General features: G+C 65.9%; 54 protein-coding genes and 1 tRNA gene (1 of these 55 cut by a window edge). 29 read left to right on the top strand and 26 right to left on the bottom strand.

What is annotated here, in order from left to right:
• A protein-coding gene (locus KDW55_RS26290; protein ID WP_040141480.1) for a nitrite/sulfite reductase crosses the window boundary here: on the bottom strand, positions 1-501 show its 5' portion. The gene continues 1,179 nt to the left of window position 1, outside the view; only the first 501 of its 1,680 coding nucleotides appear in the window; it begins with the start codon at positions 499-501; its stop codon lies off the left edge, out of view.
• A gap of 216 nt (positions 502-717) precedes the next feature.
• Between KDW55_RS26290 and KDW55_RS26285 the strand changes: the two genes are divergently transcribed.
• The 4 genes from KDW55_RS26285 to KDW55_RS26270 all read left to right on the top strand — a co-directional run bounded on the left by KDW55_RS26285 (position 718) and on the right by KDW55_RS26270 (position 3,395).
• On the top strand, positions 718-1,659 hold the full coding sequence (locus tag KDW55_RS26285) for a CysB family HTH-type transcriptional regulator (RefSeq protein WP_009689198.1): 942 nt from the start codon (positions 718-720) through the stop codon (positions 1,657-1,659).
• Between the two features lie 72 nt (positions 1,660-1,731).
• Positions 1,732-2,889: an ABC transporter substrate-binding protein gene (locus KDW55_RS26280; RefSeq protein ID WP_059548788.1), complete on the top strand. Its 1,158-nt coding sequence runs from the start codon at positions 1,732-1,734 to the stop codon at positions 2,887-2,889.
• A 101-nt stretch (positions 2,890-2,990) separates the two neighbouring features.
• Positions 2,991-3,075: transfer RNA gene (locus KDW55_RS26275), tRNA-Leu, on the top strand.
• Positions 3,076-3,227: 152 nt separating this feature from the next.
• A complete protein-coding gene (locus KDW55_RS26270; RefSeq protein ID WP_156432242.1) occupies positions 3,228-3,395 on the top strand; it encodes a hypothetical protein in 168 nt (55 codons plus the stop codon).
• Between the two features lie 28 nt (positions 3,396-3,423).
• Here the strand turns inward: KDW55_RS26270 and KDW55_RS26265 are convergent, their stop codons facing one another.
• Positions 3,424-4,326, bottom strand: coding sequence for a LysR family transcriptional regulator (locus tag KDW55_RS26265; RefSeq protein ID WP_040141482.1), 903 nt, complete (start codon positions 4,324-4,326; stop codon positions 3,424-3,426).
• Between the two features lie 117 nt (positions 4,327-4,443).
• On the opposite strand from KDW55_RS26265, the gene KDW55_RS26260 reads away from it, so the two are divergent.
• Both KDW55_RS26260 and KDW55_RS26255 read left to right on the top strand, forming a co-directional pair.
• Positions 4,444-5,181, top strand: coding sequence for an SDR family oxidoreductase (locus KDW55_RS26260; protein ID WP_059548786.1), 738 nt, complete (start codon positions 4,444-4,446; stop codon positions 5,179-5,181).
• A gap of 57 nt (positions 5,182-5,238) precedes the next feature.
• Positions 5,239-6,138: an SDR family oxidoreductase gene (locus tag KDW55_RS26255; RefSeq protein WP_212161564.1), complete on the top strand. Its 900-nt coding sequence runs from the start codon at positions 5,239-5,241 to the stop codon at positions 6,136-6,138.
• 179 nt (positions 6,139-6,317) lie between these two features.
• On the opposite strand, the gene KDW55_RS26250 is transcribed toward KDW55_RS26255, so the two are convergent.
• Positions 6,318-7,247, bottom strand: a complete 930-nt coding sequence (locus KDW55_RS26250; RefSeq protein WP_040141486.1) for a LysR family transcriptional regulator — start codon at positions 7,245-7,247, stop codon at positions 6,318-6,320.
• A gap of 175 nt (positions 7,248-7,422) precedes the next feature.
• Positions 7,423-8,196: an SDR family oxidoreductase gene (locus tag KDW55_RS26245; RefSeq protein WP_212161563.1), complete on the bottom strand. Its 774-nt coding sequence runs from the start codon at positions 8,194-8,196 to the stop codon at positions 7,423-7,425.
• A gap of 266 nt (positions 8,197-8,462) precedes the next feature.
• On the opposite strand from KDW55_RS26245, the gene KDW55_RS26240 reads away from it, so the two are divergent.
• Together KDW55_RS26240 and KDW55_RS26235 are read left to right on the top strand one after the other, a co-directional pair.
• The gene (locus KDW55_RS26240) at positions 8,463-9,179 is read left to right on the top strand and encodes a 16S rRNA pseudouridine(516) synthase (protein ID WP_069241664.1); all 717 of its coding nucleotides are present in this window, start codon (positions 8,463-8,465) and stop codon (positions 9,177-9,179) included.
• Positions 9,180-9,284: 105 nt separating this feature from the next.
• Positions 9,285-9,473 carry a hypothetical protein gene (locus KDW55_RS26235; RefSeq protein ID WP_040141491.1) on the top strand — a complete coding sequence of 63 codons (189 nt, stop codon included), beginning with the start codon at positions 9,285-9,287 and terminating at the stop codon, positions 9,471-9,473.
• Here KDW55_RS26235 and KDW55_RS26230 read toward each other — a convergent pair.
• Positions 9,456-10,493, bottom strand: a complete 1,038-nt coding sequence (locus tag KDW55_RS26230; RefSeq protein ID WP_040141494.1) for an NAD-dependent epimerase/dehydratase family protein — start codon at positions 10,491-10,493, stop codon at positions 9,456-9,458. The genes KDW55_RS26235 and KDW55_RS26230 overlap by 18 nt on opposite strands.
• Before the next feature lie 105 nt (positions 10,494-10,598).
• Between KDW55_RS26230 and KDW55_RS26225 the strand changes: the two genes are divergently transcribed.
• The 3 genes from KDW55_RS26225 to KDW55_RS26215 all read left to right on the top strand — a co-directional run bounded on the left by KDW55_RS26225 (position 10,599) and on the right by KDW55_RS26215 (position 13,578).
• On the top strand, positions 10,599-11,630 hold the full coding sequence (locus KDW55_RS26225) for a CDP-6-deoxy-delta-3,4-glucoseen reductase (RefSeq protein ID WP_069241665.1): 1,032 nt from the start codon (positions 10,599-10,601) through the stop codon (positions 11,628-11,630).
• A 294-nt stretch (positions 11,631-11,924) separates the two neighbouring features.
• On the top strand, positions 11,925-13,109 hold the full coding sequence (locus KDW55_RS26220) for an acetylornithine transaminase (RefSeq protein ID WP_212161562.1): 1,185 nt from the start codon (positions 11,925-11,927) through the stop codon (positions 13,107-13,109).
• A 13-nt stretch (positions 13,110-13,122) separates the two neighbouring features.
• Positions 13,123-13,578: a GNAT family acetyltransferase gene (locus tag KDW55_RS26215; RefSeq protein ID WP_059548776.1), complete on the top strand. Its 456-nt coding sequence runs from the start codon at positions 13,123-13,125 to the stop codon at positions 13,576-13,578.
• Positions 13,579-13,614: 36 nt separating this feature from the next.
• On the opposite strand, the gene KDW55_RS26210 is transcribed toward KDW55_RS26215, so the two are convergent.
• From KDW55_RS26210 to KDW55_RS26175, 8 genes are all read right to left on the bottom strand, one after another.
• Complete coding sequence (locus KDW55_RS26210; RefSeq protein WP_040141503.1) at positions 13,615-14,286, bottom strand: DUF2278 family protein; 672 nt, start codon at positions 14,284-14,286, stop codon at positions 13,615-13,617.
• A gap of 276 nt (positions 14,287-14,562) precedes the next feature.
• Positions 14,563-15,279, bottom strand: a complete 717-nt coding sequence (locus KDW55_RS26205) for an ABC transporter ATP-binding protein (protein ID WP_012492822.1) — start codon at positions 15,277-15,279, stop codon at positions 14,563-14,565.
• Positions 15,279-16,055 carry an ABC transporter ATP-binding protein gene (locus tag KDW55_RS26200; protein WP_040141507.1) on the bottom strand — a complete coding sequence of 259 codons (777 nt, stop codon included), beginning with the start codon at positions 16,053-16,055 and terminating at the stop codon, positions 15,279-15,281. Before KDW55_RS26200 ends, KDW55_RS26205 begins: the two co-directional genes overlap by 1 nt.
• A 24-nt stretch (positions 16,056-16,079) precedes the next feature.
• Positions 16,080-17,249, bottom strand: a complete 1,170-nt coding sequence (locus KDW55_RS26195) for an ABC transporter ATP-binding protein (protein WP_040141509.1) — start codon at positions 17,247-17,249, stop codon at positions 16,080-16,082.
• Between the two features lie 19 nt (positions 17,250-17,268).
• Positions 17,269-18,219: a branched-chain amino acid ABC transporter permease gene (locus tag KDW55_RS26190; protein ID WP_212148882.1), complete on the bottom strand. Its 951-nt coding sequence runs from the start codon at positions 18,217-18,219 to the stop codon at positions 17,269-17,271.
• Between the two features lie 211 nt (positions 18,220-18,430).
• Positions 18,431-19,234: a branched-chain amino acid ABC transporter gene (locus KDW55_RS26185; RefSeq protein WP_212148916.1), complete on the bottom strand. Its 804-nt coding sequence runs from the start codon at positions 19,232-19,234 to the stop codon at positions 18,431-18,433.
• 270 nt (positions 19,235-19,504) lie between these two features.
• Complete coding sequence (gene ispH / locus KDW55_RS26180; RefSeq protein ID WP_040141513.1) at positions 19,505-20,485, bottom strand: 4-hydroxy-3-methylbut-2-enyl diphosphate reductase; 981 nt, start codon at positions 20,483-20,485, stop codon at positions 19,505-19,507.
• A gap of 2 nt (positions 20,486-20,487) precedes the next feature.
• Positions 20,488-20,943 (bottom strand): peptidylprolyl isomerase, encoded by a 456-nt coding sequence (locus tag KDW55_RS26175; RefSeq protein WP_040141515.1) that lies wholly within the window; start codon positions 20,941-20,943, stop codon positions 20,488-20,490.
• Between the two features lie 135 nt (positions 20,944-21,078).
• Between KDW55_RS26175 and radC the strand changes: the two genes are divergently transcribed.
• The 4 genes from radC to nadB all read left to right on the top strand — a co-directional run bounded on the left by radC (position 21,079) and on the right by nadB (position 24,260).
• On the top strand, positions 21,079-21,855 hold the full coding sequence (gene radC, locus KDW55_RS26170; RefSeq protein WP_059548843.1) for a DNA repair protein RadC: 777 nt from the start codon (positions 21,079-21,081) through the stop codon (positions 21,853-21,855).
• A gap of 238 nt (positions 21,856-22,093) precedes the next feature.
• Entirely contained in the window at positions 22,094-22,327 is a 234-nt protein-coding gene (gene rpmB, locus KDW55_RS26165; RefSeq protein ID WP_004186391.1) for a 50S ribosomal protein L28, read from the top strand.
• Between the two features lie 17 nt (positions 22,328-22,344).
• Positions 22,345-22,512 carry a 50S ribosomal protein L33 gene (gene rpmG / locus KDW55_RS26160; RefSeq protein WP_006478046.1) on the top strand — a complete coding sequence of 56 codons (168 nt, stop codon included), beginning with the start codon at positions 22,345-22,347 and terminating at the stop codon, positions 22,510-22,512.
• 161 nt (positions 22,513-22,673) lie between these two features.
• Positions 22,674-24,260 (top strand): L-aspartate oxidase, encoded by a 1,587-nt coding sequence (nadB, locus tag KDW55_RS26155; RefSeq protein ID WP_212148883.1) that lies wholly within the window; start codon positions 22,674-22,676, stop codon positions 24,258-24,260.
• A gap of 99 nt (positions 24,261-24,359) precedes the next feature.
• Here nadB and nadC read toward each other — a convergent pair whose 3' ends face one another.
• From nadC to purN, 6 genes are all read right to left on the bottom strand, one after another.
• On the bottom strand, positions 24,360-25,241 hold the full coding sequence (nadC, locus tag KDW55_RS26150; protein ID WP_040141522.1) for a carboxylating nicotinate-nucleotide diphosphorylase: 882 nt from the start codon (positions 25,239-25,241) through the stop codon (positions 24,360-24,362).
• Complete coding sequence (nadA, locus tag KDW55_RS26145; RefSeq protein ID WP_069241992.1) at positions 25,238-26,374, bottom strand: quinolinate synthase NadA; 1,137 nt, start codon at positions 26,372-26,374, stop codon at positions 25,238-25,240. The genes nadC and nadA overlap by 4 nt, the downstream gene beginning before the upstream one ends.
• A 290-nt stretch (positions 26,375-26,664) precedes the next feature.
• A complete protein-coding gene (locus KDW55_RS26140; RefSeq protein WP_040141524.1) occupies positions 26,665-27,861 on the bottom strand; it encodes an acyl-CoA desaturase in 1,197 nt (398 codons plus the stop codon).
• 265 nt (positions 27,862-28,126) lie between these two features.
• Complete coding sequence (locus KDW55_RS26135; protein WP_209824533.1) at positions 28,127-29,509, bottom strand: mechanosensitive ion channel domain-containing protein; 1,383 nt, start codon at positions 29,507-29,509, stop codon at positions 28,127-28,129.
• A gap of 18 nt (positions 29,510-29,527) precedes the next feature.
• A complete protein-coding gene (locus tag KDW55_RS26130; RefSeq protein WP_040141528.1) occupies positions 29,528-30,790 on the bottom strand; it encodes an RsmB/NOP family class I SAM-dependent RNA methyltransferase in 1,263 nt (420 codons plus the stop codon).
• Positions 30,787-31,449, bottom strand: a complete 663-nt coding sequence (gene purN, locus KDW55_RS26125; RefSeq protein ID WP_040141530.1) for a phosphoribosylglycinamide formyltransferase — start codon at positions 31,447-31,449, stop codon at positions 30,787-30,789. Before purN ends, KDW55_RS26130 begins: the two co-directional genes overlap by 4 nt.
• A 122-nt stretch (positions 31,450-31,571) precedes the next feature.
• Between purN and KDW55_RS26120 the strand changes: the two genes are divergently transcribed.
• From KDW55_RS26120 to dut, 5 genes are all read left to right on the top strand, one after another.
• On the top strand, positions 31,572-32,564 hold the full coding sequence (locus KDW55_RS26120) for a bifunctional riboflavin kinase/FAD synthetase (protein WP_040141532.1): 993 nt from the start codon (positions 31,572-31,574) through the stop codon (positions 32,562-32,564).
• A 102-nt stretch (positions 32,565-32,666) separates the two neighbouring features.
• A complete protein-coding gene (ileS, locus tag KDW55_RS26115) occupies positions 32,667-35,504 on the top strand; it encodes an isoleucine--tRNA ligase (protein ID WP_212161559.1) in 2,838 nt (945 codons plus the stop codon).
• A gap of 2 nt (positions 35,505-35,506) precedes the next feature.
• A complete protein-coding gene (gene lspA, locus KDW55_RS26110) occupies positions 35,507-36,007 on the top strand; it encodes a signal peptidase II (protein WP_040141536.1) in 501 nt (166 codons plus the stop codon).
• A gap of 67 nt (positions 36,008-36,074) precedes the next feature.
• Positions 36,075-37,286, top strand: coding sequence for a bifunctional phosphopantothenoylcysteine decarboxylase/phosphopantothenate--cysteine ligase CoaBC (coaBC, locus tag KDW55_RS26105; RefSeq protein WP_059548766.1), 1,212 nt, complete (start codon positions 36,075-36,077; stop codon positions 37,284-37,286).
• Positions 37,287-37,341: 55 nt separating this feature from the next.
• Positions 37,342-37,788, top strand: coding sequence for a dUTP diphosphatase (gene dut, locus KDW55_RS26100; protein ID WP_040144778.1), 447 nt, complete (start codon positions 37,342-37,344; stop codon positions 37,786-37,788).
• 49 nt (positions 37,789-37,837) lie between these two features.
• Here the strand turns inward: dut and KDW55_RS26095 are convergent, their stop codons facing one another.
• From KDW55_RS26095 to clpS, 4 genes are all read right to left on the bottom strand, one after another.
• On the bottom strand, positions 37,838-38,608 hold the full coding sequence (locus KDW55_RS26095; RefSeq protein WP_040141540.1) for a membrane protein: 771 nt from the start codon (positions 38,606-38,608) through the stop codon (positions 37,838-37,840).
• Positions 38,609-38,769: 161 nt separating this feature from the next.
• The gene (locus KDW55_RS26090; RefSeq protein WP_040144779.1) at positions 38,770-40,149 is read right to left on the bottom strand and encodes an amino acid permease; all 1,380 of its coding nucleotides are present in this window, start codon (positions 40,147-40,149) and stop codon (positions 38,770-38,772) included.
• Between the two features lie 103 nt (positions 40,150-40,252).
• Entirely contained in the window at positions 40,253-42,553 is a 2,301-nt protein-coding gene (gene clpA / locus KDW55_RS26085; protein ID WP_040141542.1) for an ATP-dependent Clp protease ATP-binding subunit ClpA, read from the bottom strand.
• Complete coding sequence (clpS, locus tag KDW55_RS26080) at positions 42,550-42,864, bottom strand: ATP-dependent Clp protease adapter ClpS (RefSeq protein ID WP_006398529.1); 315 nt, start codon at positions 42,862-42,864, stop codon at positions 42,550-42,552. The genes clpA and clpS overlap by 4 nt, the downstream gene beginning before the upstream one ends.
• Positions 42,865-43,153: 289 nt before the next feature.
• Between clpS and KDW55_RS26075 the strand changes: the two genes are divergently transcribed.
• Together KDW55_RS26075 and KDW55_RS26070 are read left to right on the top strand one after the other, a co-directional pair.
• Complete coding sequence (locus KDW55_RS26075; protein WP_156432241.1) at positions 43,154-43,354, top strand: hypothetical protein; 201 nt, start codon at positions 43,154-43,156, stop codon at positions 43,352-43,354.
• A 56-nt stretch (positions 43,355-43,410) separates the two neighbouring features.
• On the top strand, positions 43,411-43,614 hold the full coding sequence (locus tag KDW55_RS26070) for a cold-shock protein (RefSeq protein ID WP_004196460.1): 204 nt from the start codon (positions 43,411-43,413) through the stop codon (positions 43,612-43,614).
• Between the two features lie 180 nt (positions 43,615-43,794).
• Here the strand turns inward: KDW55_RS26070 and KDW55_RS26065 are convergent, their stop codons facing one another.
• A complete protein-coding gene (locus tag KDW55_RS26065; protein ID WP_059548763.1) occupies positions 43,795-45,390 on the bottom strand; it encodes a multicopper oxidase family protein in 1,596 nt (531 codons plus the stop codon).
• A 696-nt stretch (positions 45,391-46,086) separates the two neighbouring features.
• On the opposite strand from KDW55_RS26065, the gene KDW55_RS26060 reads away from it, so the two are divergent.
• Positions 46,087-46,311, top strand: coding sequence for a hypothetical protein (locus KDW55_RS26060; protein WP_040141556.1), 225 nt, complete (start codon positions 46,087-46,089; stop codon positions 46,309-46,311).
• Positions 46,312-46,440: 129 nt separating this feature from the next.
• On the opposite strand, the gene KDW55_RS26055 is transcribed toward KDW55_RS26060, so the two are convergent.
• Both KDW55_RS26055 and icd read right to left on the bottom strand, forming a co-directional pair.
• A complete protein-coding gene (locus KDW55_RS26055; protein WP_040141558.1) occupies positions 46,441-48,669 on the bottom strand; it encodes an NADP-dependent isocitrate dehydrogenase in 2,229 nt (742 codons plus the stop codon).
• 282 nt (positions 48,670-48,951) lie between these two features.
• Positions 48,952-50,208 carry an NADP-dependent isocitrate dehydrogenase gene (icd, locus tag KDW55_RS26050; RefSeq protein WP_006478026.1) on the bottom strand — a complete coding sequence of 419 codons (1,257 nt, stop codon included), beginning with the start codon at positions 50,206-50,208 and terminating at the stop codon, positions 48,952-48,954.
• Between the two features lie 273 nt (positions 50,209-50,481).
• Here icd and KDW55_RS26045 point away from each other — a divergent pair, with 273 nt between their 5' ends.
• The 6 genes from KDW55_RS26045 to KDW55_RS29790 all read left to right on the top strand — a co-directional run.
• The gene (locus KDW55_RS26045; protein ID WP_040141562.1) at positions 50,482-51,060 is read left to right on the top strand and encodes a pseudouridine synthase; all 579 of its coding nucleotides are present in this window, start codon (positions 50,482-50,484) and stop codon (positions 51,058-51,060) included.
• A gap of 289 nt (positions 51,061-51,349) precedes the next feature.
• Positions 51,350-51,562 carry a hypothetical protein gene (locus tag KDW55_RS26040; RefSeq protein ID WP_006398520.1) on the top strand — a complete coding sequence of 71 codons (213 nt, stop codon included), beginning with the start codon at positions 51,350-51,352 and terminating at the stop codon, positions 51,560-51,562.
• Between the two features lie 159 nt (positions 51,563-51,721).
• Positions 51,722-52,219, top strand: coding sequence for a DUF192 domain-containing protein (locus tag KDW55_RS26035; protein WP_059548759.1), 498 nt, complete (start codon positions 51,722-51,724; stop codon positions 52,217-52,219).
• Between the two features lie 222 nt (positions 52,220-52,441).
• Positions 52,442-54,553, top strand: coding sequence for an elongation factor G (gene fusA, locus KDW55_RS26030; protein WP_040141565.1), 2,112 nt, complete (start codon positions 52,442-52,444; stop codon positions 54,551-54,553).
• A gap of 151 nt (positions 54,554-54,704) precedes the next feature.
• On the top strand, positions 54,705-55,715 hold the full coding sequence (locus KDW55_RS26025; RefSeq protein ID WP_212161558.1) for a HoxN/HupN/NixA family nickel/cobalt transporter: 1,011 nt from the start codon (positions 54,705-54,707) through the stop codon (positions 55,713-55,715).
• A 787-nt stretch (positions 55,716-56,502) separates the two neighbouring features.
• On the top strand, positions 56,503-57,130 hold a 628-nt coding region (locus KDW55_RS29790; RefSeq protein WP_212198080.1), incomplete at its 3' end, for a hypothetical protein.

The raw sequence follows: 57,130 nt of genomic DNA, 5'->3' as shown, positions 1-57,130 counted from the left end.
CTTGAACTTGCGCGGCAGCCACGCGAACTCGGGATGGAACGTCGACCACTGCCGCAGGATCTCGGCCCACGGGCGCGGGTCGATCTCTTCGTCCTGCGCGACGCCGGCGAACTGGTCGGCCGTGATGTTGCGGATGCAGTTGCCCGACGTCTGGATCGCGTGCATCTGCACCGACGCCAGCTTCGCGAGGATCTCGGGCGTCTCTTCGAGTTCGACCCAGTTGAACTGGATGTTCGAGCGCGTCGAGAAGTGGCCGTAGCCGCGGTCGTGCTCGCGCGCGATGCGCGCGAGCATGCGGAGCTGCTCACTGCGCAGGTTGCCGTACGGAATCGCGATGCGGTGCATGTACGCGTGGCGCTGCATGTACAGCCCGTTCTGCAGGCGCAACGGACGGAACTCGTCTTCGCTCAATTCGCCCGACAGGCGGCGGCGCACCTGATCGCGGTACTGCGCGACTCGCTCGTCGACGATCGTCTGGTCGTACTGGTCGTACTGATACATTCGGGGACCCCAGGGTTTTCGTGGTGACCGCGCGACGTCCTAGCCACGTCGCGCCCGAATCTCCGTTCCGCCGCTATCGCGGGCCTTCCGCGGCCCGACTGGATTGCTAATGACGAAAACAGATATCCATATTTGAAAAACTCCGGTGAATCGTAATAAACTCCCCTTATATTTCAAACGACTAAAAAATTCTGTTGATATGCGGAAGGGTTATAAATGAACCTGCACCAATTTCGCTTCGTGCGCGAGGCCGTCCGGCAGAATTTCAATCTCACCGAGGCCGCCAAGGCGCTGTACACGTCGCAGCCGGGGGTATCAAAGGCGATCATCGAGCTGGAGGACGAGCTCGGCGTCGAGATCTTCACACGGCACGGCAAGCGCGTGCGCTCGCTGACCGAGCCGGGCAGAATCATCCTCGCATCGGTCGAGCGGATCCTGCAGGAGGTCGAAAGCCTTAAAAGGGTCGGGAAAGATTATGCGGCGCAGGATCAGGGCAACCTGACGATCGCGGCAACCCACACGCAGGCGCGCTACTCGCTGCCGGCAGCGATCGCCGAGTTCAAGAAGCGCTTTCCGAAGGTGCACCTGTCGATCCTGCAAGGGAGCCCCACGCAGGTCGCCGAGATGGTGATCCACGACCAGGCCGATCTCGCGATCGCGACCGAGGCGATCGCCGACTATAAGGAACTCGTGTCGCTGCCCTGCTTCCAGTGGCATCACGCGGCCGTCGTGCCGGCCGATCACCCGCTGCTCGAGCGCAAGCCGGTCACGCTCGACGATCTCGCGCAGTACCCGCTGATCACGTACGACGACGCGTTTGCCGGCCGCAAGAAGATCAATCACGCGTTCGCGCTGCGCGGGCTGTCGCCCGACATCGTGCTCGAGGCGATCGACGCGGACGTCATCAAGACCTACGTCGAGCTGGGTCTCGGCGTCGGGATCATGGCCGACATCGCGTTCAACCCCGAGCGCGACCGCAACCTGCGGCTGATTCCGGTCGGCCACCTGTTCGGCAGCAACGTGACGCGCGTCGCGCTCAAGCAGGGGGCCTACCTGCGCAGCTATGTGTATACGCTCGTCGAACTGCTGTCGCCGACGCTGAACCGGAAGCTGATCGAGCAGGCGCTCAAGGGCGAATCCGAATCGTACGAGCTTTGACGGACAGGTAAGAACACCGGGGCGCACATCGCGCCCCTTTTTTTGTTGCCCGACGCAGAAGGAGATACCCGCATGACGCTTCCCGCCCTGTTGCGCCGCGCCGCCGGCGCCGCCCTCGTGCTCGCCTGCGCGGCCGCGCATGCCGACCTGAAGGTCGGCGTCGACCTGTCGTCGACCGGCCCGGCCGCGGCGATCGGCATCACCAGCAAGAATGCGATCCTGATGTGGCCGAAGACGATCGCCGGGCAGCCGGTGCAGGTGACGGTGCTCGACGATGCGTCCGATCCGGGCACTGCCGTGCGCAACATCCGCAAGCTGGTCGACGAGGATCACGTCGACGTCGTCGTCGGCCCGAACATCACGCCGGCCGCGCTGGCGGCGCTCGATGCGGTGGCCGGCGCCCAGACGCCGATGATCACGCTGGTCGGCTCGGGCGCGATCGTCGAGCCGCAGGAAGGCGCGCGGACCTGGGCGTTCAAGATGGCGCAGAGCGACAGCGCGATGGCCGACGTGATGACGCGCTACATGGCCAACCATGGCGTGAAGACGGTCGGCTTCATCGGGTTCGCGGACAGTTACGGCGACAGCTGGCTGAACGAGTTCACGCGCTTCGCGGAAGTGCGCAAGATTCGCGTGATCGCGACGGAGCGCTTCAACCGCACCGACGCGAGCGTCACCGGCCAGGCGCTGAAGCTGATCGCGGCGAAGCCCGACGCGATTCTGATCGCGGGCTCGGGCACGCCAGCCGTGCTGCCGCAGCGCACGCTGATCGAGCGCGGCTACAAGGGCGCGATCTACCAGACGCACGGAATTGCGACGCCCGAATTCATCAAGCTCGGCGGCAAGGACGTCGACGGGACGCTGTTCCCGACGCAGCCGGTCGTCGTCGCGCGCACGCTGCCGGCCGATCATCCGGCACGCAAGGCCGCGTTGGCGTTCGTCGACGCATATGAAGCGAAATACGGCGCGGGTACCGTCACGCAGTTCGCGGGCGACGCGGCGGGCGTGTACCCGCGACTCGCGGACGCGGTCGGCCGCGCGCTGAAGGGCGCGCCTCCCGGCACGCCGGCCTTCCGCGCGGCGCTGCGGCGCGAACTCGAACGCGCGCATGAGCTCGTCGTGCCGAACGGCGTCGTGAATACGAGCGACAAGGATCACGTCGGGCTCGATCAGCGCGCGAGCGTAATGGGGATCGTCAAGCACGGGCAGTTCGTGTACTTGAGCCAGTAGTGCGCCGCCGGGCAGCGCTGCTTGCCCGACGGCCGGTTTTACGCCATAATCCGCGTTTCGCCGCGCACAGTCCGCATCGATGGATGCGTGGCCGGAAGCAAGCCCAGGTGGTGAAATTGGTAGACGCAGGGGACTCAAAATCCCCCGCCGCAAGGCGTGCCGGTTCGATTCCGGCCCTGGGCACCAGTATTTCTTCTGCAGCGTCATGCGCTGCACCTGTCGAAACCCGCGCAGCTCGCCGCTTCGCGGGTTTTTTGTTTTCCGCCCCACGCGATGCAACGCGCGGCCGCGCGCGGTGGTCGAAGCATCATGACGAATACGCGGCACCGAGGCAGCCCATGTTCATCCGCAAGATGTCATCCCCGCTGCGCGCCCGCATGCTCGCCGCCATGCTGCTGCTCGCGCTGTGCGGATGCGACGTGCTGACCGCCCCGCCCGTGCCCGACTGGCCGGGCCCGCATGCGCCCTATCCGTTCCCGGACGACGTCCCGCACCGCACCGAATGATCGCCGCGCGTCGCGCCGCCGCGCGCGCTCAGGCCGTCAGTTCGCGCACGAAGTCGAGAAACACGCGGACCTTCGCGGCAACCAGGTTCGACGCGTGGTGATACGCATATAGCGGAAACGTCTCGTCCGCCCATTCCGGCAGCAGTTGAACCAGCCGCCCGTCGGCGAGGATGTCCCGCGCGTAGAGCGCCAGCAGCTGCGCGACGCCCTCGCCGCCCAGGCACGCGCCGAGCAGCCCGCCCGTATCGTTGACCATCAGCCGGCCGGTCGCGTCGACCGGCACCACGTCCTTGCCGCGATGGAATACCCAGTCGTACGGCCGGCCCGTCACCGGATCGCGGATCAGCACGCAGCGATGGCCGCTCGCGAGATCCCGCGGGTGGCCCGGCTCGCCGTGACGCGCGACGTAGCCGGGCGACGCGCAAGTAAGCACGCGCGTCTCCAGCAGCAGCCGCGCACGGTATGACGACGGCTCCGGAATGCCGAAGCGCACGGCCACGTCGAATCCGTCGGCCACGAGGTCGCCCATCCGGTCGCGCACGCTGATCTCCACCGACAGCTCGGGGAAACGATCGAGGAACTCGGCCATCCTCGGCGCCAGCACGTAATGGCCGAAGGTACCGTCCACGTTGACCCGCAACCGCCCCCTGACGCGCGCCCGCGAACGACCGGCGTCGACCGCGGCCTCCTCGATGCCGGCCAGCAGCGGCGCTACTGCCTCGTAGAACCGCCGCCCTTCGTCGGTCAGCGTGATCGCGCGCGCGGTCCGGTTGAAGATCCGGATGCCAACGCGCTCCTCCAGCCGCGCGACCGCCCGGCTCACCGCCGGCTGCGTGAGCCCCATCGCCTCGCCGGCGCGTGCAAAGGTGCCCGCCTCGATCACCGCCGAAAGCACGCCGATTCCGCTCAGAAGTCTGCTGTCGAATGCCATGACACATACTTTTAGTCATTCATGATCTGATCATTATTCATTATTTTTATTGATCGAGGGCGCCTACATTAATCCTGTCGCCGGATTCCCCGGCACTTACTCGCCAAGGAGCAGGACATGAGCACATCGAAACAGGTCGCCCTCGTCACGGGCTCGTCGCGCGGCATCGGCGCGGAAATCGCGCGTCGTCTGGCCCGGGACGGCTTCGGCGTCGTCGTGAACTACGCGGGCAGCGCCGGTGCGGCCCGCGAAGTGGTCGACGCGATCGCCGCCGACGGCGGCGAGGCCGTCGCGGTACAAGCCGACGTCGTCGATCCGGCCGCCGTGGCCGCGCTGTTCGACGCAGCCGAGCAAGCATTCGGCCGCATCGACGTGGTGGTCAACAGTGCGGGCATCATGAAGCTCGCACCCCTCGCCGAACTCGGCGACGCCGTGTTCGACGAAACCGTCGCGATCAACCTGAAGGGTGCGTTCAACGTCAGCCGCGAGGCCGCGAAGCGCGTGCGCGACGGCGGTCGCATCGTGAACCTGACGTCGAGCGTGATCGGCATGCGCCTGCCGACCTACGGCGCATACATCGCGACCAAGGCGGCCGTCGAGGCGATGACGCAGGTGCTCGCGCAGGAAATGCGCGGCCGCCGCATCAACGTGAATGCCGTCGCGCCGGGGCCGGTCGCGACCGAGCTGTTCCTGCACGGCAAGAGCCCGGAGCTCATCGACCGCATGGCGAAACTGAACCCGCTCGAGCGGCTGGGCCAGCCCGACGACATCGCCGGCGTCGTCGCGTTCCTCGCCGGCCCGGACGGCGCGTGGGTCAACGGCCAGATCCTGCGCGCCAACGGCGGTATGTGCTGAGGCACGCCGGGATACCGCGCGACACAGCCTCCCTCACCCGCTTTCCGGAGATCGATCATGAAGGAAGTCATTCTCGTCACGGGCGCGTCCAGCGGCTTCGGCCTGCTGACCGCCCAGGCACTTTCCCGCGCCGGCCATACGGTCTATGCGTCGATGCGCGAGAGTACCGGCCGCAACGCGCCGTGCGTCGCCGCGGTCGCCACCTATGCGCAAGAGCACGGTGTGGACCTGCGTACCGTCGAACTCGACGTCAGCGACGATACCTCGGTCGCCAGCGCGATCGAACGCGTGATCGCCGACAACGGCCGCCTCGACGTCGTCGTCCACAACGCCGGCCACATGGTGTTGGGGCCCGCCGAAGCGTTCACGCCCGACCAGCTCGCGCAGCTCTACGACGTCAACGTCGTGTCGACCCAGCGCGTGAACCGCGCGGCGCTGCCGCACCTGCGTCGCCAGGGCCGCGGCCTGCTCGTGTGGGTGTCGTCCTCGTCGGCACGCGGCGGCACGCCGCCGTTCCTCGCCCCCTACTTCGCCGCGAAGGCCGCGATGGATTCGCTCGCGGTGTCTTATGCGGCCGAGCTTGCGCGGTGGGGGATCGAGACGTCGATCGTCGTGCCGGGCGCGTTCACGCAGGGGACCAATCACTTCGCGCACGCAGGCAGGCCGGCCGATGCGACCGTCCAGGCCGACTACGACCATGGCCCGTACACGGGCGTCGCAACACAGGCGCTGACAGCGCTTGCGGCGCTCGAACCGGCGGACGCCGATGCCGGCACCGTCGCGACGGCAATCGTCGACATCGTCGCCGCGCCGCGCGGCAAGCGCCCGTATCGCGTGTTCGTCGATCCGTCCCAGGACGGCGCCGAGGAAGTGTTCCGCGTCGGCGATCGCATCCGCCGCGAGATGTTCAGGAACATCGGCCTCGCCGACCTGCTCGCGCCGCGCGTCGGCGGCTGATCCGCAGCGCGTCAGGACGGCTCATGCGCGCCGGCCCGGCGGCGCGGACGCACGGATCGCGTCGGCGTCCGTCACCGGGGCTTCGCGCTGCGGGAAGTGCCCCACCCCGTCGAGCGTTCCCCGCTCGCAGCGCTCCGTGAAAAGCTGCCCGCGCCAGGCCCGAGCTGTGCGGGGCGCGATCAGTCGCCTTCGCTCGTCGGCCCCGGCTCGTTCAACGCGTCCGCCATCAATTCGCCGAACCAGTCGACGAACGCGTTGAGGCGCCGCGACCGGTGCCGACGGTGCGGGTACAGGGCCGACACGTCCATCGGCGCGGCGCGATAGCCGGGCATCACCTCGACGAGCGCGCCGCCGTCGAGCAGATGCTGAACATCGAAGCGCGGAATCTGGATCAGGCCCATCCCCGCGATGCAGCTGGCGATATAGGTCTCCGCGTTGTTGACGATCACGCGACTCGGCAGCGTCAGCACGTGCCGGTCGCCGTCCGTGCAGTATTCCCATGCGAGTTCGCGCCCCGTCGTCGGCGATGCATAGCCGATCGCCCAGTGCCCGTGCGCGAGCGCATCCGGATGGTCGGGCACGCCGCATTCGCGCAGATAGTCGGGGCTCGCGCAGTTGATCAGCGCGAACTGGCCGAGCGGCCTTACCACGAGGCTGCTGTCCGCGAGCCGCCCAACCCGGATCGCGCAGTCGACACCCTCCTGCACGAGATCGATCGAGCGGTCCGTCGAGCCGAGCGACAACTGGAGCTTCGGGTAGCGGCGAAACAGCGACGGCAACGCGGGCGCGATCACGCGGCGCGCGATCCGGCTCGGCACGTCGACGCTCAGGCGTCCGATCACGTCGCGCTCGCGGCGGCGGAACAGGCGATCGAGGTCGTCGGCCTCCGCGAGCAGCCGCCGGCCGCGCTCGAGCAGCAGCGCGCCGTCGGCCGTGAGTTGCACCTGCCGCGTCGTGCGATGCAGCAGCCGCGTGCCGAGCCCCGCCTCCAGTTGCTGGACCGCCGCCGAGACCGTCGCGCGCGGCACGTCGAGTGCATGCGCGGCCTTGATGAAGCTGCCCATCTCGGCAACCTGAAGGAAGATTCTGACCTGGTCCAGCTTGTCCATCGGCGGGCGGAAAACGTGGGTTCGGGCGATCGTCGCCGGCGAGCGCCGCACGTCGCGACCAGCCCCGGCGCAAGAAAAACGGGCGCGCGGCTTTGTGTTCGCGCGCCCGCCCATTGTCCACGCAAACGCTCCATTGCGGTCGCCGCGCGCGCCCTGCGACCGCCCGAACGGCGTGTTACTTGGTCGTATAGCCGCCGTTGATCAGGATCGTCTGGCCGGTGATCCACCAGCCGTCGGTCACGAGATGGCGGATGAACGGCACGACGTTCTCGATGTCGGTCAGCCCGGTCTTGCTGAACGGCGAGAGCGCCGCCGCCGTCTTGTGGTACGCGACCGCGTCGGCGCCTTCGGCCGGGTAGAAGAACGGCGTGTCCATCGGGCCCGGCCCGACCGCCGTCACCGAGATGCCGCGCGCGCCGTATTCTTTCGACGCCGCGCGCGTGAAGTGCTCGACCGGCGCCTTCGACCCTTCGTACGCCGCATAGAACGGCGTGAATGCGGCGAGCAGCGACGTCACGAGCGTGACGAGCTTGCCGTGATCCTCGAGGTGCCGCCCCGCTTCCTTGATGAAGAAGAACGCCGACTTGCTGTTCACCGCGAACATCTCGTCGTATTCGGCTTCGGAGATTTCGGTAATCGGCTTCTTCAACACCTTGCCGACGGTATTGATCGCGATGTCGATCTTGCCGAAGCGCTGCTTCGCGTCGCCGAACAGCTTCTCGACCGCGGCGGCCGTCGTCAGGTCGGCCTGGAACGTCGCGGCTTGCGCGCCGGCTGCGCGCACCGCGGCAGCCGTCTCCTCTGCCTGCGCCTGCGACGCCGCGCTGTTGTAGTGAATCGCCACCGCCTGCGCGCCGTGGCCGGCCAGATCCCGGGCGATCAGCCCGCCGAGATTCTTGGCGCCGCCTGCGATCAGGACGACCTTGTCTGCGAGCGTGTGAGTAGCCACGGTCGACTCCTTTTTGCGTTGAATGAAGCTAGGAGTGTAGGCACGCAGGACGGGCGCGGTCAGCCGCGCATGGCTGGATGGATTATCCAGAAAAGCGATCCAATCGGCGCGTGGTAATGGTCAGGTACCGCACCGACGCCGGTGGCGAAATCTGCTTGGCCGGACCCGTCGCACCGCGAACGCATGCGCGCGCGTCAGCATGCGCAGGGCATCGCATCGATCTGCCGTGCCAGTGCCGCCGCGCCGCTTGATAGAATGCGCGCGCTATGGATCTCGAAAGCATTCTCTACACGCAGGGCTTCGGCTCGCGCCGCCAGTGCCGCGGCCTGATCGAAACGGGCCGCGTCACCATCGCGGGAGCGAGCGCGACGGACCCCGACGCGACCCTCGACACCGACGGTCTCGTATTCACCGTCGACGACATCGCCTGGCCGTTTCATGCCCGCGCGTATCTCGCGCTGAACAAGCCGGCCGGATACGAGTGCTCGCGCGAGCCGCAGCACCATGCGAGCGTGTTCAGCCTGCTGCCGGCGCCGCTCGTCGCGCGCGGCGTGCAGTGCGTCGGCCGTCTCGACCAGGACACCACGGGCCTGCTGCTGATGTCCGACGACGGCCAGTTCGTACACGCATACACATCGCCGAAGCGCAAGGTGCCGAAAACCTACGTGGCGACCGTGCGCCACCCGCTCGACGACGCCCAGCTGAACGCGCTGCGCGCCGGCGTGCAACTGCACGGCGAGCCGAAGCCGATCGCGGCGATGGCTGCGGACGCGCGCGACACGCACACGCTCGCGCTGACCGTTCTCGAAGGCAAATATCACCAAGTGAAACGCATGGTCGCCGCGGCCAGCAACCGCGTCGACGCGCTGCACCGCGAAAGCATCGGCGGCTTCAGGCTTCCGGACGATCTCGCGCCCGGCGCGTGGCGCTGGCTCGACACCAGCGACCTTGCGGCACTGCGCAATTCCGTCAAAACCCTGTAAGGGAAAATCCGCACGACCGTTCGGTGTCGGCACGCGTCGCGGCCGCACGTTCCCCCGCTATACTGAAATCACAAGCTGTACGAGCAGCGATGCAGGGGAGACATCATGAACGCCAACCATTCTTTCGAGCTTTCCTACGTGATGATCGCGTTCGCGGTCATGGGCGCCATCGTGATCGGCGCGCTGCTGGCCACGATGCACATGAAGCACAAATATCATCCGAACCTGATCGGCGCGATGATCGGTGCGCTGCTGTGCTTCCTGCTGATCGAAGCGTTACCGGCCTTGACCTGACGCGCCGCCCGGCGCGAGCGTTTGAAGGAATTCGTCTACGGTCGGATAGCGCAACGTCACGCACAATTCGGCCTTGAGCCGCGCATTCGACAGGCGCCGGGACTCACGCATGAACGACAGCAGCGTCGGCTCGAGCTGGTGCTCGGCGTCCGCGCGGCTGATGCGCGGCGGCGGCGGCAGGCCGAACGCGTGCGCGACCCGGTCGAAATACTCTCCCATCCGCAGTTCGCTGTCGTCCGACGCGTGCACCGCGCGCGCCGGCTTGCCGCGCACGGCCGCACGGCGGAGGATCGCCGCGAGATCGTCCGCGTGGATGTGGTTCGTGTAGACGTCGTCGGCCGCGTCGAGCGCCGGCGTGCCACGCTCGAGCCGCGCGAGCGGCAGCCGGTTCGCCGCATAGATGCCGGGAATCCGTACGATGCGCGCGGACAGCACGCGTCGCACCGTCGCCGCCCGCAGTTGACGCTCGGCCGACACGCGCCGGAAGGCGCGCGGATTACCGGGGCGCAGCGGCTGCGTTTCATCGATGCGGGCGCCTCCGCAATCGCCGTAGACGCCGGTCGTGCTCGCGTAGACGAGCGTCGGCGCGCGAAGGGCGTCGGGTACAATACGCGCTGCCCGAACCGGCCCGCCGGCCTGCCGCGTCGCGCCCCGCAGCGTGCGCAGCCGGCCGACCGCGGCAACGGCCGGTGCGGACGGCCGTCGTGCGGGCACGGACAATGCGGCGATCAGCGCGCGCGTGCGGCGATCGTCGCGGCCCTCGGCTTGCGGAGGCGCGAGATGCAGAATCGTGCGGGCAAGACCGGCGATTCGCGAAAGCGTTGCGCGCCGATCGAGATTGCCGACGAGCGGGGCCGCGCCCGCCGCGCGCAATTCGTCGCAGCGGCCCGGATGGCTCGTCAGCGCGACGATGCGCAGCTCCGGGCGGGCTTCGCGCCATTGCGCGACGCAGCGCAGGCCGACGTCGCCGCAGCCGACGATCAGTGCGCGCGGGCGGCGCAGGGTTCGAGTCGCGATCATGTTGGTTGCGAAATCAGTTGCAACGTTGCGCGGCGCGCAACGGGCTTGCATTGTAGCTGCCGTGCGTGAAATGCACGGTCCCCACATCTTGTTCTATTTGGTTCTATGGCATTCAACGTTACTCTCAAGCAAAGCGGCCGGCAGTTCCAGGTCGAGTCGGACGAAACCGTGCTGGCGGCGGCGCTGCGCCAGAACGTGCACCTGCCGTACGGGTGCAAGAACGGTGCGTGCGGCTCGTGCAAGGGCCAGATCGTGTCGGGCCAGATCGAACAGGGGCCCCATGCCGCGTCGGCATTGTCCAACGACGAACGCACGCGCGGCCTCGCGCTGCTGTGCTGCTCGAAGGCGCAATGCGATCTCGAGATCGACGTGCGTGAGATCGCCGGCGTCGACGGCGTGCAGGTGAAGAAGCTGCCGTGCCGGATCGCGGCGCTCGAGCGCCGCGCCGACGACGTGATGATCGTGAAGCTGCAGCTGCCGGCCAACGAACGCCTGCAATACCTCGCCGGCCAGTACATCGAATTCATCCTGAAGGACGGCTCGCGCCGCAGCTACTCGATGGCGAACGCGCCGCACGAAGAAGGCCCGATCGAGCTGCACATCCGCCACATGCCGGGCGGCAAGTTCACCGACCACGTATTCGGCGCGATGAAGGAGCGCGACATCCTGCGCTTCGAAGGCCCGCTCGGCACGTTCTTCCTGCGCGAGGATTCCGACAAGCCGATCGTGCTGCTCGCGTCCGGCACCGGCTTCGCACCAATCAAGGCGATCATCGAGCACGTGAAGCACGCGGGCATCACGCGTCCGATGACGCTCTACTGGGGCGCCCGCCGCAAGAAAGACATCTACCTCGGCGAGCTCGCCGAGCAGTGGGCGCGCGAGATCCCGAACTTCAAGTACGTGCCGGTGCTGTCCGAGCCGGACGACGCCGATCAATGGACCGGCCGCACCGGCTTCGTCCACCGCGCGGTGATCGAGGATCTGCCCGATCTGTCCGGTCACCAGGTATATGCGTGCGGCGCGCCGGTGATGGTCGAATCCGCCCAGCGCGACTTCACGCAACACCACGCGCTGCCGGCCGACGAGTTCTACGCTGACTCTTTCACGAGTGCCGCCGATCTCGCGCATCCGGTCTGAGCACCGCATGCGTGAACGCGCCCCGCTGCGCGCCGGCGTGTCACATCCGTGGCATCGCGGCGGTTTACAGTGGGGCGCGGGATGCCTTATGCTTGCGCACATGAACCGTTTCCTGTCCGCTTTCCGACGTCGCCGCTCGCCGCTCCTCCCGGATGCCGCCGGCTCGTCACGGACTCGCGCGTAACCCTCCTCCGCTTCACCGGTTACGCACAAGCTGTTCGACCCACCAGCCACGGCCTTCCGTGGCTTTTTTATTGCCCGTTTCCCTTTCAACGTCCGCTGGAGTCTGCTGCCATGCCCCTGAACGATTACCCGATCGACTCGCTGATGTACATCACGAACCGCCCCGACATCGTGTTCACGCACGGCAAAGGTTCGTGGCTCTACGATCACACGGGCAAGCGCTATCTCGACTTCATCCAGGGCTGGGCCGTCAACAGCCTCGGCCACTGCAACGACGGCATCGTCGAAGCGCTGAAAACGCAGGCCGAAAAGCTGCTGAACCCGTCGCCGGCGTTCTACAACGAGCCGATGGCAAAGCTCGCGGGGCTGCTCACGCAGCACAGCGTGTTCGACAAGGCGTTCTTCACGAACAGCGGCGCGGAAGCAAACGAAGGCGCGATCAAGCTCGCGCGCAAATGGGGCCGCAAGTTCAAGAACGGCGCGTACGAGATCATCACGTTCGATCACAGCTTCCACGGCCGCACGCTCGCGACGATGTCTGCGAGCGGCAAGCCGGGCTGGGACACGATCTACGCACCGCAGGTGCCGGGCTTCCCGAAAGCCGAGCTGAACAACATCGACTCGGTCGAAAAGCTGATCACCGACAAGACCGTCGCCGTGATGCTCGAGCCGATCCAGGGCGAAGGCGGCGTGATCCCGGCAACGCGCGAATTCATGCAGGCGCTGCGCGAGCTGACGAAGCAGCACAACCTGCTGCTGATCGTCGACGAAGTGCAGAGCGGCTGCGGCCGCGCGGGCACGCTGTTCGCGTACGAGCTGTCGGGTATCGAGCCGGACGTCATGACGCTCGCAAAGGGTATCGGCGGCGGCGTGCCGCTCGGCGCGCTGCTGTCGAAGGCCGACGTCGCGGTGTTCGAGGCCGGCGACCAGGGCGGCACGTACAACGGCAACCCGCTGATGACGGCAGTCGGCCATTCGGTGATCTCGCAGCTCGTCGCCCCCGGCTTCCTCGAGGGCGTGCGTGCGCGCGGCGAGTATCTGAAGCGCAAGCTGCTCGAGCTGTCGGAGGAGCGCGGTTTCGAGGGTGAACGCGGCGAGGGCCTGCTGCGCGCGCTGCTGCTCGGCAAGGATATCGGTCCGCAGATCGTCGAGAAGGCGCGCGACATGCAACCCGACGGCCTGCTGCTGAACGCGGCGCGCCCGAACCTGCTGCGCTTCATGCCCGCACTGAACGTGACGACCGAGGAGATCGACCAGATGATGGCGATGCTGCGGTCGATCCTCGACACGCTGTAAGGAGCGTGCCGCGATGGATGCCGCCGCCGATGCCTTCGTTATCCGCCCGTTCGAACGCGCCGACACCGATGCCGTGCTGGCGGTCTGGCGCGACGCGTTCCCGCAGTACGACGAAGCCGGTGCGCCGCCGCACCGCGATCCGCGGCGATCGATCGAGCTGAAGCTCGCGACGCAGCCGGAGCTGTTCTTCGTCGCAACGTGCGGCGCGCGGATCGTCGGCACGCTGATGGCGGGCTTCGACGGACATCGCGGCTGGCTCTACTCGTTCGGCGTAGCGAACGATGCGCGGCGGCTCGGCATCGGCCGCGCGCTGATCGCGCATGCGGAACGCGCGCTCGGCGCGCGCGGCTGCCTGAAGATCAATCTGCAGGTGCTGCCGGGCAACGACGATGCGTGCCGCTTCTATGCGGCGCTCGGCTATCGGGTCGAGGAACGCATCTCGTTCGGCAAGGCGCTGCCGGCCGCATGACGCCGCCGCCGACACTCGCCGCCGCCACCTTCACGATCAGCGCGTGATCGGCCCCGCGTCCGGCAGCGGATTGCCGAGTGCGTCGGTCGGCACGGCCTGCTTCTCGAACGCCGCGAAATACGCGGCCCATTGCGTGTCGCTCACGCGCACGATCAGCGCGCCGTCCTGCCACACGTCGTTGTGATCGTTGTGGTCGTCGCCGGCGCGGTGCAGGTAATTCGCGCCGGTCGACCCCTGGTTCATGTGCGTGTCGTGGATGCCGTTGCCCTCCGAATACGTGCGGCCGAACACAACGACGTCGAGCCCCTGCGACTGCGCGGCGTTGACGAGCCGCAATAGCGACGGGATCGGCTCCGCGTGCTCGGTACCGTCCATCACCGCGCTCGCGCGCCATGCCCCCGTCTCGTTCAGGATGTCGCTGCGCAGGTAGTCGAGCGCCGGCAGCGCGGTGTGTCCGGTCAGGTCGGTATAGCCTTCGGCCGCCGCCGCGAGCGTCGCCGTGACCGGATGATGAAAATCGTAGACGAGCTTGTAGTTCAGCAGATCGTCCGCGTCGTTGGTGCCGACGTTGATCGCGACGTCCCAGTCGCCGGTCGGCAACGCGAGCGTCAGGTGGATGTGATACTGGATCTCGCTGCCGTGCGGCGAACCCTTCAGCCGCGCGACCGACGTCACCTTCGCCTTGACGAAACCGTAGTCGAGACTCATGCGCGCTCTCCCTGTCACGATGGATCGATCATGGTACGCGTTCCGCGTGACGGTTTGCGGAGGGCCGCTGGCGGAGGGCCGCTGACGTACCGCATTCACGCCGCCGCATTCCGGCCCGCATCGCCGATGCCCCGCTCGAAGAAATGGAGTCGCGTCCGCGCGCGGTTCGCCGCCGGGCGCGCAAAATGAAAAAAGGCTGCCACGGGAACCCGTGACAGCCCTCGCAAGCCTTTGCACGGCACGCCGGCGTCCGCCGCCGCGCCGCACCGGGCCCGTTTATTCACCCAGATACGCGGCCCGCACCTTCGGATCGTCGAGCATCTGCTTCGCGTCGCCTTCCATCGTGACCGTGCCCGAATCCATCACGTAGCCACGGTCGGCCGCCTGCAGCGCGAGGCGCGCGTTCTGTTCGACGAGCAGCACCGTGATGCCCTCCTTCGAGATCTCGCGCACCACTTCGAAGATCTTCTCGACCATGATCGGCGACAGCCCCATCGACGGCTCGTCGAGCAGCAGCAGCTTCGGCTTGCTCAGAATCGCGCGCGACATCGCGAGCATCTGCTGCTCGCCGCCCGACAGCGTGCCCGCGAGCTGCGTCGCACGCTCCTTCAGGCGCGGAAAGAAGCCGAACATCCGGTCGACGTCCTTCTTGATCTGCTCGTTGTCGTTGCGCAGGTACGCGCCCATCTGCATGTTCTCGATGATCGACATCCGCGCGAAGATCCCGCGGCCTTCCGGCACCATCGCGAGGCCGCGCTTGAGCAACTCGTGCGGCGGAATGCCCTTGATCGACTTGCCGTCGTACTCGATGTCGCCGGCCGAGTACGGCTTGAGACCCGTGATCGCCTTCATCGTCGTGGTCTTGCCGGCACCGTTCGCGCCGATCAGCGTCACGAGTTCGCCCTGGCGGACTTCCATGTCAACGCCCTTGACGGCCTGGATGCCGCCGTAGTTGACCTGCAAGCCCTTGATTTTCAACATTGCCGCTGCCATCAGTGCACCCCTGCGCCGAGATATGCCTCAATCACCTTCGGATTCTTCTGCACGTCCTGCGGCAGACCCTCGGCGATCACCTTGCCGTAATCGAGCACCGTCATCCGGTTGCACAATCCCATCACGAGCTTCACGTCGTGCTCGATCAGCAGAATCGTGCGGCCGTCCGAGCGGATCTTGTCGAGCAGGCGCGTGAGTTCGACCTTCTCGGTCGCGTTCATCCCGGCCGCCGGCTCGTCGAGCGCGAGCAGCTTCGGGTCGGTCGCGAGCGCGCGCGCGATTTCCAGGCGACGCTGGTGGCCGTACGACAGGTTGCGCGACGTGTAGTCCGCGTATTGCAACACGCCGACGTATTCGAGCAGCTCGATCGCGCGCTCCTTGATCTCGCGCTCTTCCTGGCGTTCGGCCGGCGTCTGGAACACCGCGCCGAGCAGCCCGTGCTTGGTGCGCACGTGGCGGCCCACCATCACGTTCTCCAGCGCCGTCATCCCGCCGAACAGGCGAATGTTCTGGAACGTGCGCGCGATGCCGGCCTTCGCGACCTGGTGCACCGCCGTCGGCGTGTAATTCTCGCCGTCCAGCTTGAAGTCGCCGGAGTCCGGCGTGTAGAGGCCCGTGATCACGTTGAAGAACGTGGTCTTGCCCGCGCCGTTCGGGCCGATCAGCCCATAGATCTCGCCTTCCTTGATCTGCAGGCCGACATCGGACAGCGCCTGCAGCCCGCCGAAGCGCTTGTTCACGCCCGTGACGGACAGTCGGATTTGCTTGTCGCTCATGTGTGATATCCCCTTGTCCGTTGGTTAAGCGCGCACCGGCTTCTTGCTGTTGCGCTTCGCCAGTTTAGCGATCTTGTCCTCATGCTTCGGCGCGGGCCACAGGCCTTCCGAGCGGTACAGCATGATGACGACCATCGCGAGGCCGTACAGCGCCTGACGGATCACTTCGGTGTCGACGATGTCGTGACCGAACAGCGCGTGCTGCAGCGGGCTCATCGTCGAGCGCAGGAATTCCGGGAAGATCGCGAGCAGCACCGCGCCGAGGATCACGCCCGGAATGTGGCCCATGCCGCCGAGCACCACGCAGGCCAGCACGACGATCGATTCCCAGAACGTGAACGACTCGGGCGACACGAAGCCCTGGAACGCGCCGAACATCGCACCCGACAGACCGCCGAACGACGCGCCCATCGCGAACGCGAGCAGCTTCACGTTGCGGGTGTTGATGCCCATCGCCTTCGCGGCGATTTCGTCTTCGCGGATCGCGGCCCATGCACGGCCGATACGCGAGTGCTGCAGGCGCGTACAGACCCAGATCACCAGCAGCGCGCACAGCACGAACAGGTAGTAGTACATGTAGACCGACGGCAGCTGGAAGCCGAAGATCGTGTGCGTCTGCGACAGGTTGAATCCGCCGACGTGCACCGGATCGATGCCCGTGATCCCCTTCGGGCCGTTGGTGATGTTCACCGGACGGTCGAGGTTGTTCATGAAGATCCGGACGATTTCACCGAAGCCGAGCGTGACGATCGCCAGGTAGTCGCCGCGCAGGCGCAGCGTCGGCGCACCGAGCAGGATCCCGAAGGTCGCCGCCAATGCCATCGCGATCGGCACGATGATCAGGAACGGCACGTGCAACCCGTTCGGCGCGAGCGCCGCGATCCACTCGAACTGCGAGGTCAGGTGCGGCGAGCTCAACAGCGCCGCCGTGTACGCGCCCACCGCGTAGAACGCGATGTAGCCGAGGTCGAGCAGGCCGGCGAAGCCGACCACGACGTTCAGGCCCAGCGCGAGCATCACGTACAGCATCGCGAAGTCGAGCACGCGGACCCAGTAGTTGCCGCCGGCCGAGCCGATGATGATCGGCGCCGCGATCACGAAGGCCGCGGTGAGGATGCCGATGATGACGGTCTTGGTGGTGTTGCGCTCTTCGACGAGCGACGTCGACGATTCGATCGGTTGAATGGATGTCATGTTGTTTGCTCCCCTTCCGTTACGCACGGTCCGCGACACGTTCGCCCAGCAGGCCCGACGGACGGAACACCAGCACGATGATCAGCACGATGAATGCGAACACGTCCTGGTAGTTGCTGCCGAACACGCCGCCCGTGAGGTTGCCGATGTAGCCCGCGCCGAGCTGCTCGATCAGGCCGAGCAGCACGCCGCCGACCATCGCACCGCCCAGGTTGCCGATCCCGCCGAGCACCGCGGCCGTGAACGCCTTCATGCCGGGGATGAAGCCCATGTAGAAGTGCACGTTGCCGTATTCGGACGCGATCATCACGCCGGCCAGCGCGGCGAGCGCGGAGCCGATCATGAACGTCGCGGAGATCACGAAGTTCGGGTTCACGCCCATCAGGCTCGCCGTATTCGGGCTTTCCGCGATCGCGCGCATCGCGCGGCCGAGCTTGGTCTTGTGCACGAGCAGCAGCAGGCCGCCCATCACGATGAACGCGACCGCGATGATCACGATTTCGGTGATCGAGATCACGGCGCCGGGCGTCGTGTCGGTCGCCTTGATCACGTTGATCGGATCGGTCGGCAGCAATTGCGGGAACGGCAGCGGGTTGCGCGACCAGATGATCATCGCGGCCGTCTGCAGCAGGATCGACACGCCGATCGCGGTGATCAGCGGTGCGAGACGCGGCGCGCGGCGCAGCGGCCGGTACGCGACGCGTTCAATCGTGAAGCCGACGAACGCGCAGACGACCGCGGCGATGCCGAGACCGATCGTCAGCGTCGCGACGTTGCCGAGTTGCGGGAAGTGGTTCTGCAGCACGGTGATCGCGGACAGGGCGACCATCGCGCCGATCATCAGCACGTCGCCGTGCGCGAAGTTGATGATGCCGAGAATGCCGTACACCATCGTGTAACCCAACGCGATGATGGCGTACACACTGCCGAGCACCAGCCCGTTGAGGATCTGCTGGACGAAAATATCCATTTAAAGCTCCTTGGCCCATGCTGCCGGAGGACGTTGCGCCCCGCCGGTAAGCGAGGAATCGCGCCTTCTCGGCGACACTGCGGGTACTAGTCAATACCGGTAAGGGTGGATCGTCCCGGCGCGCGCCGCCCGGCCTGTACGGCCGGACCTGCCGCCGGAGCGGATACAAAAACGGCACCGCACTGTTCCGGTGCCATCACGAGTCCCGTCGCTAAATCGTCACGACATCGAGGACGGTGGTCTTGGCCTCCTTGAAGTCGTAGGGCAGCGTGCCGAAACGGCCGGCGTCCGGTTTCCCGGCTTCCGTGCCTTTTTCCGTCCGGGCCGGGGCGAAACCCGCGTCCGGGCAGATCAGGTTCCGCGCCGCGTCGCCCGCGGGCTCGACCACCTTGACGGCGCACATGCCGTTGTCGTCAAGGGTTTGCGCTCCGATGCCGTCCGCCGTCCGCGCGGCGCCCGTAAGGGCAACGCGAGAGTGGCGCCCAACTTTCGTCAGGACTGCATCGGAATTCGTGAGACGAAGCATTCCGCCCGCCGCGATGATGGAAGCCGCAGCGACGTCCTGCTTCGTCGAATCGAAATGAAAGGGGATCAGCGCCATCTGCACGTTGCCTGCGTTGCCCCGAAACCCGAGCGCCCGTCGTTCGACGCGCGCTGCTGCCGCCTGACGTCCGGCGGCTCGTTGTCGGGCACCCCGTGTGCCCGTCGCGCGGTCGAGCGCCACGCCGCCGGCCCGAACTTCGTGCCGTGTCGAATGCATGCCGATCGTCGAGCCCTGCGCGTTGAATGCGTCGATTGCCAAACGTGCCCCGTTGTCCTTGTCACTGTCCGATTGCGCAATGCGGCACGCCGACGGCGCCGCACGGCCGGTTCTCGCAGTGCGCATGTCGCTGGCCGCCGGTAACGCGTAACCCGCAGCCATCCTGCCCGCCCTGCCGTCGCTCGTTTTCCCGTCACCGGCCAACATTGCAACCGGTGCGGCGACGTACGTGGCGTAAGCCAACTTCACATGCATCGAATAGGTCTCCCGCGCCTTGCCAGAACCCGATTTCAAAGCCATTCCGGCCTGAAAACGGGCGCATTGTAACTCCATTTACAGGCCGCCAATAATCCTGATTCGATGGGGTTTTCCTGCATTGCAACCAATTTTGAGAGACGGCTGAACACGACGATAGCAACCCGGTTGCAACCTTAATATGAATAATGGTTGCGCCCGGATTTTCGCAGCGCAAAAAAAAGCGCGCCGGCAGGCGCGCTTCGGGGTACCGCGGGTGCGACGCCGCACTCACGCGGCGGGCGGCAAATTCAGCCCTCGGGGCAGCGGAAACGACACGTTCTCCTCGATGCCTTCGAGCGCGCGAACGTTGCGCACGCCGAGCTCACGCAGCCGCGCGATCACGGCCTGGGCGAGCACCTCCGGCGCCGACGCGCCGGCCGTCACGCCGATACGGCGCTTGCCGGCCACCCACGCCGGATCGATCTGCTCGGGTGCATCGACCATGTACGCAGCCACGCCGCGCTTCTCGGCCACTTCGCGCAGCCGGCTCGAATTCGAGCTGTTCGGGCTGCCGACGACGATCACGACGTCGCACTGCGGCGCCATGAACTTCACCGCGTCCTGGCGGTTCTGCGTCGCGTAGCAGATGTCCTGTTTCTTCGGCTCGCGGATCTTCGGATATTTCGCCTTCAGCGCACCGATGATCTCGGCGGCGTCGTCGACGGACAGCGTCGTCTGCGTGACGAGCGCGATGCGCTCCGGATCGGCGAGCTCGAGCTTCTGCACGTCCTCGACGCTCTCGACGAGATGCATGCCGCGCTCAACCTGCCCCATCGTGCCCTCGACTTCCGGGTGACCCTTGTGGCCGATCATCACGATGTCGACGCCGTCCTGACGCATCTTCGCCACTTCGACGTGCACCTTCGTGACGAGCGGGCAAGTCGCGTCGTAAATGCGCAGCCCGCGCACGTCGGCCTCGTCGCGCACGGCCTTCGACACGCCGTGCGCGCTGAAGATGACGGTGTTGCCGGCCGGCACTTCTTCAAGCTCCTCGACGAAGATCGCGCCTTTCTTCTTGAGATCCTCGACCACGTACTTGTTGTGGACGATCTCGTGACGAACGTAGATCGGCGCGCCATGCATCGCGATTGCGCGCTCGACGATCTCGATCGCGCGATCGACACCCGCGCAGAACCCGCGCGGCTGGGCGAGCAGGATTTCGGCGTCGGCGGCGACGGTCTGTCCGGACAGCGTATCGGTGGTGCTCATGATTACAGGATTCCGATGATTTTCACTTCGAACGTGAGCGCTTGGCCCGCGAGCGGATGATTGAAATCGAACAGCGCCGAGGTTTCGCTGACTTCCTTCAGCACGCCCGCATAACGGCCGCCGTCCGGTGCGTTGAACTCGATCAGGTCGCCGGGCGTGAAATCGTCGCCGACCATCCCGTTCTCGCGCAGCGTCGACAGCGTCACGCGCTGAAGCATGTCGGGATTGCGGGGACCGAACCCCTGCTCCGGCGTTAGCTGAAAAGTCGAATGGTCGCCGACCCGCAGCCCCAGCAGAATCTGTTCCAGCGAGGGCGCCAGCTGCCCGGCGCCGAGCAGCAGCGTGGCGGGCTTGTCGGAGAAGGTGTTGACGATGTCGGCGCCGTCGGCCAGTGCAAGCCGGTAATGCAGCGTCACATGGGAACCGGGCTTCACTTCGGATAGATCGATGATGCTCATGAATGACTCGTGTTCGTCGGCGCCCGAACTGGGCGAAAAGCCCGGCGCAAAGCCAATATTGTAAGTCACCTGAGCGAGCAAGGCTGAAAGTGCGACAACGTCGCGCGTGCGGCCGCCGCCAATGGAGTGCCGATCATGCTGTCAATCTGCGTCGCCGCCCCGGCGACGGAATGTCGCGACGTCGCCGACACCCGGGCCGCTCCGGCACGCCGGGCCGGGCCCGCAGGGCCGCGCAAGCGGCGCCCGCGGAACTGGAAACCGCACTTGCCCCGCGAGAGGCTGCTCGAACGCGGGCCGGCCGCACTGACCGACGCCGAGCTCGTCGCGCTGCTGCTCGGCACCGGCGGAGGCGGCCGCGACGTGTTCGCCAGCGCACGAGCGCTGCTTGCGCGCTTTGGCGATTCGCTGCGCGACATGCTCGATGCGGAGCCCGGCGTCTTCGCAACGCACCCCGGCATCGGCGCCGCGCGCTCGGCCGTCCTGATCGCGGTAACCGAGATCGTGCGGCGCGCCCTGGTCGAAAAGGCGCGCGAGCGGATGCAGATCGACTCGCCGGGTGCGGTGGAGGACTATCTGCGACTGCGGATCGGCATGCGTCCGTACGAGGTGTTCGTCACGCTGTACCTGGATGCGCGCCACGGCCTCATCGACGTGGAGGAAAGCGCACGCGGCTCGCTCACGCGGATGGCGGTGTATCCGCGCGAGATCGTACGGCGCGCGCTCATGCTGAACGCCGCGTCGCTGATCATCGCGCACAATCATCCGTCGGGCGCCGTGCAGCCGAGCGCGGAAGACCGCCGGCTTACGCGGGTGCTGCGCGAGGCGCTGACGCTCGTGGACGCGACGCTGCTCGATCACATCGTCGTCGGCACCGCCGATACATTTTCGTTCGCGCGCGCCGGTTGGCTGTAGACTGTGCGGCGGCGCCCCGCCCCGGTGGCGCCGCAACGACGAAGCGAAATTGGGTTTGATTTTTCTGAGCTTTTTCTGCTAGAATCGTCGTCTGTCTTTTTTCCAACCAGTTCTAGCCATCGAAGGGCCTTGTCTGTATGGGCTTCGGCGTTCTGAGTGCAGCCATGGATCACGTGGCGGTACGATGGAACCTTCATCGGCGATCGAACCCCGAATTTAGCGTATTAGGAGTGCTCTCATGGCACGCGTATGCCAAGTAACTGGGAAAGCGCCGATGAGCGGCAACAACGTTTCCCACGCCAACAACAAGACGAAGCGTCGCTTCCTGCCGAACCTGCAAAACCGCCGGTTCTGGGTGGAGAGCGAAAACCGCTGGGTGCGTCTGCGCGTCTCGAACGCCGGCCTGCGCCTGATCGACAAGAACGGCATCGATTCCGTGCTCGCTGACCTGCGCGCACGCGGCGAAGCCTAAGCCCAAGGAGCACAATCATGGCAAAAGGCGCACGCGACAAGATCAAGCTCGAGTCGACCGCTGGTACGGGTCACTTCTACACGACCACGAAGAACAAGCGCAACATGCCGGAAAAGATGGCGATCAAGAAGTTCGATCCCGTCGTCCGCAAGCATGTGGAATACAAAGAAACCAAGATCAAGTAATCTCCGGTTTCTGCCAGCCTGACGGCGACCGAAAAGCCCCGCACATGCGGGGCTTTTTGTTTTGCGCGTACGCGCAGGCCCTCGACGCGGTATGCTCTCCCCTTTCCGCGGTGACAACCGACGGAACGCAGGATCGAAAAGCGTAACGATGGAGATGCAGCATGAAATTCGACGTGGCGATCGTCGGCAGCGGCCTCGCGGGCCTGTCGGTCGCACTGAACCTGGCCGACACGCGGCGTGTCGCGCTGATCGCGAAACGTTCGATGATGGAGGGTGCAAGCGACCACGCGCAGGGCGGCATCGCGGCCGTCCTCGACTCCGCGGACAGCATCGAGAATCATGTCGACGACACGCTGGTCGCCGGCGGCGGGCTATGCGATGAAGGCGCGACCCGCTACATCGTCGAACACGGCCGCGAAGCGATCGAATGGCTGATCTCGCAGGGCGTGCCGTTCACGAAGGACGACGCCGCCGAGCTTGGCTTCCATCTGACGCGCGAAGGCGGCCACAGCCACCGCCGGATCATCCACGCGGCCGACGCGACCGGCCATGCGGTACTCGCGACGCTGTCCGAGCGCGCGCGCCAGCATCCGAACATCACGTTCTTCGAGAACCACCACGCGATCGACCTGATCACGTCGGACCGTCTCGGCCTGCCCGGCCGCCGCTGTCACGGGCTGTACGCGCTCGACGTCGACAACGACCGCACGATCACGATCGAGGCGCCGCACACGGTGCTCGCGACCGGCGGCGCCGGCAAGGTCTACCTGTACACGACGAACCCGGACACCGCGACCGGCGACGGCATCGCGATGGCGTGGCGCGCGGGCTGTCGCGTGTCGAACATGGAATTCATCCAGTTCCACCCGACCTGCCTGTTCCATCCATATGCGAAGTCGTTTCTGATTTCGGAGGCCGTGCGCGGCGAAGGCGGCTTGCTGAAGCTGCCTGACGGCACACGCTTCATGCCCGCGCACGACTCTCGCGCGGAGCTCGCGCCGCGCGACATCGTCGCGCGCGCGATCGACTTCGAGATCAAGAAGCGCGGGATCGACTGCGTATATCTCGACATCAGCCATCAGCCGGAAGCTTTCCTGCGCGAACACTTCCCGACGATCCACGCGCGCTGCCTCGAATTCGGCATCGACATCGCGAAGCAGCCGATTCCGGTCGTGCCGGCCGCTCACTATACGTGCGGCGGCGTCGTCACCGATCTCGCGGGGCGCACCGACCTGGCTGGCCTGTACGCGGTCGGCGAAACTTCGTACACCGGCCTGCATGGCGCGAACCGGCTCGCGAGCAATTCGCTGCTCGAATGCCTGGTGATCGGCCGCGCGGCCGCCGAGGCAATCGAGGCGGCCGGCTTCGACGCCGAAACGCCGAAGGCGCTGCCCGCATGGGACGAAAGCCGCGTGTCGGATGCGGACGAGGAAGTCGTCGTCGCGCACAACTGGGACGAACTGCGCCGGCTGATGTGGAACTACGTCGGCATCGTGCGCACCGACAAGCGTCTTGAACGCGCGAAGCACCGGTTGTCGTTGCTGCGCGACGAGATCCACGAGTACTACGCGAACTTCCGCGTGACACGCGACCTGCTCGAGCTGCGCAACCTCGTCGACGTCGCGACGCTGATCGTGAAGAGCGCGTACTCGCGCCGCGAAAGCCGCGGACTCCACTACAGCCGCGACTGGCCGCACACGCTGCCGAAGGCGCTGCCGAGCGTGCTTACGCCGCGCTCGCGCCGCTGAGCGGCACGCCGTTCGCGGCGGCCGCCGTCGAATGAAAAAAGCCGCTGGCGTTTGCGCGCCAGCGGCTTTTTCGTCAGATGGACGAGATACGATAAACGCTCAGTCGACGATTCGCATCGAGTAGTCGGTTGCGCGCACGTCCTTGGTCAGTGCACCGATCGAGATACGGTCGACGCCGGTCTCCGCGAACGTGCGAACCGTGTCGAAATTGACGCCGCCCGACACTTCGAGCACGGCTTTGCCGGCCGCGACCCGCACCGCTTCGCGCATCATGTCCAGCGTGAAGTTGTCGAGCAGCACCGACTGCGCGCCATGCGCGAGCGCCGTATCGAGCTGCGCCAGCGTCTCGACTTCGACCTGCACGGGCACGCCCGCTTCGAGCGCGAACGCCGCATCGAGCGCTTCGCCGACGCCGCCTGCTGCGGCGATGTGGTTTTCCTTGATCAGGATCCCGTCGTACAGCGCGAGACGCTGGTTTTCGCCGCCGCCGACCCGCACTGCGTACTTCTGCGCGAGCCGCAGCCCCGGCAGCGTCTTGCGCGTATCGAGGATCTTCGCGCGCGTGCCTTCGACGCGGTCGACGTAACGGCGCGTCGCGCTCGCGACGCCGGACAGCAGTTGCAGGAAGTTCAGGCCGTTGCGCTCCGCAGTCAACAATGCACGCGCCGGCCCATCGAGTTCGCAGACGATCGAGTCCGCCGTCATCCGGTCGCCTTCGCGATAGTGCCATTTCACGACGATCGACGGATCGATCCGCGCGATCACCGCTTCGAACCACGGCACGCCGCACAGCACCGCTTGCTCGCGCACGATGATGCGCGCACGGCGGCGTTCGCCGGCCGGCACGAGGCGGCCGGTCTGATCGCCGGGGCCCACGTCTTCCGCGATCGCGTCGGCGACGTTGCGGGCGATCGCTTCGTCGAATGCCGCACCGTATTGCGCGCGGACGGCTTCGAACAACGGAGAAACCGCGCTGGTCATGCGGCCCCCACGTTCGCGAACAGTTGCTGGTCGCGCTGCAGATCGCCGCTGGCTTGCACGCGCTTCTTGTGTGCGGCCGCGAAATCGAGCATCCGGTCGATCGGCACGCGCGCGCGCACGCCAATCGCGGGATCGACAAAGATTTCGTTGTGGCCGCGCTCGAGCACGTCGGCGAGGTTCGCGAGACCGTTCATCGCCATCCACGGGCAGTGCGCGCAGCTCTTGCAGGTCGCGCTGTTGCCTGCGGTCGGCGCGGCGATGAAGGTCTTGCCAGGAGCCGCGAGCTGCATCTTGTGCAGGATGCCGAGGTCGGTTGCGACGATGAAGTGTGTCGCGTCGAACTTCACGGCTGCGTCGATCAGCTGCGTGGTCGAGCCGACGACGTCCGCCTGTGCGACCACGTTTTCCGGAGACTCCGGGTGCACGAGCACCTTCGCATGCGGATATTCGGCGCGCAGCAGGTCGAGCTCGATGCCCTTGAATTCGTCGTGGACCAGACATGAGCCCTGCCACAGCAGCATGTCCGCGCCGGTTTTCTTCTGGATGTAGCTGCCGAGATGGCGATCGGGAGCCCAGATGATCTTCTCGCCGCGCGCGTGGAGGTCGGCCACGATCTCGAGGCCGATCGACGACGTGACCATCCAGTCCGCGCGCGCCTTCACGGCAGCGCTGGTGTTTGCGTAGACGACGACCGTGCGGTCCGGGTGCGCATCGCAGAACGCGGAGAATTCGTCGGCCGGGCAGCCGAGATCGAGCGAGCAGGTCGCATCGAGATCGGGCATCAGCACGCGTTTGCCGGGGCTCAGGATCTTCGCGGTTTCGCCCATGAAGCGCACGCCGGCGACGACGAGCGTCTGCGCGTCGTGATCGCGGCCGAAGCGGGCCATTTCGAGCGAGTCGGCGACACAGCCGCCGGTTTCGTCGGCGAGTTCCTGCAGTTCGGCATCCACGTAGTAGTGCGCGACGAGCACGGCCTTCTCACGTGCGAGCAGCGCCTTGATGCGCGCCTTCAGCGCGGCGCGTTCTTCGGCCGATGGCGCATCGGGCACCTTCGCCCATGCCTGGCCGACGCCACAGACGGTTCCTGCCGAGACCGGCCGGTCGTACTCGACGGATTTGATCGTCGATTGCATCTCCATATCTCCTGTCGGCCCAAGTTAGTGCTTCAGCACTTACTTGGGCCCCATGCTTCGCGGTCGGCCAGAGTTGGCGCTTTAGCGCTTACTCGGGTCCCATGCTACGCGGTCGGCCCAAGTTGGCGCCCGAGCGCTTACCGCTCCGATCCCACGCTTCGCGGTCACTGACCGCCCCAAGCCTCATACGAATTCCGGCACGTCCGATTCCACAAAAAACCGGCCGCCGAAATGAAAAAACCCCGCCAACGCGGGGTTTTTGACGTCCTGAGATTCTAATCGATTTCGAATCAGGCGTAGCGGCGCAGGCGCATCGCAAATTCCTGCAGCGCCTTGATGCCGCTTTGTTCCGCGCGGTGGCACCAATCCTGCAATTGGGCAAGCAGCTGTTCGCGCGACGCAGTCGAACGATCCCAGATCGCGGCCAGATCCTGGCGCAGCTGGAAATACGTCTGCAGCTTCTGGCTGTTCGCGAAAATCTCGGGCAACAGCTTCTTCTGCGGCTCGTCGAGGCCGTCGGCATCCTTGTGGAACCACTTGCGCGCGCTGCGCATCAGCTGGTACTTCTCGCTCGAACCGAGCTCCTTCAGATGCGCGAGCTCCTGCCGGTACGCACGCTTCACCGCCTTGCCGTAGCGCGCCATCACTTCGTAGCGGTTCGACAGCACGGCCTGCAGCGTTTCCTGGTCGAGCACCGTCTTCGGCTTGTTCAGACGCGGCGTGGGCGCAACCTTCTTCACCTTCGCCAAGCCGAACGCCGACATGATGCGGATGTACATCCAGCCGATGTCGAACTCGTACCACTTGTTCGACAGCTTCGCGGACGTCGCGAACGTGTGGTGGTTGTTGTGCAGTTCTTCGCCGCCGATCACGATGCCCCACGGGAACAGATTCGTGCTCGCATCGGCCGAGTTGAAGTTGCGGTAGCCCCAGAAGTGGCCGAAACCGTTCACGACACCGGCGGCCCAGAACGGAATCCACACCATCTGCACGGCCCACACGGTGAGGCCGAGCACGCCGAACAGCGCGACGTCGATCACCATCATCAGGCTCACGCCGAGGATCGGATACTTCGAGTACACATTGCGCTCGATCCAGTCATTCGGCGTGCCGTGGCTGAACTTGCGCATCGTTTCTTCATTCTTCGCTTCCGCGCGATACAGCTCGGCGCCTTCGAGGAACACCTTCCAGATGCCGCGCGTCTGCGGGCTGTGCGGATCTTCCTCGGTTTCGCACTTCGCGTGGTGCTTGCGATGGATCGCGGCCCACTGGCCGGTCAGCATGCCGGTGGTCATCCACAGCCATGCACGGAAGAAGTGGCTCGCGATCGGATGCAGCTCCAGCGCACGGTGCGCCTGGCAGCGGTGCAGATAGACCGTCACGCCGATGATCGTGACGTGCGTGACGGCCAGCGCGAACAGCGCGACCTGCCACCAGGAAAAACGCAGAAGCCCGTGGGAAAGAAAATCGAGCAGGGAATTCAACAAGGCAGTTACCTGTGGTGAGAGCGACGCCGGCGCAGGCCGACGTCATAAAAATGAAAGCATACCGCGTGTAGACCGAAATTTTACTTCAACCGTTCCAAGTCTTTGTAAAAAATGAATATTTTCTTGTCATGACGCAACGCCGATAGTCCATCGGCGGACCCGCAAAGGCCCCCGATCCGGTTCTGGCCGCCCAGCGGCTGCCTGCGGGCCGCGCGAGCGCGCGAATTGCCCGAATCGCCCGCGCGTTCGGCGCCGCCGGCCGCCGCTACGCGGCCGAAGCCCGACCGCGAGCCGCGCCGTCGCCGGCCGCGGGCACCCCTTCCGCCACCACGCCGGTCGCGGCAAAGCCCTCCGGCAGCCCGACCACGCGGACTTCGCGCTGCGGGAACGGGATCGAGACCCCGTGCTCGCTGAAGAGGCGCCAGATGTTGCGGTTCACCGCCGAACGCACGCCGGACGTACCCTTCGCCGCGTCCTCGATCCAGAATCCGAGTTCGAGATCGATGCCGTCCGCGCCGAAAGCGACGAGGTACGGCGTCGGCGCCGGCTCCGTCAGTACGCGCGGCACGCCGTCCGCAGCTTGCGCGAGCAACGCAAGTGCCTGCTCGACATCGCTGGTATAAGCAACCTGCACCGCGACCTTCGCATAACCGCGCGTCAGGTATGACGACTGGTTCTGCACTACGTCGGTGATCAGCTTTTCGTTCGGAATCAGCGTCTCGTTGCCGTCGAGACCACGCACCACCGTGTAGCGGGTGCGGATCTGCGTGACGACGCCCTGCAGCCCGCCGACGCTGATCGCGTCGCCGAGCCGCAGCGAGCGGTCGAGCAGGATGATGAAGCCCGACACGTAGTTGCTTGCGATCTTCTGCAGCCCGAAGCCGAGGCCGACGCCGACCGCGCCGCCGAACACGCCGAGCACCGTCACGTCGATCCCGACGAGCGAGAGCCCGATCAGGATCGCCGCGAACACCAGCAGCGCGCGGCCGACCCGCGACAGCACGACCTTCAGGTTCGCATCGAGCGTGGTAGCGCGCGTCAGGCGCTCTTCGAGCACCGAGCCCAGCCACATCGCGACCATCAGCGTCACGCACACCCAGAGCGCGCCGGAAATTACCGACAGCAGCGTCAGATGCGCGTTGGCGACGCGAAACTGCACACTGTCGAGCCAGCCGAGCACGTCGCGCTGAATGCCCAGCACGGTCAGCGCCATCGCGATCCACACGACGGTCGACACGATCTTCTCGACGATCGACAGCCATGCGTGCGTGTGCCCGTCGCGCGCAAATACGCGCCGCGCAAAGAAGAACAGCACGTAAATCAGCCCGATACCGAACAGCGGCACAAGCGCGAGCGACAGCAGCGACGTCGACATGAACGGATCGAACGCGAATTGCGCGATCCCCACGAAGACGCCGCCGAACAGCGGGAACAACGCGCGCTTCAGGCTGTGCGCACCTGCGCCGGGCGCGCGCCCGGCAGCCCGGCGGCGCGCGTCGATGCGGCCATGGACGAAGCGCGCGGCCACCCACGCGAAACAGAGCGCGCCGACGAGCACCGCCGCCTGCCAGATCATCACCGGCTGGTGGAAATCGCGGATCACCGATGCCAGCCGGTGCGACAGCAGGCGGCTCTGCAGATTCTCCATCGTCCGTCCCGACCGTCGTTACTGCGCGCGCCGCTCGAGCACCGCGGCGAAGAAGCCGTCGGTTGCATGGCGGTGCGGCCACAACGACAGGTAGTCGCCGGTCTCGAGGGCGATGCGCTGGTCGGCCAGCACCTTCTGCGCGGGCACCAGCACGAAGTCGGGGTGATCGGCGAGGAATTGCTCGACGATCGCCTCGTTTTCGGCGTCGAGCACGCTGCAGGTCGCATAGACGAGCCGGCCGCCCTTTTTCACGAGCCGCGCGGCGCTCGCGAGGATCGACGCCTGCTTCGGCGCGAGCTCGTCGATCGACGTGCGCGTCTGACGCCACTTCAGGTCCGGGTTGCGACGCAGCGTGCCGAGGCCGCTGCACGGCGCGTCGACCAGAACGCGATCGATCTTGCCGGCAAGCCGCTTGATCTTCGCGTCGTGCTCGCTGTCGATCAGCACCGGGTTCACGTTCGACAGCCCGCTGCGCGCGAGGCGCGGCTTGAGCTTTGCGAGCCGCTTTTCGGATACGTCGAATGCGTAGAGCCGCCCGGTCGAACGCATCATTGCGCCGAGCGCCAGCGTCTTGCCGCCGGCGCCCGCGCAGAAATCGACGACCATCTCGCCGCGGCGCGGCGCAACGAGCGAGCACAGCAGTTGGCTCCCCTCGTCCTGCACCTCGATCTGGCCTTCCTCGAACAGCTTCAGGCGCGTGAGCGCCGGCTTGCCGACCACGCGCACGCCGTTGGGCGCGAACGGCGTCTCGCCCGCGTCGATGCCGTTCGCGCGGAGCGCGTCGATCACCTGGTCGCGCGTCGCCTTCTGCACGTTCGCGCGCAGGTCGAGCGGCGCCGGATAGTTGAGCGCGGCGGCGAGCTGCGCGAGTTCCTCGGCGTCGAAACGGGCCGACAGCGCCTGGTAGATCCAGTCGGGCAGGTTCGTGCGCACGCGCACCGGCAGGCTCGCCGGATCGATCTTCGACACGTGCTCGAGCCACGCGGCTTCCGTCTCTGACACGAACGGCTTCAGCGCGTTGCGGCCGAGCGTCTGCATCAGGCCGAGCAGCGTGAGGCGCCTCGCCGGGCTGCCCGTGCCGCTCTCGGCGAGATGCGAAAACTCCATCTTCCGGCGCAGCACCGCGAACACCGCCTCGGCGATCACGCCGCGCTCCGCATGCCCGAGCTTCGGATGGGCGCGGAAGAACCGGCTCGTCGTTGCGTCGGCGGGGCCGGCGAACTTCAGCACCTCGGCGAGCAGGGTTTCGGTCTGGCCAATCAGGAATCCGTGCAGCTTCATACGCCCTCGTTCGTTTCGGTTTGCGGTTGATCCGCGAAAATCCAGCGCGCCTCGCCCGGTGCGACCACGGCGCGGCCGTCCTCGAGACGCAAGCGCCCTTCGACGAACCACCGCACCGCGCGCGGATACAGCACGTGCTCGACCGCCAGCACACGCTGCGCGAGCGCCGCCGCGTCGTCGCCCGCGCGCACGGGCACCGCGCCCTGCGCGACGATCGCGCCGCTGTCGAGTTCGGGAATCACGAAATGCACGCTCGCGCCGTGCAGCGCGACGCCGGCATCAAGCGCCTGCTGGTGCGTGTGGATGCCCTTGAAGCTCGGCAGCAGCGACGGGTGGATGTTCAGCAATCGGCCTTCGTATCGTCTGACGAATGCGGGCGTAAGGATGCGCATGAAGCCGGCGAGCACGACGAGATCGGGCGCGAAGCGGTCGATCTCGGCGGCGAGCGCCGCGTCGAAGCTGTCGCGGCCATCGAACGCTCGATGGTCGACCACCGCGGTCGCCACCCCGTGCGACGCGGCAAAAGCCAGGCCGGCCGCGTCGGGCCGGTTGGCGATCACGGCGGCGACCTCGGCCGGCCAGCGTTCCTGCGCGCACGCGCGGACGATGGCCTCCATGTTGCTGCCGCGACCGGAAATCAGGATCACGAGTTTTTTCATCCGCGAATTTTACCATTCGCCCCCGCGTTTCCCGCCTTCTCGGCCGCCGGGCCGCCCGAACGTTTATAATCTTCTGCTTTGCGGCATCCCACCGCCCATTCCCCGACGCTGCATCCGCTATCGTGAAAGTCTTCCGCGGCCTGCCCAATGCCGAGAGCCGCGCGCCGTGCGCGCTGACGATCGGCAACTTCGACGGTGTCCATCGCGGCCACCAGGCCCTGCTCGCGCGCGTGCGCGCGGCAGCGGACGCGCGTGGCCTGCCCGTTTGCGTGATGACGTTCGAGCCGCACCCGCGCGAATTCTTCAATCCGGCCGGCGCACCGCCGCGGATCGCGATGCTGCGCGACAAGCTCGAGGCGCTGCGCGACCACGGCGTCGACCGCGTCGTCGTCGAGCACTTCAACCACACGTTCGCGAGCCAGTCGCCGCAGGCGTTCGTCGAACGCACGCTGGTCGGCGGGTTGCACACGCGCTGGATGATGGTCGGCGACGATTTCTGCTACGGCGCGAAACGCGCAGGCACGTTCGACACGCTGAAGGCAGCGGGCGAACGGTACGGCTTCGAAGTCGAGCAGATGGGCACCGTCGCCGGCAGCGACGGCACGCGCATCTCGAGCTCCGGCGTGCGCGCGGCGCTCGCCGCGGGCGACCTCGACGCGGCCGCGCAGGCGCTCGGCCACGGCTACCTGATCAGCGGCCACGTCGCACACGGGCTCAAGCTCGGCCGCGACCTCGGCTTTCCGACGCTGAATCTGCCGATCGCCCACAAGCGTCCGGCGCTCAAGGGCATCTTCGTCGTCCAGGTGCACGGCCTTGCCCCTACCCCGCTGCCGGGCGTCGCGAGCCTCGGGCTGCGGCCGACCGTCGACGATTCCGGCCGCACGCTGCTCGAAGTCCACCTGCTCGACTGGCACGGCAACGCATACGGCAAGCTGATCCGCGTCGAATTCCTGAAGAAGCTGCGCGACGAAGCGAAGTTCGACGATCTCGAAGCGCTGTCGCGCGCGATCGCACTCGACGTCGCGAATGCGCGCGCGTACTTCGCGGAGCGCGACCGCGCGCCGGGCAGCAGCGCGACCGGCTTCGCGACGTCGGCCACCGACCGAATTAGCTGATCCGGCCGGCGGCGCCCCGCGCCGCGCCCTCGCGCCGCCGACACGCGCGCATCCCCGATTCACGACGCACGAGCGTCCCCCGATTTAGATAGCGATCCCATCATGAGCAACAAGAAAGCCGATTCGAAACCGCAGGCCAAGTATCCGGTCAACCTGCTCGACACGCCGTTCCCGATGCGCGGCGACTTGCCGAAGCGCGAGCCGCAGTGGGTCAAGGAGTGGGAAGAGCGCGGCATCTACGAGAAGATCCGCGCGGCCAGCAAGGGCCGGCCGAAGTTCATCCTGCACGACGGCCCTCCGTATGCGAACGGCGACATCCACCTCGGCCACGCGGTGAACAAGATCCTGAAGGACATCGTCGTGAAGTCGCGCAACATGGCCGGCTTCGACGCGCCGTACGTGCCCGGCTGGGATTGCCACGGGATGCCGATCGAGATCCAGATCGAAAAGCAGTTCGGCAAGTCGCTGCCGGCCGCCGAAGTGATGAGCAAGGCGCGCGCATACGCGACCGAGCAGATCGAGAAGCAGAAGGTCGGCTTCAAGCGCCTCGGCGTGCTCGGCGACTGGGCGAATCCGTACAAGACGATGAACTTCGTAAACGAAGCGGAAGAGATTCGCGCGCTCGGCAAGATCATCGAAAAGGGCTTCGTGTATCGCGGCCTGAAGCCGGTGAACTGGTGCTTCGACTGCGGCTCGGCGCTCGCCGAGGCGGAAGTCGAGTACAAGGACCGCACCGATCCGACGATCGACGTGATGTTCGCATTCGCGGAGCCGGAAAAGACCGCGCAGGCGTTCGGCCTGGCGGCGCTGCCGCGCACCGACGGCGGCATCGTGATCTGGACCACCACGCCGTGGACGATTCCCGCCAACCAGGCGCTGAACCTCCATCCGGACATCGTCTACGCGCTGGTCGACACCGAACGCGGGCTGCTGATCATCGCGCAAGAGCGCGTCGAAGCGTGCATGGCCGACTTCAAGCTGACCGGCCGCGTCGTCGCGACCGCGCCGGGCGTGAAGCTCGCGAACCTGCGCTTCCACCACCCGCTCGCGTCGGCCCACCCCGGCTACAAGCGCACCGCCCCGGTCTACCTCGGCGACTACGTGACCACCGACACGGGTACCGGCGTCGTGCACTCGTCGCCTGCGTACGGTATCGAAGACTTCGTGTCGTGCAAGGCGCACGGAATGACCGACTCGGACATCATCAACCCGGTGATGGGCGACGGCCGCTACATCGAATCGCTGCCGCTGTTCGGCGGCCTGTCGATCTGGGACGCGAACCCGAAGATCGTCGACGCGCTGAACGCGGCCGGCTCGCTGCTGCGCAGCGAGAAGTACACGCACAGCTACATGCACTGCTGGCGCCACAAGACGCCGATCATCTACCGCGCGACGTCGCAGTGGTTCGCCGGCATGGACGTGACGCCGCGCGACGGCGGCAAGACGTTGCGCGAAACAGCGCTCGAAGGCGTCGATGCAACCGCGTTCTACCCGTCGTGGGGCAAGCAGCGCCTGTTCAGCATGATCGCGAACCGCCCGGACTGGACGCTGTCGCGCCAGCGCCAGTGGGGCGTGCCGATGGCGTTCTTCGTGCACAAGGAAACCGGCGAGTTGCACCCGCGCACGCTGGAACTGCTCGAGGAAGTCGCGAAGCGCGTCGAGCAGTCGGGCATCGAGGCGTGGCAGTCGCTCGATCCGCGCGAACTGATCGGCGACGACGCGAACATGTACGAAAAGAACCGCGACACGCTGGACGTGTGGTTCGACTCGGGCACGACGCATTGGCACGTGCTGCGCGGCTCGCACAAGGATCAGCTGCAGTTCCCGGCCGATCTGTACCTCGAAGGCTCGGACCAGCACCGCGGCTGGTTCCATTCGTCGCTGCTTACCGCATCGATGATCGACGGCCGCGCGCCGTACAAGGGTCTGCTCACGCACGGCTTCACGGTCGACGGCGAAGGCCGCAAGATGAGCAAGTCGCTCGGTAACGGCATCGATCCGCACGAAGTCGCTAACCGCCTCGGCGCGGAAATCATCCGCCTGTGGATCGCGTCGACCGATTATTCGGGCGAACTCGCGATTTCCGAGGAAATCCTGAAGCGCGTGACGGAAGGCTATCGCCGGATCCGCAACACGCTGCGCTTCCTGCTCGCGAACCTGTCCGACTTCGACTTCGCGCAGCACGCGGTGCCGGTCGACGAATGGCTCGAGATCGACCGCTACGCGGTCGCGTTCTCCGCGCAGTTGCAGACGGAACTGCTCGGGCACTACGAGAAGTACGAATTCCACCCGGTCGTCGCGAAGTTGCAAACGTACTGCTCGGAAGATCTCGGCGGCTTCTATCTCGACGTGCTGAAGGACCGCTTGTACACGAGCGCGCCCGATTCGCGCGCGCGCCGCTCCGCGCAGACCGCGCTGTACCACCTGACGCAAGGGCTGTTGCGCGTACTCGCGCCGTTCCTGTCGTTCACCGCCGAAGAGGCGTGGAAGGTGTTCCAGCCGACCAGCGACACCGTGTTCACCGAAACCTACTACGCGTATCCGGAAGTCGCCGGCTCGGCCGCGCTGATCGCGAAGTGGGCGCTGCTGCGCGAAGTCCGCGGCAACGTGACGAAGGCGCTCGAGGAAGCGCGCACCGCGAACCGTATCGGTTCGTCGCTGCAGGCCGAAGTGGCCGTGCATGCGAGCGGCGCGCGCTACGATGCGCTGACCAGCCTCGGCGACGACCTGAAATTCGTGCTGATCACGTCGGCGGCGACTGTCGTAAAGGTTGACCACGAAGCGCAGGAAAGCGTCGACGTGGCCGCGTCGAAGTACCAGAAGTGCGAACGCTGCTGGCACTACCGCGACGATGTCGGCGCACATGCCGATCACCCGACGCTGTGCGGCCGCTGTTTCTCGAACCTGTTTGAAAACGGCGAAATCCGGAGCGCTGCTTGACCATGGCGAAAACCTTGTCGAAACCGGCCAGCGGCGCGCTCGCGCCCTGGCTCGGCATTTCGCTGATCGTGATCCTCTTCGATCAGCTGTCGAAGATCGCGATCCTCAAAACGTTCGCGTACGGCGCGCAGCATGCGCTCACGTCGTTCTTCAACCTCGTGCTGGTGTACAACCGCGGTGCCGCATTCGGTTTCCTGTCGACCGCAAGCGGCTGGCAGCGCTGGGCGTTCACCGCGCTCGGCATCGGCGCGACGCTCGTGATCTGCTACCTGCTTCGCCGTCACGGTCAGCAGCGGCTGTTCAGCCTGTCGCTCGCGCTGATCCTCGGCGGCGCACTCGGCAACGTGATCGACCGGCTCGTCTACGGCCACGTGATCGACTTTCTCGATTTCCACGTCGGTGCGTGGCACTTCCCGGCGTTCAACCTCGCCGACTCCGCGATCACGATCGGCGCGGTGCTGCTGATCTACGACGAACTGCGTCGCGTGCGCGGCTCGCGCTGAACACGCATACTCGGCGTCGGCGGCCGGCTTCGCGCCGGCCGTTCCGTTTGACCCCAGGAGGCCTGAGTTGGCACACGCAGAACTCGCAGGAAAACACCTCGTTCTCGGCCTGACCGGCGGCATCGCCTGCTACAAGATCGCCGAGCTCACACGGCTGCTCGTGAAGGCCGGCGCGACCGTGCAGGTCGTGATGACCGAAGCCGCCACCCAGTTCATCACACCGGTCACGATGCAGGCACTGTCCGGCCGGCCCGTCTACACGAGCCAATGGGACGCACGCGTCGGCAACAACATGGCGCACATCGACCTGTCGCGCGAAGCCGACGCCATCGTGATCGCACCGGCGTCGACGGATTTCCTCGCGAAGCTCGCGCACGGCTTCGCCGACGATCTGCTATCGACGCTGTGCGTCGCACGCGACTGTCCGCTGCTCGTCGTGCCGGCGATGAACCGCCAGATGTGGCAGAACCCGGCCACGCAGCGCAATGCAGCGCAGCTGCGCGCCGACGGTGTGTCGGTGCTCGGCCCCGACTCGGGCGCGCAGGCGTGCGGCGAAGTCGGTGACGGCCGCATGCTCGAACCCGACGCGATCTACGAAGCCATCGTGTCGCACTTTGCGCCGAAGGTGCTCGCGCACCGCCGCGTGCTGATCACGGCCGGCCCGACGTTCGAGCCGCTGGATCCGGTGCGCGGCCTCACGAACCGTTCGAGCGGCAAGATGGGCTTCGCGCTCGCGCGCGCCGCGCAGCAGGCTGGCGCCGACGTGCATCTGGTCGCCGGGCCGGTCGCGCTCGACACGCCGTGGGGTGTGTACCGCCAGGACGTGCAGACGGCCCAGCAGATGTACGACGCTGTCATGCATGCGGTGTCCGACGCGGACATCTTCATCGCGGTCGCCGCGGTCGCCGATTGGCGCGTCGAGCACCCCGCCGAGCACAAGATGAAAAAGACCGCCGATCGCAAGATGCCCGCGCTCGCGTTCGTCGAGAACCCCGACATCCTCGCGTCGGTCGCGGCGTTGCCCGACGCGCCGTTCTGCGTCGGCTTCGCGGCCGAGAGCGGCGATCTCGACGTGCATGGCGACGAGAAGCGCAAGCGCAAGAACGTGCCGCTGCTGGTCGGCAATCTCGGCCCGCTGACGTTCGGCCGCGACGACAACGAAGTCGTGCTGTTCGAGGCGGCCGGCCTCACGCGCCTGCCGCGCGCGCCCAAGGACGAACTCGCGCACGCGCTTGTGGCCGAAATCGCGAAGCGCCTGCCAGACAACCGCCTGATCTGATCCTTTGCGCGGCTGCACGCGCCGCCGCGCCCTTCCCGACCGATTCGACGACTGCATGAAACTCGACCTGAAGATTCTCGACGCGCGCATGCGCGACTACCTGCCCGCGTATGCAACCACCGGCAGCGCCGGCCTCGACCTGCGCGCATGCCTCGACGCGCCCGTCACGTTGCAGCCCGGTGAAACGACGCTGGTGCCGACCGGCCTGGCGATCCACCTCGCCGACCCGGGCTACGCGGCGCTGATCCTGCCGCGCTCCGGCCTCGGCCACAAGCACGGGATCGTGCTCGGCAACCTCGTCGGCCTGATCGATTCCGACTATCAGGGGCAGCTGATGGTGTCGACGTGGAACCGCGGTCAGAGCGAGTTCGTGCTGAACCCGTTCGAGCGCCTTGCGCAGCTCGTGATCGTGCCGGTCGTGCAGGCGCAATTCAACATCGTCAGCGACTTCGCGCAGAGCGATCGCGGCGAAGGCGGCTTCGGCAGCACCGGCCGCCACTGAGCCGCGCAGCGTAAAAAGGGGCCGCGGCCCCTTCTTCTTCCGTTACGGCTCAACGGTTGGCGGTCTGCGCAATGCGCGCCGGTGCGAGTTCGCGTCGCCGCGCCTGCACAATCGTCGCGTAGATCACCATCGCGATCAGCACGCCCAGCAGCACCGCGGACGACCCGACCGTGCCGAGTGCGAGCCCGCCCTTCGCGACAGGTTTCGTCAGCAGATCGCCGACCGTCGCGCCAAACGGCCGCGTGAGCACGAACGCCGCCCAGAACAGCAGTACGCCGGAGATGCGCGTGAAATAGTGCGCGAGCACGATTGCCACGAGCAATCCGCCGATCAACAGCGCGCCGCCGCCGAAGCCGAGGCCCGAGCTGTCCGCGAGGAAATCGCCGAGCGCGGTGCCGAGCGTGTTCGAAAACAGGATCGCGATCCAGTACAGCAATTCAACCTTGCGCGTGCGGATCAGGTCGACCGACAGCGATTCGCCGCTTAGGCGCCACACCGCGAAAATCGCCAGCAGGATCGCGACGAGGATCGACGAGCCGGCCGCATAACCGAGGCCGAGCGTGCGATCCATGAAATCGGACATCGTCGTCCCGGCCGTGCTGGTCGCGACGATCACCGCCCAGTAGATCGCCGGACGATAGCCGGTCGTGCGGAGCTGTGCACCGAGCGTGACGACGAAGAACCCGAACAGCAGGATCGAACTCACGGCGTAGCCGACGTTCAAGGTCATCGACAGCAGGTCGCCGCCGGTTTCGCCAAGCGTCGTCGCGCAGATCTTCATGATCCAGAACGCGAGCGTGATTTCGGGAAGTTTGTTCATTCGAACCCCTTGTACAGATAAGCCGCGGGGCCTGCATTGGCCGCCCCGGCAATGCGGACAGGTTCGAATGTAGCCGTCGGCGGCTTAACGCAACCTTAGCGGCGTCGGAAAGCGACGGCGGACGCTCTCACTCGGCGGCGGCCCCGCACATCAATGCGCATTCAACGCGCGTGTGCGTGCCGGTAATGCAGCGCGTACGCGAGCGTCAACAGCACGACGAACACCACGCCGACCACCATCGTCATCCGGAATTCGCGCGTGAACGCGGTCGTGAGCAAAATCGCGCCGACGAGCGCGGCGCCGAGCAGGCTGCCGAACGGATGACCCCACATCCGGAATGCGAGCACGGGGCCGCTGTAGCGTGCACGGAACCGCAGATGCGTGACAAAAATCATCAGCCACGTGAACAGCGCGCCGAACATCGCGATCGCCATCATCACCGTAAATGCGGTGTCGGGCGACAGCGCGACCAGCACGGCCGCGACCGCGACGCCGCTCGTCGAGATCCACAATGCCGCGCGCGGCACGCCGTTGCTGCCGAGGCGGCCGAACACGGCCGGCGCGAGCCGTGCGCGCGACAGGCTGAACATCATCCGCGTCGTCACGTACAGCTGGCTGTTCATCGCGGACAGCGCCGCGATCAACAGCACGAAGTTGATTACGCCGGCCGCATACGGCACGTGTGTCGCGGCCATCACCTTCACGAACGGGCTTTCGTCGGTACCGGCCTGCGTCCACGGAACGATCGCGAGCATCAGCGCGAGCGTCAGCAGGTAGAACAAAACGAGCCGGAACACCGTCGAGCGGAACGCGCGCGTGACCGCATGCTGCGGATCGCGCGCCTCGCCGGCAGCGATCGCGACCGCCTCGATGCTCATGTAGCTGAAAATTGCGACGATCACCGCGACCCAGGTGCCCCAGGGGCCTTTCGGCATGAAGCCGCCGTGCGCGGTGTAGTTCGCGAAGCCGATGCCGGTATCCGCGGGCGCGGACCATACGAGATAGGCGCCCAGCACGATGAACACGACGATCGCCGCGATCTTCAGCAGCGAGAACGCATATTCGACCGTTCCGTACAGCGTGACGCTCGCAAGATTCACCGCGATCAGCAGCGCCGAGAAGCCAATCACCCAATACCAGCCGGGCACGGACGGGAACCAGTACTTCATGAACACGGCGATCGCACTGATTTCGGTGCCGATCGCGAACACCACCGCGAACCAGTACGCATAGCGCACGAGAAAGCCCGCCAGCGGACCGACGTAGTGCTCGGCGTAAGCGCCGAACGAGCCGGCCGTCGGATGCGCGACCGTCATTTCCGCGAGCGCGCCCATCAGCAGCAGCGCGATCAGCGCGCCGATCGCATACGAAACGAGCACGCTCGGCCCGGCGAGCCCGATCGCGAACCCGCTGCCGAGAAACAGGCCCGTGCCGATCGCGCCGCCGATTGCGATCATCGCCATCTGCCCGGACGTCAGCGCATGGCGCAACCCTTGTTCGCGCGCGACGATGTTGTCGAACGACCGTTGTTGTTGTGTCACTGCGTTGCCACTCCCCTGCACCACCATCGCGCCGCCGGCGCCAGATAAAACGAAACGGCGCGGAGGACTTCCCGCGCCGTTCGCATGAACAACGAATTATCGCTTACTCGACTTCGACCGTCTCTTCGTTCGGCTTGTGCGGCGGATTCGCCAGCTTGTCGAACGACAACTGCACCTTGTCGGCTTCGTCGACGTCGACCGTCACGTGACCGCCGTTCAGCAGCTTGCCGAACAGCAACTCGTCGGCGAGCGCACGGCGGATCGTGTCCTGGATCAACCGCTGCATCGGCCGCGCGCCCATCAGCGGGTCGAAGCCGTGCTTCGCGAGATGCTTGCGCAACGCGTCGGTGAAAAGCGCGTCGACCTTCTTCTCGTGCAGTTGCTCCTCGAGCTGGATCAGGAACTTGTCGACCACGCGCATGATGATTTCCTCATCGAGCGAGCGGAAGCTGATGATCGCGTCCAGACGGTTGCGGAACTCCGGCGTGAACAGGCGCTTGATGTCGGTCATCTCGTCGCCGGTTTCGCGACGCGTCGTGAAGCCGATCGTCGCCTTTTGCATCGACTCCGCGCCGGCGTTCGTCGTCATGATGATGATGACGTTGCGGAAATCCGCCTTGCGGCCGTTGTTGTCCGTCAGCGTGCCGTGGTCCATCACCTGCAGCAGCACGTTGAAGATGTCCGGATGCGCCTTCTCGATTTCGTCGAGCAGCAGCACGCAATGCGGCTTCTTCGTGACGGCTTCGGTCAGGAGGCCGCCCTGGTCGAACCCGACGTAGCCCGGCGGCGCGCCGATCAGTCGGCTCACCGCGTGCCGCTCCATGTATTCCGACATGTCGAAGCGGATCAGCTCGATACCGAGCGTGAACGCGAGCTGGCGCGCCACTTCGGTCTTGCCGACGCCGGTCGGGCCGGAGAACAGGAATGCGCCGATCGGCTTGTCCATCTTGCCGAGGCCCGCGCGCGCCATCTTGATCGACGCGGCGAGTGCATCGATCGCCGGATCCTGGCCGAACACGACGCTCTTCAGGTCGCGATCGAGCGTCTGCAGCTTGCTGCGATCGTCTTGCGACACGCTTTGCGCCGGCACGCGCGCGATCTTCGAAATGATTTCCTCGATCTCGCTCTTGCCGATCGTCTTCTTCTGCTTCGACTTCGGCAGGATGCGCTGCGCGGCGCCCGCCTCGTCGATCACGTCGATCGCCTTGTCCGGCAGATGCCGATCGGTGATGAAGCGTGCCGACAACTCCGCCGCGGCCGACAGCGCGCCCGACGAATACTTGACGCCATGGTGCTCCTCGAAGCGCGACTTCAGCCCGCGCAGGATCGCGACCGTCTGCTCGACGGTCGGCTCCGTCACGTCGACCTTCTGGAAGCGCCGCGACAGCGCCGCATCCTTCTCGAAGATGCCGCGATATTCGGTGAACGTGGTCGCGCCGATGCACTTGAGCGTGCCCGACGACAGCGCCGGCTTCAGCAGATTCGATGCGTCGAGCGTGCCGCCCGATGCGGCGCCCGCGCCGATCAGCGTGTGGATCTCGTCGATGAACAGGATCGCATGCGGGCGCTCCTTCAGTTCCTTCAGCACCGTCTTCAGGCGCTGCTCGAAGTCGCCGCGATACTTGGTGCCCGCGAGCAGCGCGCCCATGTCGAGCGAATACACCTGCGCGTTCGCGAGGATGTCCGGCACTTCGCCGCGCGTGATGCGATAGGCGAGCCCTTCGGCAATCGCCGTCTTGCCGACACCGGCCTCACCGACAAGCAGCGGATTGTTCTTGCGGCGGCGGCACAGCACCTGCACGACGCGCTCGACCTCCGGCTCGCGTCCGATCAGCGGATCGATGCGGCCATCCTTCGCCATCTGGTTCAGGTTCTGCGTGAATTGCGCGAGCGGCGTTTCCTTCTGCGCATTCGCGTCTTCGCTTTCCGCGTTCGCATCCGACGACTTCGCGGCTTCGCCGCCGTTCGTCTTTGCGATGCCGTGCGAAATGAAGTTCACGACGTCGAGGCGCGTGACGCCCTGCTGCTGCAGGTAGTACACCGCGTGCGAGTCCTTCTCGCCGAAGATCGCGACCAGCACGTTCGCGCCGGTGACTTCCTTCTTGCCGTTCGACGTCGACTGGACGTGCATGATCGCGCGCTGGATCACGCGCTGGAAACCGAGCGTCGGCTGGGTATCGACATCGTCGGTGCCCGGGACGGTAGGTGTGTTGTCGTGGATGAAATTGCGCAGGTTCTGACGGAGGTCCTCGATGTTTGCCGCGCACGCGCGCAACACCTCGGCTGCCGTCGGATTATCCAGCAGGGCCAGCAGCAAATGCTCGACCGTAATGAACTCATGGCGCGCCTGGCGTGCTTCCATGAACGCCATGTGCAGGCTGACTTCCAATTCCTGGGCAATCATGCTTCCTCCATCACGCACTGCAGCGGATGCCCGGCCTGCCGCGCATGGGTAACGACTTGCTCAACTTTGGTCGACGCGATGTCCCGCGTATAGACCCCACATACCCCTCGCCCCTCGCGATGGACCTTCAGCATGATCTGCGTGGCCGTCTCGCGATCCTTCTTGAAATACTCCTGTACGACCATCACGACGAACTCCATCGGGGTGAAGTCGTCGTTCAGCAGCACCACCTTGTACATCGAAGGCGGCTTGAGCTTCTGCTGCTTGCGTTCCAGGACGGTGCTGTCCTGCTTGTCCGGGATAATCGCCATACACCCATTCTAAACAACTCGGACAGGCCCGCAATCCTGCCATTACCCGACCGACCGGCCGGCGCCCTCCCTGGTTCCCGACGATGCGCGATCGTCTTCGTGCCATACGAAAGCCGGCTGCGGTGCCGGCTTTCACGCGTGGCGCGGAACACGAACCGTCAGGGGGAGACCGCACCGGACCGTCGCATCCGCATCCAGTATCCCACAAGCCGGACGACTCGATCGCGTGTCACTCGAGCCTGGTATATGAGCCGATTATGCGACTTTTCAAGTCGGCGCGCTTGGCGGCATGCTGCAAAGCAAAGCCGGAAAAACCCTGAAAATGGATTCTTTACAACGGCCCTCCAAACGTCTCAAAATTCCGCTTGACACTCAAATAAAGAGCGCCAACAATCAAGCTGGCACTTTTTTCAATTCGTCTGACGGCGAGATGAAAGAGGCCGATGGTGAGCTTGTGAGGGGGGAACGGCTGTATTTTCCGGTCGTTTAGCTTTTCGAGCGTGCTCGTGGTAAGTAGCAGCGACTGTGTGACAGGGGAAGTAGGAAATGGCAACTGGTATCGTTAAGTGGTTCAACGACGCGAAGGGCTTCGGTTTCATCACTCCCGACGAGGGCGGTGAAGATCTGTTTGCGCACTTCTCGGCCATCAACATGCAGGGCTTCAAGACCCTGAAGGAAGGCCAGAAGGTGAGCTTCGAGGTCGTCCAAGGCCCGAAGGGCAAGCAAGCGTCGAACATCCAGGCCGCATAAAGGCACCGGATATCAGACGAAGAAACCCGGCACCGCGCCGGGTTTCTTTTTTTTCAGGCCGGCCAATCGTTTATTCGATTGGCCGGCCTTTTCGTTCAATCCCGATAATTGAACATACATTGTCTCGTCGCGTGCGCAAATCGAATGCGGACATACGCGTGAAACATATTAGATTGCCGGTTACACGACCTTCAGCGTCCCCATCATGCCGAGATCCTCGTGTTCGAGAATATGGCAGTGAAACATGCGCTCGCCGGGCATGTCTTGCATGACGTGGATCGTCACCGTCTCGCCGCTGCGTACGTTCACCGTGTCGCGCCATGCACGGAACGGCTCGGGCGTGCGCGTTCCGCCTGCTGCGCGCTCGACCACCTGGAATTGCGTGCCATGCACATGAAACGGGTGGTCCATGTCGGTGTCGTTGCGGATCGTCCAGCGCTCGACGTCGCCCGCGCGGCTCGTCAATGTCGCCCGATGTGCGGCGTACACGTCGCCGTTCACCGTGAATCGCATCCCCGCCGGGCGGCCGTGCGCGGGCCCCGCCATCATCGCGTCCATGTCCATTTCTTCGCCGAATGCCACCGTCTTGTCCGCCACCGGCGTGCCCAGCGCGGGTACCGCACGCAGAAGCGCGGGCAGCGGGCGCGCAGCGGCCGGCGCAAACGCAACATCGGCCAGCGGAACTGCCGGATCGGGCGGCAGGCTGCCATGACCGTTGTCGTGCGACATCGCCATCTTGCGGCGGTCGTATTCGGCCGCTTGCAGCACTGCGCGTGACGCGCGGTCGCCGGCGCGCACGAGCAGCTCCGCACGCTCGCCCGGCGCGAGCAGCAGCGACGTCACGCCGCGCGGCGCGTCGAACAGCCCGCCGTCGGTGCCGACGTGCTCGAATGCGCGGCCGTCGTCGAACGCGATGCGCAGATAGCGCGCGCTGCATGCGTTCCATATGCGCCAGCGCTCGTCGCCCGCGAGGTCGATCCGCGGCCGGCGCGCGCCGTTGACCAGTACGAACTGCCCTTCGCGGCCGTTCATCCAGTCCATCATGTCGTTCGGCGGAATCGTGCCGTCGCGCGCGAGCTTGAGGTCGGACACGAACAGGTTGCGTTCCGGCCAGCCGGCGAGCGGATCGTCGGCCGCACGCACGATGAACGGGCCGGCGAGGCCGCGGAACACCTGCTCGGCCGTCATCATGTGCGGATGTGGGTGATACCAGTAGGTGCCGGCACTTCCCTTCGGCAACGTGAAGCGATACACGCGCGACGCGCCCGGCGCGACGGGATCGGCCGGGTTGCCGTCCTGGTCGGGCGGCACCGGCAGGCCGTGCCAGTGGAGCGTCGACGGTTGCGGCAGCTTGTTCACGAAACGGATTTCGACCGTATCGCCCTCGCGCACGTCGATCAGCGGACCGACGACCGGCCCTTGCGTGCCGGTGCCGAATTGCCAGAACGTCGTCGGACGCGCGCCGTGCAGCAGCGGCCGCGCGACCGGCTGTGCGACCAGCGTCGCGCGGAACGTGCCGGGCTCTCGGCTTTCGTTCGCGAGTGTCCGCAGCGATGCGAGCGGCGCGCCGGCCGGCAGCGCATCAGCGGACGCGAGCGTGGCGGGCGCGGGCTTCGCGTGCTGCGGGTGCGCAGCCATCCCGGACATGCCCGGCATGTCGTCCATCTCCATGCCGGCCATGCCAGCGTGACCGGCGTGCTGCGCCGACGCCGTGCGTGCGAACAGCGATGCGGCCGCCACGCCGATGGCGCGCGCCAGGAAGGTTCTCCGTATCATCAATCGTTCCTCGTTATTCGTACCAGGTCGCGCGATCGTCGCGACAGCCGCGCCAATCGGCTCCGGACCAGCGCCCGTGCGCGACGCGGTGACTCATGGCCCGCGTCATCATAACCGCAGCCCGCGGGCGATAAGGCGCGGCACCCAACGAGCGTCGATTCGTCGCAGTACCGGCCGCGCAACCCGGCTCGCGCGCCATCGCCGGCGCGCTTTCCCCAAGCGGGGAATGCTGTGACCGATGCTGCCGCACGCGCCGCAATGGCGATTGCAGCGTTCGGTCCGCCAATTTCGCCGCCGCCCCTCAACGACACTTTTGACCGGCCGCCGACGCCGCCATTTGCACGCCCCCGCGGCACCAACGCGTGGAGTCGCCGATTTTTCACGATGTGCAACAAGTCTCTGCGTTATAAAAATTCGTGGTGCAGGGCACAAATTCGCTGTTTCGCGATGCCAAAAAACGTTCCGCAATACAAAACGCACAAAATATATGCTTGTTTTTCAAAGGAAATTTTTGTTTTGAGAATCCGTTCTACCTGCACCATCGACACCGGCCGCGGACGTAGACTTTGTTCCATGCACTGACGCTTCGTACGCGGTTCGGTACGGAATCCGGCGCAAGCAATCCGTCGGACCACAGCCGGACGAACCGGCGGGCCGCACACCAGAATTGCTTTTGATCTGAAAGGGAGAACGGAAATGAAGGGATTTCGCTTTGGTTCAGCGCTCGGGTCGTTCTACATTCTGCCGGCCAACGGCGGCTGGGAAGCGACGTTCGGCAATGCTTCGCTCGGCGCGTTCTCGTGCCCGGAAGTGGCGGCCGAGCGCATCTCGCGCGGCGACTGTGCGCAGCCGTCCGAACTGGACACCGCCACCCTCGAAGTGCCGGACGAAATCGCCGAATGGGAAATCGTTCACGTCTGAATGGCACGCCTGCAACGAACAACGCCCCGGGCGACCGGGGCGTTTTCATGTTCGGCGCGACGGCGAGCCGCGAAGCCCGCCGTATCGGCTGCCGCTGTCGACGTGGCCCGCGCCGTGGCGCGGCCGGCGTCAGGCGAGCGCGTCGACGATGCCGTTCAGCGTGGCGCTCGGGCGCATCGCCCGGCTCGTGAGTTCGACGCTCGGACGGTAGTAGCCGCCGATCGCTTGCGCGGCGCCCTGCGCGGCCGACAGCTCTTCCAGAATGCGCGCCTCGTTGTCGGACAACGCTTTCGCGACACCTTCGAACTGCGCCTTCAGCGCCGCGTCCTCGGTTTGCTCGGCGAGCGCCTGCGCCCAGTACATGCACAGGTAGAAGTGGCTGCCGCGGTTGTCGAGGCCGCCGACCTTGCGCGCGGGCGACTTGTTCTCGTCAAGGAACTTGCCGGTTGCCTGGTCGAGAGTCTTCGCGAGCACGAGCGCCTTCGGGTTCTGGTAAGCGTGGCCGAGATGCTCGAGCGACGCGGCCAGCGCAAGGAATTCACCGAGCGAATCCCAGCGCAGGAAGCCTTCCTCGACGAACTGCTGCACGTGTTTCGGCGCAGAACCGCCCGCACCCGTTTCGAACATCCCGCCGCCGGCCATCAGCGGCACGATCGACAGCATCTTCGCGCTGGTGCCGAGCTCCATGATCGGGAACAGGTCGGTCAGATAGTCGCGCAGCACGTTGCCGGTGACCGAAATCGTGTCCTTGCCCGCGCGGATGCGCTCGAGCGAGAACCGCGTCGCGTCGACCGGCGTCATGATGCGAATGTCGAGGCCGTTCGTGTCGTGGTCCTTCAGATAGCGTTCGACCTTCGCGATGATCTGCGCGTCGTGCGCGCGTGCCGGATCGAGCCAGAACACGGCCGGCGCGCCGGTCGCGCGCGCGCGGTTCACCGCGAGCTTGACCCAGTCCTGCACCGGCGCGTCCTTCGTCTGGCACATGCGCCAGATGTCGCCCGACTCGACCGCATGCTCGAGCAGCACGTTGCCGGCTTCGTCGATAACGCGCACGACGCCGTCAGCCGGGATCAGGAACGTCTTGTCGTGCGAACCGTATTCCTCGGCCGCCTGCGCCATCAGGCCGACGTTCGGCACGCTGCCCATCGTGACGGGGTCGAACGCGCCATGCTGCTTGCAGTCCTCGATCACAGCCTGGTAGACGCCTGCGTAGCAGCGGTCCGGAATCACGGCCTTCGCGTCGTGCAGTTCGCCGTCCGGGCCCCACATGCAGCCCGACTCGCGGATCATCGCCGGCATCGACGCGTCGACGATCACGTCGCTCGGCACGTGCAGGTTCGTGATGCCCTTGTCCGAGTTGACCATCGCGAGGCGCGGACGCACCGCGTATTCGGCCTTCACGTCGGCTTCGATCGCTTCGCGCGTGTCGGCCGGCAGGTCTTTCAGGCGCGCGTACAGGTCGCCGATCCCGTTGTTCGGGTTGAAACCGGCCTGTGCGAGAACGTCCGCGTGCTTCGCGAGCGCGTCGCGGTAGAACACCGACACGAAGTGACCGAACAGGATCGGATCCGAGACCTTCATCATGGTCGCCTTCAGGTGCACCGAGAACAGCACGTCCTGCGCCTTCGCGTCGGCGATCTGCGCTTCGATGAAGCTGCGCAGCGCCTTGCGGCTCATCACCGATGCGTCGATGATTTCACCGGCCTTCACCGCCGTCTTCTCCTTCAGCACCTTCTTCACGCCGTCGGTTGTCGTGAGTTCGATCTTCACGCTGCCGGCATCGGCGATCAGCGCCGACTTCTCGCTGCCATAGAAGTCGCCTTCGGTCATGTGCGCGACGTGCGCCTTCGACGTCGGCTTCCACGCGCCCATCTTGTGCGGGTGCTTGCGTGCGTAGTTCTTGACCGACAGCGGCGCGCGGCGGTCCGAGTTGCCTTCGCGCAGCACCGGGTTCACCGCGCTGCCCTTGATCTTGTCGTAGCGTGCCTTGACGGCCTTCTCTTCTTCGGTCGCCGGCTCTTCCGGGTACGCCGGCAGCTTGTAGCCCTGCGCCTGCAGTTCGGCGATCGCGGCTTTCAGCTGCGGCACCGATGCGCTGATGTTCGGCAGCTTGATGATGTTCGCTTCAGGCTTCAGCGTGAGCTGGCCCAGTTCGGCCAGATCGTCCGAACCCTTCTGCTCCGGCGGCAGGACGTCGGCGAATGCCGCAATGATGCGGCCGGCGAGCGAAATGTCGCGCGTTTCGACGGCGACGCCGGACGAGCGCGTGAAAGCCTTGACGATCGGCAGCAGCGAATAGGTCGCGAGCGCGGGCGCTTCGTCGGTGAGGGTGTAGATGATCTTGGGCGAAGTGGACATGGTCGATGCGTTGCTACGTGAAAATTTTTGACTGAAGAGCGCCGGCGGTAACCGGCGGGGAGCGACCGGGTCGGTCGCGAAAGGGGCGCGCCGGCTCAGCCGGGCGGCGGTGTTGCGAGGGCCGTCATGTTCTACCTTGCAGGGCATCCGGGCCGCATCGCGGCGCCGCGGCCCGCACGCCGGACCGCCCTGCCAACAAACCTGCCGTTCACGAAACGCCCCGGCGCCCGGCAGCAGGCGCCGGGGCGGCCGGCTCTACGCCGGCCTACCCCGGAAGGGGACTTACATGTTCTCGATCAGCACTTCGCCGAAACCGGAGCACGAAACCTGCGTCGCACCTTCCATCAGGCGTGCGAAGTCGTACGTGACGCGCTTCTGCAGGATCGACTTTTCCATCGCGGCGATGATCGTATCGGCCGCTTCCGTCCAGCCGAGGTGGCGCAGCATCATTTCCGCCGACAGGATCTCGGAACCGGGGTTCACGTAATCCTTGCCCGCATACTTCGGCGCCGTGCCATGGGTTGCCTCGAACATCGCGACCGAGTCCGACAGGTTCGCGCCCGGCGCGATCCCGATGCCGCCGACCTGCGCGGCCAGCGCGTCGGAGATGTAGTCGCCGTTCAGGTTCAGCGTCGCGATCACGTCGTATTCGGCCGGGCGCAGCAGGATTTGCTGCAGGAATGCGTCGGCGATGGAATCCTTGATGACGATCTCGTTGCCCGTCTTCGGGTTCTTCACGCGCATCCATGGGCCGCCGTCGATCAGTTCGCCGCCGAATTCCTTCTGCGCGAGCGCGTAGCCGGCGTCACGGAACAGGCCTTCCGTGAACTTCATGATGTTGCCCTTGTGCACGAGCGTGACGGACTTGCGGTCGTTGTCGATCGCGTACTGGATCGCCTTGCGCACGAGACGCTCGGTGCCTTCGGTCGACACGGGCTTCACGCCGATCCCGGAGGTTTCCGGGAAGCGGATTTTCTTCACGCCCATCTCGTCCTGCAGGAACTTGATCACCTTCTTCGCCTGCTCGGAGCCCGCGGCCCATTCGATACCGGCGTAAATATCTTCCGAGTTCTCGCGGAAAATCACCATGTCGATCTTCTGCGGCTCGCGCACCGGCGACGGCACGCCCTTGAAGTACTGGACCGGGCGCAGGCACACGTAGAGGTCGAGTTCCTGGCGCAGCGCGACGTTCAGCGAACGGATGCCGCCGCCGACCGGCGTCGTGAGCGGCCCCTTGATCGACACCACGTATTCCTTCAGCACTTGCAGCGTTTCGTCCGGCAGCCACACGTCCGGACCGTACACCTTCGTCGCCTTCTCGCCCGCGAAGATCTCCATCCAGTGGATCTTGCGCTTGCCCTTGTATGCATGCGCGACAGCCGCGTCGACCACCTTGATCATGACCGGCGTGATATCGAAGCCCGTACCGTCGCCTTCGATATAGGGAATGATCGGCTGATCGGAAACGTTGAGCGAGAAGTCCTTGTTGACGGTGATCTTGTCACCGCCCTCCGGAACCTTGATGTGCTGATACGGCATGATCGACTCCAGTGACGTGGCTGAGCAGGTGATGCTGGTCGAAACTGCGCGCGCGGCGGGGCGGCCTTCGCCACCCTCGTGACGGCAACAGCGAGCCGCTATTCTAGCGCCCCAACCGGGCGCGGCGGCACGAAGCGCGACGCTGCGTATCAAGTCTTCCCTTATGTCTTATATAAGACAGAGGACTTGCCGTTCCGTATTATGCATTAAGATTCCGCCATTTGCCATAGACCGCCCGCGCCGCCTCCGGCGGCACGCCGGGCGCGCCCCGCCATGCCCCTGATCGCCCTCAACAAGCCGTTCGGCACCATTTGCCAGTTTTCCGCTCACGAGACGCGGCCGTCGCTCGGCGACTGGGTAAAAACGCCCGGCGTCTACCCGGCCGGCCGGCTCGACGCGGACAGCGAGGGCCTGCTGCTGCTCACCGACGACGGCGCGCTGCAGGCGCGCATCGCGGAACCCCGCCACAAGCTCGTGAAGCGCTACTGGGCGCAGGTCGACGGCGCACCGCGGCCGGCCGACCTGAAGGCGCTCGCGCGCGGCGTCGATCTCGGCGATTACGTGACACGTCCGTGCCGGGCGGAATTCATCGAGCCGCCCGACGCGCTGTGGCCGCGCAACCCGCCGATCCGCTACCGCGCGGCGATTCCGACGACGTGGATCGAGCTGGCCATCACCGAAGGCAAGAATCGGCAGGTGCGCCGGATGACGGCCGCGGTCGGCTTCCCGACGTTGCGTCTCGTGCGCGTGGGCATCGGCGCACTCGACATATTCGCGCTCGGCATTGCACCGGGCGAAACAATCGCACTGCCGCCGCGCGCGCCGTGGGACGGTTTCGCACACGCTGGATGACGGTTCCGGCGACGCGCGATTTTTCGTCATCTTTTTCGTCAACCGCCGGCGAACATCGTGCGTTAAACCACGCAGATGCCACCCTTAGCTATCCGGCATTGGCAGCCGAACCGGTATTTGCGTGTTTGCGTCACGAAAGCGACGCTTTCTTCGAATACGATTCGGCGCCCGCAGCGCAAAGAGAAATTTCTCGAAGCGTCTGTCAACCGAAAGGTGGATGGCACCGTTAGACGACATGACTCCTATTGCCGGGTCATTTGGTTAATTAACTAAAGCTGAGGAACACAACATGAACAAACTGATCGCTGCTCTGGTCGCTGGTCTCTTCGCAACGGCTGCTTTCGCACAAGCTTCGGCTCCGGAAGCTGCTTCGGCTGCTGCTCCGGCAGCTGCTTCGGCACCGGCAAAGCACAAGGCTGCCAAGAAGCACCACGCAAAGAAGCACCACGCAGCTAAGAAGGCTGCTAGCGAAGCCGAAGCTCCGGCAGCTGCTTCGAACTAAGCAAGCTGGTTGTAATAACGCAGTCAAGAACACGCAGTCTTGCCGTTCTTACGGCGTTGAAAGGCAGATCACCGCGAGGCGATCTGCCTTTTTCTTTTTGTGCCCGCCGGCGCGCTTCGCGTACCATGCGGGTCTTGTTTTCCCGATAGGAGCCCTGCTGTGCGATTCTCCCTGCGCTCGTCGCTCGGCCGCCTTGCGCGCGCCGCCGTGTTTCCCGCCGCGCTCGCCGTCCTCGCACTCGGCATGCAGACCGCCCACGCGCAGATCCCGCCCGGCGCCAAGCAACCGAGCGAATTCCCGCGCGTGAAGTTGCGCGCCGGCATGTACGTGATCGACGCGGCCGTCGCCGCAAACGACGCCGACCGCGAACAGGGGTTGATGTACCGGTCACAGCTCGCGCCGAACGAAGGCATGCTGTTCGTATTCAACGAGAACGCCGTGCACTGCTTCTGGATGAAGAACACGCTGATTCCGCTGTCGATCGCGTTCATTCGCGCGGACGGCACGATTACCGACATCGACGAGATGAAGGCCGAGACGACCGACAACCACTGCCCGCGCAACAATGGCGTCTATGCGCTCGAGATGAGCAAGGGCTGGTTCGCCGCGAAGGGGATCAAGCCGGGCATGAAGCTCGACGGGCTGCCCAAGCCGTAATAACGGCGAACGGGGCGCCGCCGCCCGCGCATCGACCGAAGCCGGCCGCTCGCAGCGCGCCGGCTTTTTTTACGGCCCGACAGCGGCGGCCGCCTTGATTCGGCCGACGGCGCCCGCATCTGCAAAAGCCACCGACAAGCGCTATCCTTTAAATCTCGCTTGTTCCACGTCCGGGCCGGCCGCAGCCGGTCCCCTTACGATCCGAACCACCAGGAGGTTCACGTGCCCCGCAAAACCCCCATCGAGCGCTATCGCAACATCGGGATCAGCGCTCACATCGATGCCGGCAAGACCACGACGACCGAGCGCATCCTGTTTTACACCGGCGTGAGCCACAAGATCGGTGAAGTGCACGACGGCGCGGCCACGATGGACTGGATGGAGCAGGAGCAGGAACGCGGCATCACGATCACGTCGGCCGCGACCACGGCCTTCTGGAAAGGCATGGCCGGCAATTATCCGGAACACCGGATCAACATCATCGACACCCCCGGGCACGTCGACTTCACGATCGAGGTCGAGCGCTCGATGCGCGTGCTCGACGGCGCGTGCATGGTCTACGACTCGGTCGGCGGCGTGCAGCCTCAGTCCGAAACCGTGTGGCGTCAGGCGAACAAGTACAAGGTGCCGCGCATCGCGTTCGTCAACAAGATGGACCGCGTCGGCGCCGACTTCTTCCGCGTGCAGAAGCAGATCGGCGAGCGCCTGAAGGGCGTCGCCGTGCCGATCCAGATTCCGATCGGCGCGGAAGATCATTTCCAGGGCGTCGTCGATCTCGTGAAGATGAAGGCAATCGTGTGGGACGACGAAAGCCAGGGCGTGAAATTCACGTACGAGGACATCCCGGCGAATCTTGTCGATCTCGCGCACGAATGGCGCGAGAAGATGGTCGAGGCCGCAGCCGAAGCGAGCGAGGAACTGCTCGAGAAGTATCTGCACGACCATGAATCGCTGACCGAGGACGAGATCAAGGCCGCGCTGCGCCAGCGCACGATCGCCAACGAGATCGTGCCGATGCTGTGCGGCAGCGCGTTCAAGAACAAGGGGGTGCAAGCGATGCTCGACGCGGTGATCGACTACCTGCCGTCGCCGGTCGACGTGCCCGCGATTCTCGGCCACGACTTCGCCGATCCGGAAAAGCCGGCGGAACGTCATCCGAGCGATGACGAGCCGTTCTCGTCGCTCGCGTTCAAGATCATGACCGACCCGTTCGTCGGCCAGCTGATCTTCTTCCGCGTGTATTCGGGCGTCGTCGAATCGGGCGACACGGTGCTGAACGCGACGAAGGACAAGAAGGAACGGCTCGGCCGGATCCTGCAGATGCACGCGAACGAGCGCAAGGAAATCAAGGAAGTGCGCGCGGGCGACATCGCGGCGGCAGTCGGCCTGAAGGAAGCGACGACGGGCGACACGCTGTGCGATCCGGCCAAACCGATCATCCTCGAGAAGATGGAATTCCCGGAGCCGGTGATCTCTCAGGCCGTCGAGCCGAAAACGAAGGCCGACCAGGAAAAGATGGGCCTCGCGCTGAACCGCCTCGCGCAGGAAGACCCGTCGTTCCGCGTGCAGACCGACGAGGAATCCGGCCAGACCATCATTTCGGGGATGGGCGAGCTCCACCTCGAAATCCTGGTCGACCGGATGAAGCGCGAGTTCGGCGTCGAGGCGACGGTCGGCAAACCGCAGGTCGCGTATCGCGAAACGGTGCGCACGACGGCGGCCGACGTCGAAGGCAAGTTCGTCAAGCAGTCGGGCGGCCGCGGCCAGTACGGGCATGCGGTGATCACGCTCGAGCCGAACCCGGGCAAAGGCTACGAGTTCCTCGACGAGATCAAGGGCGGCGTGATTCCTCGCGAATACATCCCGGCGGTCGACAAGGGCATCCAGGACACGCTGAAGAGCGGCGTGCTCGCCGGCTACCCGGTCGTCGACGTGAAGGTGCACTTGACGTTCGGGTCGTACCACGACGTCGACTCGAACGAAAACGCGTTCCGGATGGCCGGCTCGATGGCGTTCAAGGAAGCGATGCGCAAGGCGAAGCCGGTGCTGCTCGAGCCGATGATGGCGGTGGAGGTCGAAACGCCCGAGGACTTCATGGGCAACGTGATGGGCGACCTGTCGAGCCGGCGCGGCATCGTGCAGGGAATGGACGACATCGCCGGCGGCGGCGGCAAGCTCGTGCGCGCCGAGGTGCCGCTCGCCGAGATGTTCGGCTATTCGACATCGCTGCGCTCCGCGACGCAGGGGCGCGCCACCTACACGATGGAGTTCAAGCACTACGCGGAAACGCCGACGAACGTGTCGGAAGCGGTGATCAGTGCGAAGGCGAAGTAAGCACGGGGCAGTACGCTGCCGTTAGTCGAAGCCCGTCCGGTTCCGGATGGGCTTTTTTTCGTCTACCGCACGGGCGGTCTTTTTGGCCGCCACGCCGGCATTTTTTTCGCATGACACAATCCATCGTGATTCGTCCGATGGAAACGCCCCGATGCCGACCACCCCTGCCCTGCGCCGGCTGCTGATGCTGTATGCCGGCCTGATCGCCGCGAACGCCGCCGTCTGGCTGTGGGCGCTCGCGGTGCTGCGCGACCATCCGCTGCTGCTCGGTACCGCGGCGATCGCATACGGCCTCGGGCTGCGTCATGCGGTCGATGCCGATCACATCGCCGCGATCGACGTCGCGACGCGCAAGCTGATGCAGGACGGGCAGCGCCCGGTGACCGTCGGCCTGTTCTTCTCGCTCGGCCACTCGACGATCGTGATCGCCGCGACGCTCGGCATCGCGCTGACCGCATTCGCGCTGCGCGATCGCTTCGACGCATTCCGCGCGATCGGCGGCACGATCGGCACGGCGGTGTCCGCGACGTTCCTGCTGGTGCTCGCGGGGATGAACCTCGCGATCCTGCGCGACGTATGGCGACGCTATCGCGGCGCGCCGGGCCACGCGCACGGCGCCGCCCACACGCATCGCACGGGCGGCCTGGTGGCGCGGCTGCTGCGCCCGCTGTTCCGGTTCGTGTCGAAGAGCTGGCACATGTATCCCGTCGGCGTACTGTTCGGCCTCGGTTTCGATACTGCAACGGAAATCGCGCTGCTCGCGATCGCGGCCGCTCAGGCGACCCATGCGCTGCCGGTCTACACGATCATGCTGTTTCCCGCGCTGTTCGCGGCCGGCATGACGCTAATCGACTCCACCGACAACGTGCTGATGATTCATGCCTACGGTTGGGCAATGGACGATCCGCAGCGCAAGCTGCTCTACAACGCGAGCATCACGCTCGTGTCCGCCGCCGTCGCGCTCGCGGTCGGCGGAATCGAGGCGGCCGGCCTGCTCGCGGACAAGCTGTCGCTGACGGGCCCCGTGCGCGACGCGCTCGATGCGCTTGGCGAGCATTTCGGCACCATCGGTTACGGCATCGTCGCGCTGTTTCTGATCTGCTGGATCGCATCGATCCTGTGCCACCGGTGGCTGCGCGCTGCCGATGCGACGGCACGCTGACCGTAGTCAGACGTTTCACTTCCGAAACAAAAACCCGACACGGCACTTCCCCCGGTTGCCAGGGATCCGGGCGCGCCTTGCGCCGCGGGCATAGCGAGCCGATGGCACGAATCTCGCAGTAACGGATTCGCACGGCGGGCCCGCGTGCCGACTCGTGTTCGCGACTGGCCTCCTGTGCCGGTCCGATACGTGTCGGCTGCCGAAACGACAATGCATCGTTGCTGGTCCCCTGCATCACACGTTGATGAACGCGCGTGACGAGGCATCGCGCGCATCGGGAGGCCAATGATGAGCATAACGAAACAATCGTCCCGCGTGACGGGACGATGCTATCGCATGACCCTGCTGGCCGCAGCCGCGATTGCGTGCTGCTCGTATGCCAGCGCGCAGGACGCGACAGCCGTGGTTCCGGTGACTGTACTGCCGGATAACGGCTCCTCGACTACCCCGTCAACCCAGGTGCCCGATGCCGCAGCCAATGCGGACACCGGCGCGGACGCCGTGATGATGCTGGCCGAGAACGCGGCGACGTGCGGTGCCAATCCCGCTGCTTGTGCGGTACACGTGTATGCCAGCCGGGGTGTCGGCAACGGGGCCGGTGGCAGCGGAGGAGGCAACTCGGGTGGCAGCACGGGCAGCGGTGGCAACAACGGCAACGGCGCCGTGGGCCCGGCCGGCGTCGGCGGGACGAACGGTTCCGGCGGTACAGGCCGCGGGGGCAATGCCTCCGGCAGTGGGGGTTCAGGTGGCACTTCCGGGGGCGGGGCTTCGGGTGGCGGCGACGGCGGTGGTGGACATGGAGGGGGTGGCGGCTCCAGCGGTGGTTCCGGTGGTGGTTCCGGTGGTGGCTCCGGTGGTGGCTCAGGCGGCGGCTCAGGCGGCGGCTCAGGCGGTGGTTCCAGCGGTGGTTCCGGCGGTGGTTCCGGCGGTGGCTCCGGCGGCGGCGGCTCCGGCGGTGGTTCGGGTGGTGGCTCCGGTGGCGGTTCCGGTGGCGGTTCCGGTGGCGGTTCCGGTGGCGGTTCCGGCGGTGGTTCCGGTGGTGGTTCCGGTGGTGGTTCCGGTGGTGGTTCCGGTGGTGGTTCCGGTGGCGGTTCCGGCGGCGGTCACGGTGGCGGTTCCGGCGGTGGCTCCGGCGGCGGCTCCGGCGGTGGTTCCGGTGGCGGTTCCGGCGGCGGTCACGGTGGCGGTTCCGGCGGTGGCTCCGGCGGTGGCTCCGGCGGTGGTTCCGGCGGTGGTCACGGTGGCGGCTCCGGTGGCGGTTCCGGAGGTGGCTCCGGTGGCGGCTCTGGCGGTGGTTCCGGCGGTGGTTCCGGCGGTGGTTCCGGCGGTGGTTCCGGTGGCGGTCACGGTGGCGGCTCTGGTGGCGGTTCCGGAGGTGGCTCGGGCGGTGGTTCCGGTGGCGGTCACGGTGGCGG

The organism is Burkholderia sp. AU19243 (assembly GCF_018148075.1).
Classification (GTDB): Bacteria; Pseudomonadota; Gammaproteobacteria; order Burkholderiales; family Burkholderiaceae; genus Burkholderia; species Burkholderia latens_A.
This window is presented reverse-complemented; position numbering and strand designations above follow the sequence as displayed.

Coding starts and splice junctions, on each gene's coding strand:
- KDW55_RS26285 (WP_009689198.1), top strand. CDS start 718: ATGAACCTGCACCAATTTCGCTTCGTGCGCGAGGCCGTCCGGCAGAAT.
- KDW55_RS26280 (WP_059548788.1), top strand. CDS start 1,732: ATGACGCTTCCCGCCCTGTTGCGCCGCGCCGCCGGCGCCGCCCTCGTG.
- KDW55_RS26270 (WP_156432242.1), top strand. CDS start 3,228: ATGTTCATCCGCAAGATGTCATCCCCGCTGCGCGCCCGCATGCTCGCC.
- KDW55_RS26265 (WP_040141482.1), bottom strand. CDS start 4,326: ATGGCATTCGACAGCAGACTTCTGAGCGGAATCGGCGTGCTTTCGGCG.
- KDW55_RS26260 (WP_059548786.1), top strand. CDS start 4,444: ATGAGCACATCGAAACAGGTCGCCCTCGTCACGGGCTCGTCGCGCGGC.
- KDW55_RS26255 (WP_212161564.1), top strand. CDS start 5,239: ATGAAGGAAGTCATTCTCGTCACGGGCGCGTCCAGCGGCTTCGGCCTG.
- KDW55_RS26250 (WP_040141486.1), bottom strand. CDS start 7,247: ATGGACAAGCTGGACCAGGTCAGAATCTTCCTTCAGGTTGCCGAGATG.
- KDW55_RS26240 (WP_069241664.1), top strand. CDS start 8,463: ATGGATCTCGAAAGCATTCTCTACACGCAGGGCTTCGGCTCGCGCCGC.
- KDW55_RS26235 (WP_040141491.1), top strand. CDS start 9,285: ATGAACGCCAACCATTCTTTCGAGCTTTCCTACGTGATGATCGCGTTC.
- KDW55_RS26230 (WP_040141494.1), bottom strand. CDS start 10,493: ATGATCGCGACTCGAACCCTGCGCCGCCCGCGCGCACTGATCGTCGGC.
- KDW55_RS26225 (WP_069241665.1), top strand. CDS start 10,599: ATGGCATTCAACGTTACTCTCAAGCAAAGCGGCCGGCAGTTCCAGGTC.
- KDW55_RS26220 (WP_212161562.1), top strand. CDS start 11,925: ATGCCCCTGAACGATTACCCGATCGACTCGCTGATGTACATCACGAAC.
- KDW55_RS26215 (WP_059548776.1), top strand. CDS start 13,123: ATGGATGCCGCCGCCGATGCCTTCGTTATCCGCCCGTTCGAACGCGCC.
- KDW55_RS26210 (WP_040141503.1), bottom strand. CDS start 14,286: ATGAGTCTCGACTACGGTTTCGTCAAGGCGAAGGTGACGTCGGTCGCG.
- KDW55_RS26205 (WP_012492822.1), bottom strand. CDS start 15,279: ATGGCAGCGGCAATGTTGAAAATCAAGGGCTTGCAGGTCAACTACGGC.
- KDW55_RS26200 (WP_040141507.1), bottom strand. CDS start 16,055: ATGAGCGACAAGCAAATCCGACTGTCCGTCACGGGCGTGAACAAGCGC.
- KDW55_RS26195 (WP_040141509.1), bottom strand. CDS start 17,249: ATGACATCCATTCAACCGATCGAATCGTCGACGTCGCTCGTCGAAGAG.
- KDW55_RS26190 (WP_212148882.1), bottom strand. CDS start 18,219: ATGGATATTTTCGTCCAGCAGATCCTCAACGGGCTGGTGCTCGGCAGT.
- KDW55_RS26185 (WP_212148916.1), bottom strand. CDS start 19,234: ATGCATGTGAAGTTGGCTTACGCCACGTACGTCGCCGCACCGGTTGCA.
- ispH (WP_040141513.1), bottom strand. CDS start 20,485: ATGAGCACCACCGATACGCTGTCCGGACAGACCGTCGCCGCCGACGCC.
- KDW55_RS26175 (WP_040141515.1), bottom strand. CDS start 20,943: ATGAGCATCATCGATCTATCCGAAGTGAAGCCCGGTTCCCATGTGACG.
- radC (WP_059548843.1), top strand. CDS start 21,079: ATGCTGTCAATCTGCGTCGCCGCCCCGGCGACGGAATGTCGCGACGTC.
- rpmB (WP_004186391.1), top strand. CDS start 22,094: ATGGCACGCGTATGCCAAGTAACTGGGAAAGCGCCGATGAGCGGCAAC.
- rpmG (WP_006478046.1), top strand. CDS start 22,345: ATGGCAAAAGGCGCACGCGACAAGATCAAGCTCGAGTCGACCGCTGGT.
- nadB (WP_212148883.1), top strand. CDS start 22,674: ATGAAATTCGACGTGGCGATCGTCGGCAGCGGCCTCGCGGGCCTGTCG.
- nadC (WP_040141522.1), bottom strand. CDS start 25,241: ATGACCAGCGCGGTTTCTCCGTTGTTCGAAGCCGTCCGCGCGCAATAC.
- nadA (WP_069241992.1), bottom strand. CDS start 26,374: ATGCAATCGACGATCAAATCCGTCGAGTACGACCGGCCGGTCTCGGCA.
- KDW55_RS26135 (WP_209824533.1), bottom strand. CDS start 29,509: ATGGAGAATCTGCAGAGCCGCCTGCTGTCGCACCGGCTGGCATCGGTG.
- KDW55_RS26130 (WP_040141528.1), bottom strand. CDS start 30,790: ATGAAGCTGCACGGATTCCTGATTGGCCAGACCGAAACCCTGCTCGCC.
- purN (WP_040141530.1), bottom strand. CDS start 31,449: ATGAAAAAACTCGTGATCCTGATTTCCGGTCGCGGCAGCAACATGGAG.
- ileS (WP_212161559.1), top strand. CDS start 32,667: ATGAGCAACAAGAAAGCCGATTCGAAACCGCAGGCCAAGTATCCGGTC.
- lspA (WP_040141536.1), top strand. CDS start 35,507: ATGGCGAAAACCTTGTCGAAACCGGCCAGCGGCGCGCTCGCGCCCTGG.
- dut (WP_040144778.1), top strand. CDS start 37,342: ATGAAACTCGACCTGAAGATTCTCGACGCGCGCATGCGCGACTACCTG.
- KDW55_RS26095 (WP_040141540.1), bottom strand. CDS start 38,608: ATGAACAAACTTCCCGAAATCACGCTCGCGTTCTGGATCATGAAGATC.
- clpA (WP_040141542.1), bottom strand. CDS start 42,553: ATGATTGCCCAGGAATTGGAAGTCAGCCTGCACATGGCGTTCATGGAA.
- clpS (WP_006398529.1), bottom strand. CDS start 42,864: ATGGCGATTATCCCGGACAAGCAGGACAGCACCGTCCTGGAACGCAAG.
- KDW55_RS26075 (WP_156432241.1), top strand. CDS start 43,154: ATGCTGCAAAGCAAAGCCGGAAAAACCCTGAAAATGGATTCTTTACAA.
- KDW55_RS26070 (WP_004196460.1), top strand. CDS start 43,411: ATGGCAACTGGTATCGTTAAGTGGTTCAACGACGCGAAGGGCTTCGGT.
- KDW55_RS26065 (WP_059548763.1), bottom strand. CDS start 45,390: ATGATACGGAGAACCTTCCTGGCGCGCGCCATCGGCGTGGCGGCCGCA.
- KDW55_RS26060 (WP_040141556.1), top strand. CDS start 46,087: ATGAAGGGATTTCGCTTTGGTTCAGCGCTCGGGTCGTTCTACATTCTG.
- KDW55_RS26055 (WP_040141558.1), bottom strand. CDS start 48,669: ATGTCCACTTCGCCCAAGATCATCTACACCCTCACCGACGAAGCGCCC.
- icd (WP_006478026.1), bottom strand. CDS start 50,208: ATGCCGTATCAGCACATCAAGGTTCCGGAGGGCGGTGACAAGATCACC.
- KDW55_RS26045 (WP_040141562.1), top strand. CDS start 50,482: ATGCCCCTGATCGCCCTCAACAAGCCGTTCGGCACCATTTGCCAGTTT.
- KDW55_RS26040 (WP_006398520.1), top strand. CDS start 51,350: ATGAACAAACTGATCGCTGCTCTGGTCGCTGGTCTCTTCGCAACGGCT.
- KDW55_RS26025 (WP_212161558.1), top strand. CDS start 54,705: ATGCCGACCACCCCTGCCCTGCGCCGGCTGCTGATGCTGTATGCCGGC.